The sequence below is a fragment of the Polaribacter sp. genome (genome assembly GCF_039939415.1).
Lineage (GTDB): Bacteria > Bacteroidota > Bacteroidia > Flavobacteriales > Flavobacteriaceae > Polaribacter.
The window spans coordinates 1-43,543 of sequence record NZ_JBDVJE010000089.1; the positions used below are offsets into that span (position 1 = coordinate 1).

46 protein-coding genes are annotated in these 43,543 nt (G+C 28.3%); 29 read left to right on the forward strand and 17 right to left on the reverse strand.

All coding sequences use genetic code 11. The features are described 5' to 3' along the window. Positions 1-133: 133 nt before the first annotated feature. Both ABJG40_RS14030 and ABJG40_RS14035 read right to left on the reverse strand, forming a co-directional pair. Positions 134-643 carry an acyl-CoA thioesterase gene (locus ABJG40_RS14030; RefSeq protein WP_348025218.1) on the reverse strand — a complete coding sequence of 170 codons (510 nt, stop codon included), beginning with the start codon at positions 641-643 and terminating at the stop codon, positions 134-136. A 77-nt stretch (positions 644-720) separates the two neighbouring features. Continuing rightward, a complete protein-coding gene (locus ABJG40_RS14035; protein WP_348025219.1) occupies positions 721-1,632 on the reverse strand; it encodes an SPOR domain-containing protein in 912 nt (303 codons plus the stop codon). Positions 1,633-1,728: 96 nt separating this feature from the next. On the opposite strand from ABJG40_RS14035, the gene dprA reads away from it, so the two are divergent. Continuing rightward, a complete protein-coding gene (dprA, locus tag ABJG40_RS14040; protein ID WP_348025220.1) occupies positions 1,729-2,829 on the forward strand; it encodes a DNA-processing protein DprA in 1,101 nt (366 codons plus the stop codon). A gap of 42 nt (positions 2,830-2,871) precedes the next feature. Next, on the forward strand, positions 2,872-3,930 hold the full coding sequence (locus ABJG40_RS14045) for a hypothetical protein (RefSeq protein ID WP_348025221.1): 1,059 nt from the start codon (positions 2,872-2,874) through the stop codon (positions 3,928-3,930). An 89-nt stretch (positions 3,931-4,019) separates the two neighbouring features. On the opposite strand, the gene ABJG40_RS14050 is transcribed toward ABJG40_RS14045, so the two are convergent. The 6 genes from ABJG40_RS14050 to mutY all read right to left on the reverse strand — a co-directional run bounded on the left by ABJG40_RS14050 (position 4,020) and on the right by mutY (position 10,138). Continuing rightward, the gene (locus ABJG40_RS14050) at positions 4,020-4,886 is read right to left on the reverse strand and encodes a DMT family transporter (RefSeq protein WP_348025222.1); all 867 of its coding nucleotides are present in this window, start codon (positions 4,884-4,886) and stop codon (positions 4,020-4,022) included. Positions 4,887-5,011: 125 nt separating this feature from the next. Beyond that, on the reverse strand, positions 5,012-6,613 hold the full coding sequence (locus ABJG40_RS14055) for a hypothetical protein (RefSeq protein WP_348025223.1): 1,602 nt from the start codon (positions 6,611-6,613) through the stop codon (positions 5,012-5,014). A 116-nt stretch (positions 6,614-6,729) separates the two neighbouring features. After that, positions 6,730-7,281 (reverse strand): gliding motility lipoprotein GldD, encoded by a 552-nt coding sequence (gene gldD, locus ABJG40_RS14060; RefSeq protein WP_348025224.1) that lies wholly within the window; start codon positions 7,279-7,281, stop codon positions 6,730-6,732. Continuing rightward, positions 7,274-8,602 carry a gliding motility-associated protein GldE gene (gene gldE, locus ABJG40_RS14065; protein WP_348025225.1) on the reverse strand — a complete coding sequence of 443 codons (1,329 nt, stop codon included), beginning with the start codon at positions 8,600-8,602 and terminating at the stop codon, positions 7,274-7,276. Before gldE ends, gldD begins: the two co-directional genes overlap by 8 nt. A 19-nt stretch (positions 8,603-8,621) precedes the next feature. Beyond that, a complete protein-coding gene (gene ssb, locus ABJG40_RS14070; RefSeq protein ID WP_348025226.1) occupies positions 8,622-9,056 on the reverse strand; it encodes a single-stranded DNA-binding protein in 435 nt (144 codons plus the stop codon). 38 nt (positions 9,057-9,094) lie between these two features. Continuing rightward, the gene (mutY, locus tag ABJG40_RS14075; RefSeq protein ID WP_348025227.1) at positions 9,095-10,138 is read right to left on the reverse strand and encodes an A/G-specific adenine glycosylase; all 1,044 of its coding nucleotides are present in this window, start codon (positions 10,136-10,138) and stop codon (positions 9,095-9,097) included. A 141-nt stretch (positions 10,139-10,279) separates the two neighbouring features. Between mutY and ABJG40_RS14080 the strand changes: the two genes are divergently transcribed. Together ABJG40_RS14080 and ABJG40_RS14085 are read left to right on the forward strand one after the other, a co-directional pair. Next, positions 10,280-10,570 (forward strand): HU family DNA-binding protein, encoded by a 291-nt coding sequence (locus ABJG40_RS14080; RefSeq protein ID WP_348025228.1) that lies wholly within the window; start codon positions 10,280-10,282, stop codon positions 10,568-10,570. Between the two features lie 291 nt (positions 10,571-10,861). Beyond that, on the forward strand, positions 10,862-12,394 hold the full coding sequence (locus tag ABJG40_RS14085; protein ID WP_348025229.1) for a ribonuclease E/G: 1,533 nt from the start codon (positions 10,862-10,864) through the stop codon (positions 12,392-12,394). Between the two features lie 69 nt (positions 12,395-12,463). Here ABJG40_RS14085 and ABJG40_RS14090 read toward each other — a convergent pair whose 3' ends face one another. Continuing rightward, on the reverse strand, positions 12,464-13,519 hold the full coding sequence (locus ABJG40_RS14090; RefSeq protein WP_348025230.1) for an endonuclease/exonuclease/phosphatase family protein: 1,056 nt from the start codon (positions 13,517-13,519) through the stop codon (positions 12,464-12,466). 144 nt (positions 13,520-13,663) lie between these two features. Here ABJG40_RS14090 and ABJG40_RS14095 point away from each other — a divergent pair, with 144 nt between their 5' ends. The 7 genes from ABJG40_RS14095 to truB all read left to right on the forward strand — a co-directional run bounded on the left by ABJG40_RS14095 (position 13,664) and on the right by truB (position 21,132). Beyond that, positions 13,664-16,471: a carboxypeptidase-like regulatory domain-containing protein gene (locus ABJG40_RS14095; protein WP_348025231.1), complete on the forward strand. Its 2,808-nt coding sequence runs from the start codon at positions 13,664-13,666 to the stop codon at positions 16,469-16,471. Positions 16,472-16,502: 31 nt separating this feature from the next. Next, positions 16,503-17,942 (forward strand): DUF5689 domain-containing protein, encoded by a 1,440-nt coding sequence (locus tag ABJG40_RS14100; RefSeq protein ID WP_348025232.1) that lies wholly within the window; start codon positions 16,503-16,505, stop codon positions 17,940-17,942. Positions 17,943-18,010: 68 nt separating this feature from the next. Then, a complete protein-coding gene (gene mce, locus ABJG40_RS14105; RefSeq protein WP_348025233.1) occupies positions 18,011-18,412 on the forward strand; it encodes a methylmalonyl-CoA epimerase in 402 nt (133 codons plus the stop codon). Between the two features lie 74 nt (positions 18,413-18,486). Beyond that, a complete protein-coding gene (locus tag ABJG40_RS14110; protein WP_348025234.1) occupies positions 18,487-19,365 on the forward strand; it encodes a permease-like cell division protein FtsX in 879 nt (292 codons plus the stop codon). A 4-nt stretch (positions 19,366-19,369) separates the two neighbouring features. Continuing rightward, on the forward strand, positions 19,370-19,612 hold the full coding sequence (locus tag ABJG40_RS14115) for a DUF3098 domain-containing protein (protein ID WP_348025235.1): 243 nt from the start codon (positions 19,370-19,372) through the stop codon (positions 19,610-19,612). Positions 19,613-19,614: 2 nt separating this feature from the next. Then, positions 19,615-20,409, forward strand: a complete 795-nt coding sequence (locus tag ABJG40_RS14120) for an undecaprenyl-diphosphate phosphatase (RefSeq protein ID WP_348025236.1) — start codon at positions 19,615-19,617, stop codon at positions 20,407-20,409. Between the two features lie 24 nt (positions 20,410-20,433). Beyond that, the gene (gene truB, locus ABJG40_RS14125; RefSeq protein ID WP_348025237.1) at positions 20,434-21,132 is read left to right on the forward strand and encodes a tRNA pseudouridine(55) synthase TruB; all 699 of its coding nucleotides are present in this window, start codon (positions 20,434-20,436) and stop codon (positions 21,130-21,132) included. A gap of 75 nt (positions 21,133-21,207) precedes the next feature. Here truB and mscL read toward each other — a convergent pair whose 3' ends face one another. From mscL to ABJG40_RS14140, 3 genes are read right to left on the reverse strand one after another with little or no spacing between them, the layout of a single operon-like run. Then, on the reverse strand, positions 21,208-21,618 hold the full coding sequence (gene mscL, locus ABJG40_RS14130; RefSeq protein ID WP_348025238.1) for a large conductance mechanosensitive channel protein MscL: 411 nt from the start codon (positions 21,616-21,618) through the stop codon (positions 21,208-21,210). A 49-nt stretch (positions 21,619-21,667) separates the two neighbouring features. Further along, positions 21,668-22,768, reverse strand: coding sequence for an alanine racemase (gene alr / locus ABJG40_RS14135; RefSeq protein ID WP_348025239.1), 1,101 nt, complete (start codon positions 22,766-22,768; stop codon positions 21,668-21,670). Continuing rightward, positions 22,769-23,416, reverse strand: coding sequence for a thymidine kinase (locus tag ABJG40_RS14140; RefSeq protein ID WP_348025240.1), 648 nt, complete (start codon positions 23,414-23,416; stop codon positions 22,769-22,771). It abuts the gene before it with no gap. Between the two features lie 100 nt (positions 23,417-23,516). On the opposite strand from ABJG40_RS14140, the gene ABJG40_RS14145 reads away from it, so the two are divergent. From ABJG40_RS14145 to ABJG40_RS14155, 3 genes are all read left to right on the forward strand, one after another. Continuing rightward, entirely contained in the window at positions 23,517-24,278 is a 762-nt protein-coding gene (locus tag ABJG40_RS14145; protein WP_348025241.1) for a hypothetical protein, read from the forward strand. A gap of 14 nt (positions 24,279-24,292) precedes the next feature. After that, positions 24,293-25,036: a glycosyltransferase gene (locus ABJG40_RS14150; protein ID WP_348025242.1), complete on the forward strand. Its 744-nt coding sequence runs from the start codon at positions 24,293-24,295 to the stop codon at positions 25,034-25,036. Between the two features lie 325 nt (positions 25,037-25,361). Further along, entirely contained in the window at positions 25,362-25,838 is a 477-nt protein-coding gene (locus ABJG40_RS14155; RefSeq protein WP_348025243.1) for a DUF4252 domain-containing protein, read from the forward strand. 16 nt (positions 25,839-25,854) lie between these two features. Here ABJG40_RS14155 and ABJG40_RS14160 read toward each other — a convergent pair whose 3' ends face one another. After that, a complete protein-coding gene (locus tag ABJG40_RS14160) occupies positions 25,855-26,202 on the reverse strand; it encodes an ArsC/Spx/MgsR family protein (RefSeq protein WP_348025244.1) in 348 nt (115 codons plus the stop codon). 42 nt (positions 26,203-26,244) lie between these two features. Between ABJG40_RS14160 and ABJG40_RS14165 the strand changes: the two genes are divergently transcribed. Then, entirely contained in the window at positions 26,245-26,700 is a 456-nt protein-coding gene (locus ABJG40_RS14165; RefSeq protein WP_348025245.1) for a DinB family protein, read from the forward strand. Between the two features lie 192 nt (positions 26,701-26,892). Here ABJG40_RS14165 and ABJG40_RS14170 read toward each other — a convergent pair whose 3' ends face one another. Genes ABJG40_RS14170 through ABJG40_RS14180 form a run of 3 tightly spaced genes read right to left on the reverse strand, consistent with a single transcriptional unit; the run spans position 26,893 to position 30,110 of the window. Next, positions 26,893-27,684, reverse strand: coding sequence for a hypothetical protein (locus tag ABJG40_RS14170; protein ID WP_348025246.1), 792 nt, complete (start codon positions 27,682-27,684; stop codon positions 26,893-26,895). Between the two features lie 59 nt (positions 27,685-27,743). Beyond that, a complete protein-coding gene (locus ABJG40_RS14175; RefSeq protein ID WP_348025247.1) occupies positions 27,744-29,366 on the reverse strand; it encodes an Ig-like domain-containing protein in 1,623 nt (540 codons plus the stop codon). A 57-nt stretch (positions 29,367-29,423) separates the two neighbouring features. Next, positions 29,424-30,110, reverse strand: a complete 687-nt coding sequence (locus ABJG40_RS14180; RefSeq protein WP_348025248.1) for a ComF family protein — start codon at positions 30,108-30,110, stop codon at positions 29,424-29,426. A gap of 127 nt (positions 30,111-30,237) precedes the next feature. Here ABJG40_RS14180 and ABJG40_RS14185 point away from each other — a divergent pair, with 127 nt between their 5' ends. Further along, positions 30,238-31,779 (forward strand): glycine--tRNA ligase, encoded by a 1,542-nt coding sequence (locus ABJG40_RS14185; protein ID WP_348025249.1) that lies wholly within the window; start codon positions 30,238-30,240, stop codon positions 31,777-31,779. Between the two features lie 73 nt (positions 31,780-31,852). On the opposite strand, the gene ABJG40_RS14190 is transcribed toward ABJG40_RS14185, so the two are convergent. Further along, positions 31,853-32,368 carry a cation transporter gene (locus ABJG40_RS14190; RefSeq protein ID WP_348025250.1) on the reverse strand — a complete coding sequence of 172 codons (516 nt, stop codon included), beginning with the start codon at positions 32,366-32,368 and terminating at the stop codon, positions 31,853-31,855. Between the two features lie 93 nt (positions 32,369-32,461). On the opposite strand from ABJG40_RS14190, the gene ABJG40_RS14195 reads away from it, so the two are divergent. The 13 genes from ABJG40_RS14195 (at position 32,462) to ABJG40_RS14255 (ending at position 43,394) form a co-directional block, all read left to right on the forward strand. Next, positions 32,462-33,334, forward strand: a complete 873-nt coding sequence (locus ABJG40_RS14195) for a DMT family transporter (RefSeq protein ID WP_348025251.1) — start codon at positions 32,462-32,464, stop codon at positions 33,332-33,334. 147 nt (positions 33,335-33,481) lie between these two features. After that, positions 33,482-34,114: a 50S ribosomal protein L21 gene (rplU, locus tag ABJG40_RS14200; RefSeq protein ID WP_348025252.1), complete on the forward strand. Its 633-nt coding sequence runs from the start codon at positions 33,482-33,484 to the stop codon at positions 34,112-34,114. Between the two features lie 40 nt (positions 34,115-34,154). Beyond that, positions 34,155-34,415 (forward strand): 50S ribosomal protein L27, encoded by a 261-nt coding sequence (gene rpmA / locus ABJG40_RS14205; protein WP_249980973.1) that lies wholly within the window; start codon positions 34,155-34,157, stop codon positions 34,413-34,415. A gap of 92 nt (positions 34,416-34,507) precedes the next feature. Next, the gene (locus ABJG40_RS14210; RefSeq protein ID WP_348025253.1) at positions 34,508-35,740 is read left to right on the forward strand and encodes a glycosyltransferase N-terminal domain-containing protein; all 1,233 of its coding nucleotides are present in this window, start codon (positions 34,508-34,510) and stop codon (positions 35,738-35,740) included. A gap of 2 nt (positions 35,741-35,742) precedes the next feature. Beyond that, positions 35,743-36,300 (forward strand): YeeE/YedE thiosulfate transporter family protein, encoded by a 558-nt coding sequence (locus ABJG40_RS14215; RefSeq protein ID WP_348025254.1) that lies wholly within the window; start codon positions 35,743-35,745, stop codon positions 36,298-36,300. 3 nt (positions 36,301-36,303) lie between these two features. Continuing rightward, the gene (locus tag ABJG40_RS14220; protein ID WP_348025255.1) at positions 36,304-36,717 is read left to right on the forward strand and encodes a DUF6691 family protein; all 414 of its coding nucleotides are present in this window, start codon (positions 36,304-36,306) and stop codon (positions 36,715-36,717) included. Beyond that, positions 36,717-37,133: a hypothetical protein gene (locus tag ABJG40_RS14225; protein ID WP_348025256.1), complete on the forward strand. Its 417-nt coding sequence runs from the start codon at positions 36,717-36,719 to the stop codon at positions 37,131-37,133. Before ABJG40_RS14220 ends, ABJG40_RS14225 begins: the two co-directional genes overlap by 1 nt. After that, positions 37,126-38,118: a GTP 3',8-cyclase MoaA gene (gene moaA / locus ABJG40_RS14230; protein ID WP_348025257.1), complete on the forward strand. Its 993-nt coding sequence runs from the start codon at positions 37,126-37,128 to the stop codon at positions 38,116-38,118. Before ABJG40_RS14225 ends, moaA begins: the two co-directional genes overlap by 8 nt. Positions 38,119-38,205: 87 nt before the next feature. Beyond that, positions 38,206-39,393: a molybdopterin molybdotransferase MoeA gene (locus tag ABJG40_RS14235; protein ID WP_348025258.1), complete on the forward strand. Its 1,188-nt coding sequence runs from the start codon at positions 38,206-38,208 to the stop codon at positions 39,391-39,393. Then, positions 39,393-39,869, forward strand: a complete 477-nt coding sequence (gene moaC / locus ABJG40_RS14240) for a cyclic pyranopterin monophosphate synthase MoaC (RefSeq protein WP_348025259.1) — start codon at positions 39,393-39,395, stop codon at positions 39,867-39,869. The genes ABJG40_RS14235 and moaC overlap by 1 nt, the downstream gene beginning before the upstream one ends. Then, entirely contained in the window at positions 39,862-40,971 is a 1,110-nt protein-coding gene (locus ABJG40_RS14245; RefSeq protein ID WP_348025260.1) for an NTP transferase domain-containing protein, read from the forward strand. The genes moaC and ABJG40_RS14245 overlap by 8 nt, the downstream gene beginning before the upstream one ends. A gap of 227 nt (positions 40,972-41,198) precedes the next feature. Continuing rightward, a complete protein-coding gene (locus ABJG40_RS14250) occupies positions 41,199-42,608 on the forward strand; it encodes an ATP-binding protein (RefSeq protein WP_348025262.1) in 1,410 nt (469 codons plus the stop codon). Between the two features lie 12 nt (positions 42,609-42,620). Beyond that, entirely contained in the window at positions 42,621-43,394 is a 774-nt protein-coding gene (locus ABJG40_RS14255) for an enoyl-CoA hydratase-related protein (protein ID WP_348025261.1), read from the forward strand. Positions 43,395-43,543: the final 149 nt, after the last annotated feature.

The following is a 43,543-nucleotide window of genomic DNA, read 5'->3' on the forward strand; positions in this document are numbered from 1 at the left end:
ACATAGATCTTTTGATAATTTCATAACAAATATGATCTCTGGGCTAATTGCATATTCTTTTTTACCTAAAAAACCTTCTATAAAAATCCCGAAGATGTTACCTAATAATGCTATTGCTTAAGTCGAACTCACGTTAATTAAATATAGCTTTTAAGGCAGTTGCACTGTGAGGGTCTAATTTTCCAGCTAAAACTAAACTTAACTGTTTGCGTCTCAAAGCAGCTTCAAAACGTTCTTTTTCTAAATCCGTTTCAGGAATAATTTGTGGTATTTCAACAGGTTTACCAATTTTATCAACCGCAACAAAAGTATAAATACCTTCATTTACTTTTGTTTTAATACCAGATTTTCGATCTTCTATCCAAACATCAACATAAGTTTCCATAGAAGATTTAAAAGCTCTAGAAACTTTTGCTTCTAAGGTTACAACACTTCCTACAGGAATTGGTTTGCTAAAAGCAACATGATTTACAGATGCAGTAACTACAATTCTTCTAGAGTGTCTTCTCGCAGCAATACTACAAGCTCTGTCCATTCTTGCTAATAATTCACCGCCAAAAAGGTTGTCTAAGTAGTTTGTTTCACCAGGTAATACTAGATCAGTAAGAACAGTTAAAGATTCTTTTGCTGTTTTTGCTTCCATAAAAAAAATATTTTATGCAAATATAGCAATCACTTAAACAAAAGTGATGTTAAAAAAAGAAAGAAAAAAGAGTTAGATTACTTCTCTATTAATAACCAAGCATCTTTAGAAATAGTATCTTGAATTGTATAAAGATTATTAGTAGCTTCAGTTCTATTAGTATAACTATTAAAAGAAACCTGTGTAAGACCCCATTTATTAACGCCAATTATTTTAGCGTTAAAACCTTTAGCTCTTAATTGTTTTACTTTTTTTTCTGCATTTTCTGTATATTGAAAAGCGCCAGCAATAATATGAAAAGGTTTAGAAACTTCTTTTTCTTTAGCAACATTTAAATTGATAGTTGGTAAAGGATTAGAAATAACAAATGTTGCGGATTGTATCTTTTTTTGAATAGCTTTTTCTTGCTTAGCAAGTATTTTTTTCTGTTGATTTTGTTGATAACCATTAACTGCAGAAAAACCTAATGTTAATAAAATTGCTGCTGTTGCAGCGTATTTTATAAAAACAGGAACTTTCTTTTTCTCATCTTTTGCAACAATAGTAACTAAAGGTTTTACCTGTTGTTTGTATCTAGAAATTGCAGCAGATTCTACGGTTGATAAACCAAAAGATTCTGTTAAGTAATTAACTGATGTATTTGGTTCAAAAACAATTTGTTTTTCTTCATTTAAAGATAAAACACCTAGGTTTTCTATTTCTACAGCTTTAGATTGTAATTCATTTTGCCATTTTATAACAGACAAAGAAATAGCTGTAGAAGCTTTCTCAAAAGAAATATTTTCTGAAGAAGCAATATAATTAGCTAATAAACCATCATTATGTTTTAATAAACTATTAAATGTAACCTGTTTTGTAGGTGCAGAAAAAGTATGGGTATATTTATTCACTTTTGCACCAATTCTATTGGTTACAAATCCTCCAAAATCTGGTATAATTACACAATCGTATCTGTATAATAAGTCGTTTATATAAGTAGCTAATGTCATTATAACAAATATATAAATTTTGAGGTTTTGTTAAAGAAAGTTCTCTAATATTTATCAACAAATATTTTATATATTGGTATTCAAATTGTTACTGAATTGAAAGAAGAAAAACTACTTGCGGTCTTAAGATTGCAAAGATGTAAGGCTATTGGCTCTATTTTGGCAAAGAAACTCATTGTAAATGTGGGAAATATAGAACAGGTTTTTAAAGAAAAAGCGGCTGTTTTATCAAAAATTAATGGAATTGGTAAACATGTGTTAAAACATCTTTTTGATACTAAAAACATCGATTTGGCAGAGCAAGAGCTAAAATATATAAAAGATAACAACATAAAGTATTCTTATTTTTTAGATGATCATTATCCAGAAAATTTACAGCACTGTATAGATTCGCCAATTTTATTTTTTAAAGACGGAAATTTAGATTTTTCGAATAAGAAAATTATTTCTATTGTTGGTACAAGAAATATAAGTTCTTATGGTCGCGATTTTTGCAATCAATTTGTAAAGGAAATTGCAGAATACAACCCAATAATTGTAAGTGGTTTTGCATATGGAGTTGATATTTGTGCGCACAAAGCTGCTATTGAAAATAACTTACAAACTATAGCAGTTTTAGCACATGGTTTTGAGCAAATTTATCCAAAAATACATAAAAAATATATCCATCAAGTAAATAAAAATGGAGGGTTTTTAACTGAATTTTGGAGTGAAGAAGCGCCATTAAGAGAAAATTTTTTAAAACGAAACAGAATTGTTGCAGGTATTTCTAAGGCAACTATTATTATAGAATCTGCATCTAAAGGAGGTTCTTTAGTAACTGCAGATATAGCAAATTCTTATGATAGAGATGTTTTTGCAGTTCCTGGAAGAATTACAGATGTTTACAGTAAAGGTTGTAATAATTTAATTAAAAATAATAAAGCCCATTTACTAAATTCTGCATCAGATCTTGTAAAAATGTTAAATTGGGATGTTCAAGAAAAACCAAAATTAATTCAAAAGCAATTGTTTGTAGAGCTCAATGAAAATGAACAGAAAATTTATGATTTATTACATGAAAAAGGGCAACAATTGTTAGATGTTATTTCTTTAGAATGCAATATTCCTGTCTATGAATTATCATCAATTTTATTACAAATGGAATTAAAAGGAGTAACAAAACCTTTGCCTGGAAAGATGTTTGAAATAGCATAGAGTCTAAATTTAATCCGTATTTTTGCTATATATTCTTATAAAATGGCAGAAAAACAAAAACTGATATCTAAAAAAAAACCAACTTTTCCGGTAAGTAAATTATTGGCTGCTTTTTTAAAAAAACACAATAGAAGTACAAAAATTAGTATTCTTTATAATGATTTACTTCGTTTCCAAGGATCTGTAAATGTTTATGATAAAAATGATGAAGATACACTTTGGGTAAGAACTTATTACTCTGAGTGGGATAGAGCAGAAATAGATTTAAGTTTAAAGAAAATATATACTATTTTGCATTCAGATGGTAATGACAATACTATTCCGTATTTAAATATAGATGCCATCGATTTTTGTACGTTTGGTAATTCTAAACCATTTAGAATTAAAGTGCGAAATATTTTAAATGATAATTTTACTTATTTCTATGTAAAACAAGCAGATGCTTCTCGTGTTTACGGTTTGGAGTTAGAACATATTTTGTCTCCATATACAATCAATTATTTAGTATATAAAGATACTTTAATAGAAGAGCATATTTCTGGAATTCCAGGAGATGATTTTATAGAAAATGTATTGCCAACTTGTTCTAAATCAGAACAATCTCAAATAGCAAAAGAGTTTGTAAAATTTAAAGAACGTTGTTTTATCCGACTTTTAGGAGACATGCGTTCTTACAATTATGTTATTACACCAATACACGATTTTGATAAAATTATCTATAAAATTAGAGCCATAGATTTCGATCAACAATCTTTTGAAGGAAACTTAAAAGTATACAATTTACAGTTCTTAAAAGAGAACTTTAAAATGGTGCAAATGGTAGGTAAAAGACTTCAAAACAGTTCTATAGAGCAGTATAAAATAGAAGAACGTTCTTACATTGCTAAAAGAATGATTAGTTCTCCAGATAGAATTCAGCACATTATAAGATGTATGAAACAAGATTCTATTTCTTTTCCTCATCACATAGAACTTTTAAAGAAAGGTTTAATAGATTATGTACACGATGTTGAGTTTAAGAAGTGTAAAAATATGGGAGAAGTTTTAGAAACTATCCTAATTTTTGTAAAACGTAACTATTTAGATATTAGTAGTAAATAGTTTTTTTAGAAGCTATTTCCTGCTTTCACTACTCGCTTTTTTTCATTCTTCAAAAAGAGCTCAAACAAACCGTTCAATCAGGGCTAAACTTATTTGCTAGCTTTTTTACTTCTTACACTTTCAATAATAACAGTTAGCAAAATTAAGCTTCCACCAATATAAGTATTAAAACTTGGTATTTCATTCACAAAAATATAAGCGATAATAATACCAAAAATAGGCTGAATACTACTAATTATACTAGAGGTAGATACAGAAAAATGTTTTAAAGAACTAACAAACATTGTATGTCCAATTGCGGTGGTTAAAAGAGCAATTAATAATAATAAAGGTATTTGACTTTCTAGATTAGAAAAATCACTAATAAATAAAACAGGTATCAGAAAAACAGAAACAATAACCATTTGATACATCATTAGCATACTTCCATTATAATTTTTAACATGTTTCTTTAAGGTTAAATTTCTTAGAGAAAAACAGAGTGCAGAAAAAATTCCGAACAAAATTCCTTTTAATTGGTCGTTTTCTAAAGAAAAATCGGGTACTAAAAGGTAAACACCAAATAACACAAGGAAAGCTAAAAACACATGAATTGAATTTAGCTTTTGTTTAGAAAAGAAAGGTTCTAATAAAGCAGTAATTACAGGAAAAGTGTACATAGAAAGCATACCAATAGCAACATTAGATAATTTTAATGCATAAAAATAAGTTACCCAATGTGCAGCCATAAAAAAACCACTGACTAAAAAAGAAAAACCATCTTTTTTGTAATTTACTTTCAAATTTATCTTCTTTATTTTGCAGTACATAAAGATAAAAACGGCAGCAATACTAGCTCTACAAAAAATAATGGCTTCAGGTGATAAATCTATATATTTACCTAAAACACCAGAGGTACTAATAAAAAGAGTAGCTAAAAGTAGAAAAGAAAGGTGCTTAATGTGCGAATTTTCCATGAATAATTTTTTACTTAGCAAAACTGCAAAAAAATGACGAAAGAAAAAGCTTTTTGTTTATGGAATATGTAAAAAAAAAGTGGTTTAAAAGAATTCTTTTAAACCACTTTTTTTTTGAAGTAACTTTACTCTGTAATTTGTTTAGTTAATGTTACTTTCCAAATTTTGTTAGAAGCTCTAGATTTTCCTATTCCATAAGTACCAGGGTTAGATTGAAATGCTTCAATACCACCAAAAACATAACCAACTTCTATAGAGTTTTTCCCTTCAAAAGATAATTTTAAATCAATAATTTCTTTTGAAAATTCAGAGAAAGTTAAACTTTTGTTTGGGAAAAGTATGGCTTCTGCACCAAAAAATGGAGGATTATTTTCTGTGTTGTTATTAAAAATATTATAATCTAAAACGTTGTGAGTACTTTTTAAAACATCGTCACCTATATTCATTTTTATATGAACTCCTGTATTTGTAAAGCCAGATAAATGACCAACTGATGCTCTTTTTCCATCTCCAATTCCGCCTAATAAAAAAGTATGTAATGTTTCTGATTTAGAATCGAATAAAACAATATTTGGGCAAGAATATACATTGTAATTTTTCTGATTATATGTTCTGTCGTATGTGTATTTTTTAGAATTAACCTCTTTATTTGGATGAACATAAATTGCGTTATTCCAAGCTAAATGATAATTTATAGTGTCTTTGTCTTTAATAACCGTGCTATCTGGTCTAAAAACACCTGTATAGAGTGTTAATCCAGGTTTAATAGTATTTTTAGATTTATATAAGTTAGGAGTAATTGGGCCATCTCTTCTTCTAAAAATTGAGATAGCATCTGTTCCGTTTGCTGTTGGTGATGGAACATCTGAAATAGGAGAATTTACAGTAATGTCTAAAATATTATGATTATTAGAATTGTTCTTTAAAGTAAAAGGGTAAACTGCATCTACATATTTTTGAAAACCAGGTGCATTATTTCCAAAGTTATGGCCGGCAGTTAAATAAAAAATATTATCTAAAATATATAATTCTCCACCAGTACTAATTAGTTTTTCGTTTTTACCAAGACTAATTAAATCTAACCATTCTTCTTTTGTTAAAGTACTTCCTTTAATCAATTTAATAAAATTTGGAACATTTATTTTCGCAATTTGATTATAAGTAATATACCCTTTACTTGGGTCAGTAAAATCTGCAGGCCCGTAACCACCTATTACATATAAATAGTTGCCTTCTTGTTTTACTAAAGCGTTAGAGTTTTTAAATATAGATGTGTTGTTTTTAACTACTTTAAGTAAATTATAATAAGGACATAAAATTCCTGGTGTTTTTTTTGAAAATGATAAACATTTGTCTTCAATTTTTTTTATAAAGTTTTCAATAGACAAACTACCTAATATTAAATCACTTTTTTGATTATATACGATTAGATCATTATTATAAGAAACTTGGGTAAAAGAAGAACCTGAATAGTTTCCATTAAGCCTATGTATACCTCCATTTAAAGAATCTAATGAATTTGTTCTTCCTGCAAATAATAGCCATTCATCATTATTTAATCCATGAGCAAAAGATTGTAATGATGGAGCATTTGTGTTATCAGTTTGAGTAATTGATAAAACGTATTTTGGAGCAATTTGAAGCTTAGAAGCTTCTTTTTTAAGGCAAGATGATAAAGAGAAAATTATTGATAAGAATATCAATATTCTAAAATTATTTGATTTCATAATTTGTAAAATTTTGTTGGGTTAGTTTTCAACAAGAAACAAAAAATAAAAAGGTGATTTTAGGGTTTAATTTTCTGTTTTATAAAATAGGTAATTTTACTTAAAGAAAAAGTGTGTTATTTTTTCCATTCTAAACTTTCTATTAATTGTAATATGTCTTTTTTAACATAATCTACAGCAGGTAAAATAGAGTCGTAGTTTGGTTTTGCATAAAAATATAAAGAACCCTTTATGAAATTTTTTGTACTATCTGTAATATGAAACTGAATTTGAGAAGCTGCATTTCCTGTAATTTCATACATGCTTCCAAAAACTCTTCTTTGTGGATTTATAAAGTCTTTAGGTATAATTTGTTCTGCTTTAACAGTGTGTTTAAAAACTAATTTTTCTGCTTCTGTTAAAAGCTCTTTTAAATTGTTTTTTACAGGTCTGTAAGTAATATCTATAGATGCTTTTAAATTAGGATATTTAATTTTTAACCAATCATTACTTTCATCAATAATAGTGGTGTTTTTTAAAACGTCAAAAGAATAAGGTCTTTCTAAATTTAGATTTATATAAGATTTTTTAGGATAAGTTAAGCCCAAATATGCTTTAGGTTTTGGTAAAACATCATCTTTACAAGATGTAAAAGAGAAGATAAAAATTAATAGAAAAATATTACGCATTTCTTGTTGCTTTAACTTGTTTAATGCGTTTTTTGTCTAACGCCTCAATAGTAAACGTATAATTTTTGAAATTTATTTTCTCACCTTTTTTGGGGAATTTACCAGAGATTTCTAGAATAAAACCTGCTAAAGTTTCACTTTCTCCTTTTTCTTCTTCAAAAATTTCTTCATCTTCGTCATCTAAAACTTTACAAAAATCTTTAATTGATGTTTTTCCTTCAAAAATGTAATTATTTGCATCGATTTTAGAATAAGACAAATCATCATCATCAAACTCATCATTTATATCACCAACAATTTCTTCAATAACGTCTTCTAAAGTAACCAAACCACTTGTTCCTCCATATTCATCTACAACAATTGCTAAGTGGTTTTTCTTTTCTCTAAAATCACCCAACAAATCATCTAATTTTTTGTTTTCTGGTACAAAGAAAGGTTCTCTAAGTAAATTTTGCCATTTAAAAGTAGGTTTATTTAAATGTGCTAATAAATCTTTGGCGTATAAAACACCAATAATATTGTCAATATTTTCTTTATAAATAGGGTTTCTAGAATACCCATTTTTTAAAATCTTAGACAAAACAACATCGTAATTTTCTTGATCAGAAATGGCAAAAATATCGATACGAGGTTTCATAATCTGTACAGTTTCTGTATTACCAAAACTTACAATTCCTTCTAGTATTTTTTGTTCGTCTTTTGTGGTAGCTCCATCAGAAGTTAGCTCTAATGCTTGCGATAAAGTTTCTACAGAAAAGTTGTTATTTTTACTTCCTAATTTTTTTTCAATCCATTTAGTTAGAGTAATTAAGGGTAAGCTAAAAGGAGTTAAAAGTATATTTACAGTATGTATAAATTTAGACATTATAATAGAAAAACGAAGTGCATTTCTAGAAGCGTAAACTTTTGGTAAAACCTCTCCAAATAAGAGTATTAAGAAGGTAACTAAAACTATTTCTATAAAAAAACGAATAGGAACTGTAAAGTAAAATAAGTTTAATTGATAGTTGTAATGACCAAATAAATTTTCTGCTAATGATGCAAAAAGTAATACAATTAAAATATTTATAAAATTATTAGTTATAAGTATTGTGGCTAGTAGTTTTCTAGGTTTTTCTAATAGAGAAACCACAATATTTTCATCTTTTCCGTTATTAGAAAGTTCGTTTAAATCTGTTTGAGATAGTGAGAAAAAAGCAACTTCTGTTCCAGAAACTAATGCAGAACCAATAAGTAATGCAATTAATACAATACCATTAAAAGTGGTTAGTAAATCTATTGAAGCAAAGTGTAAAAACAAAATTTCAGGATCTGGGTCCAAACGCTATATTTTTGGTTAATTAAAATGGTAAATCATCATCTTCTTCTGTTTCTAAAGCTTTTGATGTTGGTGCAGAAGGTTGTTGAGTGGGTTGAGAATTATTGGTGTTTTCTGGGTTTCTTTTGGTAGAAAGCATTGTCATTTCATTTACCAGAATTTCTGTAGAATAACGTTTTACACCATCTTGTTCCCATTGTCTATTTTTTAATCTCCCTTCAATGTAAACTTTATCTCCCTTAGTTAAGTATTTTTCACAAACCTTTGCTAATCCATTTCTAACAACAAGATTATGCCAATCTGTTGTGGTTACTTTTTCTCCAGTTTGTCTATTTGTATAGCTTTCACTAGTTGCAATAGGAAATCTACCAACACAATTTTGATCGTCAAAATAGTGCATTTTAACATCATCACCTAAATTTCCTATTAAAATTACTTTGTTTATTGTACCTGCCATAGCTTTAAATTCTATGTCAAAAGTACTAAAAATATCAATTACTTCTTGTTTAGATAGGCTTCTAAAAAATTTGCAATCAAAATCGGAACAGGATATTTTTCAATTTCAATCCAATTAATGGTTGCTTCTGCTAAGTTTTTATGCTCTATAATCCAGAATTGAGTATATAAATGTTGATGAGATAATTTATGCACAATTTCTTTTTCATTAAAAAGTGTAATAGTAGTTTCTGTCTTAAATAGATTGTTAAAATCTTCTAATGAAATTAATTCTTCCTTATTAATAGTTTTATCAGATTCAATTAATGGAAATTGATACAAACCTTGCCAAATGCCTTTTCCTTTTCTTTCTGATAAAATAGTTTTATTATTATCAGTTTTAATAACTATAAAATTAAAATAACGTTTTCTAATTTTAATTTTCTTCTCTTTTACAGGTAACTCTTTAGTTAATTTTTTTTCTAAAGCAATGCAACTATCAGAAAACGGACAAGTTTCACATAGTGGGTTTTGTGGTTTGCAATGCAATGCACCAAAATCCATAATTGCCTGATTAAAAGTTCCTGGTTGTAATGTGTCAATTAAAGATTGTGCTAGCGTTTTAAACTCTTTAATTCCTTTAGATGAATTAATAGGTGTGTTTATTCCAAAATAACGAGAAAGTACTCTGTAAACGTTTCCATCTACAACAGCTGTAGGTTCATTAAAGCAAATTGAAGCAATTGCAGAAGCTGTATAATCTCCAATTCCTTTTAACTTTATAATGTCTTTATATGTTGATGGAAATTCGCCATTTAATTCGTTTGCAATGAGTTTTGCAGAATAATGAAGATTTCTTGCTCTAGAATAGTAACCTAAACCTTGCCACATTTTTAAAACCGTACTTTCATCTGCTTTTGCGAGATCAAAAACAGTAGGAAAAGTGGTTGTAAATTTTAAATAATAAGACAAACCTTGAGCAACTCTTGTTTGTTGCAACATAATTTCTGATAGCCAAATAAAATATGGGTTTTTGCTTTTGCGCCAAGGCAATTCTCTGTTGTTTTGTAAATACCAGTAAATTAATGTATTAGAAAATTTCATCGATAAAAAATAGTTTTGCAATATTACATTATAAAATTCACATAAATTTAAGTGTTATTGTTTTTGGAATTGATTAATTATCATATATTTGCATCCGCATTTTTGAAATTAAATTAATAAAAAAATAGTAAAAATAGAGACATGACGAAAGCAGATATCGTATCAAAAATTTCAGATAAATCAGGAATCGAAAAGACAGATGTATTAGCAACTGTTGAAGCATTTATGACTGAAGTGAAGGATGCATTAGAAAATGGAGATAACGTTTATTTAAGAGGTTTTGGTAGTTTTATTATCAAAACAAGAGCAGAAAAGACAGGTAGAAATATTTCTAAGAATACTACTATTAAGATTCCTGCACACAATATACCAGCTTTTAAACCAGCAAAAACTTTTACTGAAGGAGTAAAAAGTAAAGTAACAGTTAAGTAATAAAATATTAATCTAAACCTTAATAATAAGGTTTAATAAACAACAGAACATTATGCCAAGTGGTAAAAAAAGAAAGAGAGCTAAGATCTCTACACACAAAAGAAAGAAAAGAGCTAGAGCAAATAGACATAAGAAAAAGTAAGCATTCGCTTACTTTTTCGTTTATTGTTTAGCGTAAAAAACAAAAAGTTCATTGACATAAGAGGTTAAACTAACCTCGTACGGTATTACAAATACCTGACAATATTAATCCATCTACACAATTATGTGTAGTGTTAAAACCATTTCAGTATGAAAACAGAATTAATAATTCGTTCAAATTCATCTGATATTGATTTTGCCTTATTAAGAGATGGAAAACTTATTGAATTAAATAATGAAACTAGTGATAACAAATTCTCTGTTGGCGATATTTTTTTAGCCAAAATAGGAAAAGTTTTAACTGGTTTAAATGCTGCCTTTGTAAATGTAGGTTACCCAAAAGATGGGTTTTTACATTATCATGATTTAGGTGCGCAAGTAAACTCATTAAATGCATTCATTAAGAAAGTAAGCACAGGTAAGTATAAAGAATTCACTTTAAAAAACTTCCGTAAGGAAGAAGACATTAACAAAGACGGTAGTATTAACAATGTACTAAAAACAGGGCAAAACCTATTAGTACAAATAGTAAAAGAACCAATTTCTACAAAAGGACCAAGATTAAGTTCTGAGTTGTCTATAGCAGGTAGGTATTTGGTTTTAGTTCCTTTCTCTAATCGAGTTTCTGTTTCTCAAAAAATAGCAGACCCAAAAGAAAAAGAACGTTTAAAAAGATTAGCAAAAAGCATTAAACCAAAAGGTTTTGGTGTTATTTTAAGAACTGTTGCCGAAGGTAAAAAAGTAGCAGAACTAGACAAAGATTTACAAAATTCGTTAAATCGTTGGAAAACAATGTGTAAAAGTATACCAAATACAAACACACCAGCAAAAATATTGAGCGAATTAAACAGAGCATCTTCTATTTTAAGAGATGTAATGAATGAGTCTTTTACAAGTATTGTAACAAATGATGAGACTTTAAAGGTTGAAATTAAAGAGTATTTACAAGAAATATATCCTGAAAAGGAAAAAATTGTAAAACTTCACAGATCTGAAACTCCTATTTTTGAAAAATATGGAATAGAAAGACAAATTAAAACATCGTTTGGCAAAACAGTTTCTATGAGCAAAGGTGCCTATTTAGTTATAGAACACACAGAAGCTCTACACGTTATTGATGTAAATAGCGGTAACCGTTCTAACAAAGCAGGATCTCAAGAAGATACAGCATTAGAAGTAAATTTAATTTCAGCTACAGAAATAGCACGTCAATTACAATTACGTGATATGGGAGGAATTATAGTTGTAGATTTTATTGATATGCACAAAGCTGAAAATAGAAATAAACTATATCAGCATTTGAAAGAGCAAATGGCTTTAGATAGAACAAAGCATAAAATATTACCTCCAAGTAAATTTGGATTGGTACAAATTACAAGACAAAGGGTAAGACCAGAGTTAAGTATAAAAACTACCGAAGCCAACCCAAATAAAAATGGAGAGGTAGAAGCCCCAATTGTTTTGTTAGACAAAATTGAAGCAGATTTAGAGAAATATATGTCAAACTCTAATACTAAAAAAGTACAATTACATGTACACCCTTTTATTGCTGCTTATCTAACAAAAGGAGTGAATTCTATACGTTTTAAATGGTATTTAAAACACAAAAAGTGGATTACAATTATACCTCGTGACGCTTACACATACTTATATTATAGATTTAAGTCTGTAAAGACTAAATAATATAAAGGCAATAATTTATTATCAAAAAACCCCGCAACTAAAAGTTGCGGGGTTTTGTATTTTAAATAATTATTTCTGTTCTTTAATTAAATACATATATACTGGAAAGTGATCTGAATATCCACCAGTATAACCTCCGTTTGAAAAACTTCTAAAAGGATATCCTTTATATTGTCCTTTTTTACCACTTAAAAAACGTTTGTTAAATATTTTAGCTTGATACATTTTGTAGGTAGAAAAATCTTTTTTTCCTTTATCTAATAATGGAGAAGAAATCAAAATCATATCAAATAAGTTTAAATTATCTCTATATGCTAAAGTGTTAAAACCTCTTCTGTGTAAATCTTCATAAGGATTGTAAATATCTAATTCACCAACATTTTTCTTTTTAGATTTGGTTTTTAGAACCTTTTTAAAGCTAGAGTTTATAGGGTCATCATTAAAATCTCCCATAGTTAAAATTTTAGCATCAGGGTCTTTTTCTCTAATTTGTGCTATGATTTTTGTGTTTTGATAGGCAGCTTTTTCACGTAAAGGTCTACTTTTTGCTTCACCACCACTTCTAGAAGGCCAGTGATTTACAATTAAATGTATTAATTCGTCATCTAAATAACCAGAGACTAAGAGTTGATCTCTTGTGTATACTTTATAACCATCTCTATAGATATTAGGATTAAAAGATTCGTGATGTATCGGTTTAAAATATCTTTTTTGGTATAATAAAGCTACATCAATTCCTCTTTTGTCAGGAGAATCATAATGTATAATGCCATAGTTTTTCTTAATTAAGTGTTTAGATTTTACGAGATCTTCTAATACACTTAAGTTTTCAACTTCAGAAACGCCAATAATTGCAGGACTTGTTTTAGTCTTTTCAGATCCAATTTGAGCTATAGTACTTCCTAATTTGTCAATTTTATCCCAATAAACTTTAGATCGGTTAGATTTTAATTCCATCATCGGACTTGCTTCATCATTCTTAGTAACATCATTAATGGTGTCAAAAAGGTTTTCTACATTATAAAAAGCAATAGTTCTAATATTATATTTTTTACTCTTTTTTTGAGAGAATACTAACATAGAGGTTAGTAAAAAAATAAATACTAAAGTTAATTTTTTTTTCATCTTTTGTGTTTTACAATACAAACATATAAAACAAAAGTTAAGCTAAAAATTATATAATGTTATTTTAACATTTAGATTTGTTAAAAAGCGTTAAATTTGTTGACTATTTAGTAAAAAAAATATTAAAAAATCAAACAAACATTTATGAGAAAAATTGTTGCTTCAGTATTTTTGCTATTATTCTTGGTTACAGGAATACAAGCACAAAATATTGTTAAAGGAGTTGTTTCAGATGGCAATTCCGAAAAAACGCTACCTAATGTTTTGGTGAGCGTAAAAAGCACAAAAATAAATCAAGTCACAGGGCTTGATGGAGTTTTTGTTCTTAAAAATTTATCAAACGGAACTTATATATTAGAGATTAAATTAGAGGGTTATGAAACTCAAAATTTCCCGGTAGAACTTTCTGGTAAAACTATTGATCTAGGGACTATATTGTTATATGAAGATATATCTGAAGATCAAGATATAAGTACTGTAACAATTACAGACGATGAGTTAAATGATGATGCAAGTGCTGCTGATAATATTTCTGGGTTATTACAAGCTTCTAGAGATATCTATTTAAGAACTGCTGCTTATGAATTTAGTTCTTCATTTTTTAGAATTAGAGGTTTAGATTCTGAAAACGGAAAGCTTCTTATTAATGGTTTAGATATGAACAAGCTTTATAGTGGTAGACCACAATGGAGTAATTGGGGAGGTTTAAATGATGTTTTAAGAAATCAAGAATTTAGTACAGGTTTAACTGCTTCTGCATATACTTTTGGCGGTATTTTAGGTTCTACAAATATTAATGTTAGAGCATCAAAACAAAGAGCAGGTACTCGTATTTCTTATGCATCTTCAAACAGAAGTTATGCACATAGAGCTATGGTTACTCATTCTTCTGGTTTGTCAGAAAAAGGTTGGGCATATACAGTTGCGGCAAGTAGAAGAGCAGGTAATGAGGGGTATGTAGATGGTACAATGTATAATGCTAATTCTATGTTTCTTTCTTTAGAAAAGAAATTTAATGATAAGCATAGTTTAAATTTTACTTCTATTACTGCATTTAATAGAAGAGGTAAATCTGCACCACAAACTCAAGAAGTTTTTGATTTAAAAGGAATTAAATATAATTCTTATTGGGGGTACCAAGATGGGAAAATTAGAAACTCTCGAATAAAAGAAGTTTCAGAGCCGATATTAATGTTAAATCATTATTGGGATTTAGATGAAAACACATCTATTAATACAAATGTTTCTTACCAATTTGGTAAAACAGGAAACAGTAGAATTGATAATAACGGAACTAGAGTAGATGGAACTGCAGTAGATGGAAATGGAAATCCTTATATCGTAAATTTAGGAGCTTCAAACCCAGATCCTACATATTATCAAAAATTACCTAGTTATGGTTTAAGACAAGGATATTCTAATATTTATGGTATTCATCAAAACTTTGTAAATGATGGTCAGTTAGATTGGAATAGTTTATATAACGCTAATTTAAATCCATATAATCAAGGTAATTCATCTTATGTATTATATGAAGATAGAAATGATGATACTCAATTTACTGTAAATAGTATTTTAGATAAAGAGATATCAGAAAACATAACTTTAAATGCAAGAGTTCAGTATACAAGATTAAAATCTAGAAATTTTGCTGAGGTTATAGATTTATTAGGAGGAACAGGTTATTTAGATGCAGATTCTTTTGCAGATTCATTTGATGAAAAACAAAATGATTTATTAAACCCTTTGAATGTAGTTGGTGTTGGAGAAAAATTTAAATACAACTTTAATTTATATTCTAATGTTGTAGATGGTTTTGTTCAAAGTCAGTTTAAATATAATAAAGTAGACTTTTTTGTTGCAGCAAGTGTATCAACAACTTCTCACCAAAGAGAAGGATTATTTCAAAACGGAGGTTTTGCTAATAACTCTTTAGGTAAATCAGAAGAATTATCTTTTACAAATTACGGAGCAAAAGCAGGAGCAACTTATAAATTATCTGGTCGTCATTTATTTGATTTTAATGCAGGTTATTTAACAAAAGCTCCTAATTTAAGAAACTCATTTTCTAATTCAAGAGAAAACAATAGTACTGTAGATAATTTAACAAGTGAAAAAGTTTTATCTGCAGATGCAAGCTATATTTTTAGAAGCCCAATAGTACAAGCCAAATTATCTGGTTATTATACAATGGTGCAAGATGCTACAGAAATTTCTTTTTTCTTTGCTGATGGAATTGGAGGAGATAACACAGCATTTGTACAAGAAATTTTATCAGGAATTGATAAAAAACATTTTGGAGCAGAATTTGGTATAGAAGCACAAGTAACACCAACTATTAAATTAAAAGGTGCTGCAAATGTTGGTCAATATACTTATGACAATAATCCAAATTTATACTTAACAACAGAAAACAATACTCGTTCTCAAGACGCAGGTTTTGTTAATGGACGTAAAGATTTTGGAGAAGCAAATCTTAAAAATTACAAATTAGCTGCAGGACCACAAACAGCTTATTCTGTTGGTTTCGAGTATAGAGATCCTGATTATTGGTTTGTTGGTGCAACTGCTAATTTTTTCGATAATGTTTATGTAGACATTGCTCCTCTAACAAGAACTTCTAATTTTGCAGATGATGGTGGAGTTCCATTTAACGATTATGATGTAGATATTGCAAGAGAATTATTACAACAAGAAAAATTTGATAATTATATGGTTGTAAATATGATTGGTGGTAAATCTTGGAAAATTGGAAATCAATATATTAGTGTATTTGCAAGTATTGGAAATCTTTTTAATACCGAATACAAATCTGGTGGATTTGAACAAGGTAGAAATGCAAATTACAGACAGTTAAAAGAAGATAAAGAACTAGATACTCCAGTATTCGGAAACAAATATTGGTTTGGTAGAGGAACAAATTATTTCTTAAATTTAAATTACAGATTCTAAAAAATTGAAAAACTCATTAATAGATCAAATTATGAAAACAAATAAAATTTATGGCTTTTTATCATTTTTAATGATAGCCTTCGCAATAACATCTTGTGTAGATGATGGTAGTTTTACAGTACCTAATGTTACAGTAGAAGAACCTAACATTACACCAAACTCAACAATATTAGCTATTCAAACAGCTTTGCAACAAGAATACAATTCTAATGGAGATGTAGTTTACAGTTTTTATGACAATCCAGATAACCCTACTTATGTAGAAGGTTATGTAGTTTCTACAGATGCTACAGGGAATTTTTATAAAAAAATAATAGTTCAAGATAAAATAGAAAATCCAACTGCTGGTATAGAGGTTGTTTTAAATAAAACATCTTTAGGAGAAACTTATGAAGTTGGTAGAAAAATCTATATTAAATTAGATGGATTATCGGTTTCTTATGATGATGGTGAAAGTGCAAGTTGGATTAATCCTACAAACGGAATTGTTGGTAAATATGTATTAGGTGCTTTAGACGGAGACCAAGTAGATGATATTCCTTCAACTTCTGTTAAAGATCATATTTTTAGGTCTGCAACAGTTGCAGATATAGTGCCAACATCTATTAATTTAGCAGATATTACAGAAGCACATATTAATACATTAATTCAATTACCTTCAGCTCAAATGTTAAAGTCAGATTTAACAAAAACATTTGCAGGTGAAGCTTCTGATGAATATGATGGTTTTAGAACTATTTTTGAATGTGAAACTGAAAAAACAATTCTATTACAAACAAGTACTTTTGCAAGTTTTAAATCTAACCTTGTTCCTCAAGGAAGAGGAACTTTTACAGCAGTTCTTTCTAAAGATTATGCTTCTGAGTTTTTAGTAGCTATCGCAAATACACCTTCAGATTTAGCTTTTACAGATGCTGACAGATGTGACCCTCCAGTATTAGAATGTACAGGGTCAGTAGGAGGAAGTGTTGTTGTTTTAGATGAAGATTTCGAATCTTTAACAACTGCAGCAGCTCTTACAGCTGCTGGGTGGACAAGCGTTAATGCAAATGGAGGTACAACTTTATTTGCTCCTACAAATTTTAGTGGTAATAGTTACGTTCAAGTTTCTGCATACAGAAGTGGAGAATCTCCATTAGAAGCATGGTTAGTTTCTCCAGCAATTAATTTAGATGCTACAACTGGTGAAGAGCTAACATTCGAAACAAACACAGGTTATGATAATGGTAAAGCATTATCTGTATATATATCTTCAGATTTTACAGGAGATGTATCAACTGCAACTTGGTTAAAAGTAGATGCAGCTTTATCAGAAGGACCTTCTTCTGGATATAATTCTTTTTCTAGCTCAGGATCAATAAATATTTCTTGTTTATCTGGTGATGTACATGTTGCTTTTAAATATGATGGAGCAGATGGAGGTGTAACAACTACTTTTCAAGTTGATAACGTAAAAGTTACAGGAAACTAATTAAGTAATAAATTTATATTTTAAGCCAGTAAAGTTAATTCTTTACTGGTTTTTTTTATTTTTACTCTATGGAAAAAATAGAGCATATTGGTATAGCAGTAAAAGATTTAGAAAAATCTAATGAGTTATTTGCTTCATTATTTGGTGAGCCTCATTATAAAATGGAAGAGGTTGTCTCTGAAGGTGTTAAAACTTCTTTTTTTAAAACAGGTCCAAATAAAGTAGAATTGCTAGAAGGCACAACTCCAGAAAGCCCAATAAGTAAATTTATAGAGAAAAGAGGAGAAGGAATTCATCATATCGCATTTGCAGTTTCAGACATAAAATCAGAAGTTATAAGACTTCAAAAAGAGGGATTTAAAGTTTTAAATGAAACACCAAAAAAAGGAGCAGACAATAAATTAGTTGTTTTTTTACATCCAAAATCTACAAATGGAGTTCTTATAGAACTGTGCCAAGAAATAGAATAGTTAAATTACTGCCAACTCTTACTGTCAACTGATTACTAATTATTATCTTGCCAGCTTAAAACTATCTTATAAAAATGTCTGCAAAATTTGATTCTTATCAAAAACGAAGGCTGCAATCTTCTTACTTTTCTGTAGTAATAAGCATTGCTTTAGTGCTTTTTATGGTCGGTATTTTAGGATTAGTTTTATTAAAATCTACTTCAGTTGCAAATCGTGTTAAAGAAAAAGTAGCTATTACATTATTCTTAAAAGATCATGTTTCGACTAAAAATAGAAACGATTTAAAAGCTTCTTTGCAAAAAGAAGAATTCACAAAAAGAATAATTTATACTAGTAAAGAAAAAGCAGCCAAAATTTATAGTAAAGAAATTGGCGAAGATTTTTTAACGTTTTTAGGTAAGAATCCATTAAAAAATGCAATAGATGTTTATTTAAAAGCAGATTTTGTTACTCCAGAAAAAATGCAGCAATTAGAAGAACATTTTTTAAAAAATGCTTTTATAACTGATGTTTCTTATGATAAACCTCTAATAAATTTATTAACTAAAAATATTAAAAGAATCAGTTTTTGGTTGTTAGTAATTAGTGGTTTTTTTGGTTTAGTTGCAATGATTTTAATTAATAGCTCAATACGATTATCTATTTATTCTAAACGTTTTAATATTAAAACCATGCAAATGGTTGGAGCAACAAAGGGTTTTATTAGAAAACCATTTATTTGGCAAAGTATAAAATTAGGAACTCTTGGAGCATTAATAGCTATCATTGGCTTAGGTATTATCATTTTTTATATTGATAAATATGCACCAAGTTTAGGTTTGCTAAAAGATTATGTAACTATGGGGTATTTAGTAGGTGGGGTTTTAGTTTCTGCTTTTTTAATTACTTTAATAAGTACATTTTTTGCAACACAACGTTTCTTAAATCTACAAACAGACGAACTTTATTATTAAAAATATGGAAAACGAAAATATACAAAAGCCAGCCTTTTTATTTGGGAAAAGAAATTACATCATTATGGTAATTGGAATCATTTTTATATCTCTTGGCTTTATTTTTATGGCAGGAGGTGGAAGTGATAACCCAGAAGTTTTTAATGAAGAAATATATAATTGGCAACGAATTCGTTTAGCTCCAACTTTAGTAATTATTGGTTTAGGAGTAGAAATTTACGCTATTTTAGCAAACCCTAAAAAATAATAATGGACGTTTTAGAAGCAATAGTATTAGGAATTGTGCAAGGTTTAACAGAGTTTTTACCTGTTTCTTCAAGTGGACATTTAGAATTAGTAAAAGCAATTTTAGGAGATACTTCTGTGCCAGAAGAAAGCTTAACTTTTACGGTAGTTTTACATTTTGCAACTGCATTAAGTACTTTAGTGATTTTTAGAAAAGAAGTAGCCGAAATTTTTAAAGGTTTATTTCAGTTTAAATGGAATGATGAATTTAAGTTTTCATTAAAAATAATTATTTCTATGTTACCAGCAGTTGTTGTTGGTTTGCTTTTTGAAGAGCAATTAGAATCTTTTTTTGGAGGAAAAATATTATTAGTAGGTGTTATGTTATTAGTAACTGCGGTGCTTTTATTACTAGCAGATAAAGCAAAAAATACCAATAAAGAAGTTTCTTTCTCAAATTCAGTTATTATCGGAATTTCTCAAGCAATTGCAATGTTGCCAGGTATTTCTAGGTCTGGAGCAACAATTTCTACGTCAGTTTTATTAGGAATAGATAGAACAAGAGCTGCAAAGTTTTCTTTTTTAATGGTAGTTCCTTTAATTTTTGGAAAAATTGGAAAAGATTTATTAGGAGGTGATATTAGTTTTCATTCATCAGAAATTATACCTATTTCTGCAGGTTTTATAGCTGCATTTGTAGCTGGTTTATTAGCTTGTAAATGGATGATTGCTTTAGTTAAAAAAAGTAAATTGTCTTACTTCTCTTTATATTGTGCCATTGTTGGTTTTGTTGCAATTGGTTATGTCGTTTTTAATTAATACTGAATAGATTCAGCGAAAATAATGACAGAAGAAGATTTTAAAAACGGTCAGGTTTTATTGATAGATAAACCACTAAATTGGACTTCTTTTCAGGTGGTTAACAAACTTAGATGGGAAATTAGACAACGTTTTAATATTAAGAAAATTAAAGTGGGTCATGCTGGTACTTTAGATCCTTTAGCCACAGGTTTGTTAATTATTTGTACTGGCAAACAAACTAAAGAGATAAATGTATACCAAGGGCAAGTAAAAGAGTATACAGGCACTTTTACAATTGGAGCAACAACACCTAGCTACGATTTAGAAACAGAGGTAGATAAAACATACCCTACAGATCATATAACAGAAAATTTGCTATATGAAACTACAAAACAGTTTTTAGAAGAAATACAGCAAAAACCACCTATTTTTTCAGCAATCAAAAAAGATGGTAAACGTTTATATGAGTTAGCCAGAAAAGGAGAAACTACTGAAATAAAAGAAAGAAATGTAACTATTTCAGAATTTGAAATTACTAAAATTAATTTACCAGAAGTAGCATTTAGAGTTGTATGTAGTAAAGGAACTTACATACGTTCTTTAGCTTACGATTTTGGTTTAGCACTTAATTCTGGTGCTCATTTATCAGCTTTAAGAAGAACTAAAATTGGAGATTTTTCTGTTGAAAATGCAGTTTCTGTAGAAGAATTTATTCAAAAATTAAAATCAACAGAATCTTAAAATTTAACTTCATTTTTAAATAAAAAAACCCAAGCAATTTGCTTGGGTTTATACTTTATAAAGAAAAGTAGATAATTATTTCTTAGCTAATAAATCTCTAATTTCTCCTAATAAATCTTCTTGACTAGGTCCTTTTGGAGCTTCTGGTTTAGGTTCTTCTTTCTTTTTAGTTTTGTTGTATGCTTTTACAATCATAAACATTACAAAACCAACAATAATTAAGTTGATAATCGTATCAATCCAAGCACCATATGTAATTGCATTTTCTGGTGTAGTTACTTTACCTGCTGCGTCTAAAATAGCTTCAGATAAAACATATTTTTGATCAGCTAAACTTACACCTCCTGTAAATAAACCTACAACTGGCATAACAATATTACTTACAAAACCTTTTACAACTGCACCAATTGCACCAGCCATAATTACAGCAACTGCAAATTCAATTACATTACCACCTGTAATAAATTCTTTAAATTCTTTTAACATTTTATTTGATTTTTAATTAATTATTAGAATGCTAAAGTACTAAAAAAAACTATACTTTTAACACTTTCTTAACACGATGAGAAATAGCGGTAAGTATTTCATATGGAATTGTTTCTGAAACATCTGCAATGTTTTGTATCATTTCGTGACTATTAAATACAACTACTTCATCTCCTTCTTTGCAATTAATCTTAGAAACATTTACCATAATCATATCCATACAAACATTACCAACAATTGGTGCTTTTTGATTATTTATAATTACAAAACCTTTTTTATTTCCTAATTTTCTTGAAATACCATCTGCATGCCCTACAGGTATTGTAGCTGTTTTTGTTTGTCTTTTAGCTACAAAAGCTCTATTATAACCAACTGTTTCTCCTGGTTCTACGATATGAATTTGAGAAATAATAGATTTTAAATTATGCGTATTTTTAAGTTGAATTGTTTCTTTTTCATCATTCCCAAAACCATAGAGACCAATTCCAATTCTTACCATATCAAACTGTGCTTTTGGAAAATTAACAACACCAGAAGTGTTTAAAATATGTAACATAGGTTCATAACCTAAATGTTTGTAAAATTGTTGCGCAATATATGCGAAATTGTTAATTTGATTAATAGTAAAATCTTGTTCTTCTAAATCTTCACTTGCAGCTAAATGAGAAAAAATAGAAGCTGCTTTTACATGTGTAGTTTCTTTTAAGCTGGTAATTATTTTAGGAATATCTGTATGCCAAAAACCAAGTCTATTTAATCCTGTATTAAATTTTATATGAATAGGGTAATTCATTAACGGTACTTCATCTGCCAATTTTAAAAAAGCATTAAAAATTTTAAAATTGTATAAATTAGGTTCTAGTCTATAATCAATAATAGCTTGTAAATTTTGTATTTGAGGGTGTAAAACTAAAATAGGTGTTTTTATATTTGCCGCTCTTAAGGCAATTCCTTCGTTAGTATAAGCTACAGCAAAATAATCTACTTTTTCTTCTAGAAATCTAGCAATTTGTTCAGCATCACTTCCATATCCAAAAGCTTTAACAACAGCTAAAATTTTTGTTTTTGGTTGTAGTTTTTGTTTAAAATAATTAAGATTATGCAATAATGCATTGCTATCTATTTCTAAAACCGTTACATGATTATTCATTTATGAAGAACTTGTTTCAGAATCATTTAAATTAGATTCTATATTTTTTGTTGAAGTAATTTCTTCTTGCTGATTTCTTAATGCTTTGTAATATGCAGCTCTACTTAAAGGTTCATATTCTTGTGTTTCACCAAGCATAACTAAATCATCATTTTGTGCTTTTCTAAAGCTATAATGAGCCAAATTACCTGTATGTGTACAAACAGCATGTACTTTAGTTACATATTCTGCAGTTGCCATTAAAGCAGGCATAGGCCCAAAAGGATTTCCTTTAAAATCCATATCTAAACCAGCAACAACTACTCTAATACCTCTATTTGCTAAATCGTTACAAACTGCAACAATTTCATCATCAAAAAACTGAGCTTCATCAATACCAACAACATCTACATCAGTAGCCAACAAACGAATATTTGAAGCCACAGGTACAGGTGTTGATCGAATTCTATTGTCATTATGAGAAACAACTTCTTCTTCGTCATAACGTACATCTACAGCAGGTTTAAAAATTTCTACACGCTGTTTTGCAAATTGTGCACGTTTTAATCTTCTAATTAATTCTTCTGTCTTACCAGAAAACATAGAGCCACAAATAACTTCTATCCAACCAAATTGTTCTGTATGATTTACTGTATTTTCGAGAAACATTTTGTAATTTTAGGCATTAAAATATTAGTTTTGATGTTACTTTGACTTTCAACAAATTTAATAATTTTTACGAGTAAAAAATAAATTCAACTTACAACTTATGCACAAAAGATTAGAAACAGATTTAATGAGTTTGGCACACAGCATTTTAAAAATGAAGAATAAAGCTGATGTATTTGCTTTAAAAGAAAAATCGCAAGAAATTTATGAAAAGTTATCATTGTTGGCATTTATTGAAGAATATGTAAATACAACACCTAATGAAAAAATAACAAAAGAAGAATTTATTTCTAAAATTGAAGGCGCTCTTGAAAAACGAGATTCTAATGAAAAAAATGAGGTAGAAAAAGTAATACATCAATTAGAAGAAGTAACTGATATTTTACAAGTTGAGCAAAAAGAAGAAATTAAGATTGAAACCGAAATAGAAGAAATTTTAGAACAACCATTTGAAGAGTTAGAAGAAATTATGTTTTCTAAACCTAAAATAGAACCAGAAATAATAAATGAAGTTGTAAAAGTAGAAGAGCATAAAACAATGTCTTTAGAAGAAGAGTTAAAAGATACTATTTCTGTGGATGAAATTGCAACCTTATTTGATATTCCTGCTCCAAAATCTTTAAATGATAAGTTAAATACAAACATTCAAATTGGTTTAAATGATAGAATTACTTTTGTAAAAAACTTGTTCGAAGGAAGTCAAGAAGATTTTAATAGAGTTATTTCTCAAGTAAATACATATGCAACTGAAAAAGAAGCAAAAAAATTTATAAATAAAATGGTAAAACCAGATTACGATTGGTCTCAACAAGAAGAGTTAGAATCTCGTTTATTAGAGATTATAGAACGTAAATTTGCATAATTAAAAAAGTAAAAATGGAAGAAGTAAAAAATCATACAAAATATATATTTTGTATGAAATGGGGAACACTTTATGGAGCAGAATATGTAAATAGGTTATTTTCTATGGTTCAGAAAAATTTAACTTATGATTTTAAAATGGTTTGTTTTACAGATAATTCAAAAGGCATTATTAACGATGTTGATTGTTATGATATTCCTGAAATGGAAATAAGAACAGACATTCCTGAAAGAATGTGGAAAAAACTTACAACATTAAAAAAAGATTTATATAGACTACAAGGAACTGCTCTTTTTTTAGATTTAGATATAGTTATTGTAGATAATATAGATTGTTTTTTTGAAGTTGATGGTTCTTTTAGAATTATTAAAGACCATAGTTGGAGAAGTTGGAGAATTACAGGAAATTCATCAGTTTATAGATTTGAAATAGGAAAGCACGGTTATGTTTTTGATGATTTTTTAAAGAATTTTGATGAAATAAGAAACCTACATAGAAATGAGCAAGAATACCTTACACATGCCATTAATGATAAAGATAAACTTCAATATTGGGATAAAGAATGGTGCCCTAGTTTTAAATATGATTGTGTTTCAAGGTTTCCACTAGCATTTTGGAAAAAACCAACAATACCAAAAGGATCTAAAATAATTATTTTTCACGGAGAAATAAATCCTCATAAAGCCATAGAAGGAGGGAGAGGAAAATGGTATAGATATGTAAGAGCTGCTCCTTGGGTTGCAGATTATTGGAAATAAATTAGAAACAATAATAGCCTTGATTAAAATTAAGGCTATTATTTATTATTAATAATTTGTTTCTTCAATGTAAGTTGAATTGCTTCAAAAACAATAAAAATCAGACTTACCTTTATCATCTACATAAGCAATTTTATTAGGTTGTTTGTCTTTTTCTTAACCATTATTATAAAAATAATAGGTATTCTCAGAAGTTTTTTGATTTGAAAATTCAAATTAATCTCACCTTTATTAAGTAAGTTAATTTTTAATATAAAAAAATTTAGAAAACTACAAATTGTAACAAACCTAATTGTTAGTCGTCTTCATTTTAAAACCAATTATTATGACACGATTAGCAACAATTCTATTTGCATTTTTTATTACAACAGTAGCTGCTCAAGAAGCTCAATTCGAAAAATTTTATAAAATAAATAAAGAAAAATCTACCTTCTCAATTAATTTATCAGCTTCATTAGCAGGTTCATTTTTAGATGATGAAAATGATGGTGATTTAATGAATATCATTAAAAAATCGAGTGATTTTAAATTGATGATTTTTGATAATCAAGACAATAATATATCTAATGATTTTAAAAAATTTAGAAGAAAAAATAAATTAAAAACATTGGCAAGAGTAAAAGACAATGGAAGTAAAGCAGAATTATTTATTCTTGAAAAAAATAATTATATAAGAGAAATCGTTATTAGAACAAATAGTAATAATGATAAATTGGTGCTGTTTGGCTTAAAAACAAAAATTACTCATGATGAGTTAGCTGCAATGATTTCTTCTTCGGATATTAATGTATCTTTAGATTAAACCCAAAAGAGAAGATTTAACCAATCTTCTCTTTTAGTTTTTCTATTATTTTTTTGCTATTACCAATAAAAATTTCATCATCCAAAATAAAAACAGGTCGTTTTAAAAACGTATACTCATCTAAAAGAAACTGTCTATAATCAGCTTCAGATAAATCCTGGTTTTTTAAATCCATAGCCTTATACAATTTAGCACGTTTATTAAAAAGAGCTTCATAACTGCCAGATAATTTATGCATTTCTTCTAATTGCGCAACAGTAATGTTGTTTGCTTTTATTTCCTGACGTTCAAAACCATCAGTATTAACTTCCTTTAAAATTCTACGGCAAGTATCACAAGTTTGTAAAAAATAGACTTTCTTCATTTTTATGGATTATATTTACGCATCCAAAATTATAGATAAAAAATGAATATACAATTTGATGTTTTAAGAAAATCTAGAGAACTTGTTTTAAAAGAGTTAGAGGGCTTAACACTAGAACAAATTCATACAATTCCTGCAGGATTTAAAAATAACATTGCTTGGAATGTGGCACATTTAGTAGTTACACAGCAGCTTTTACATTACAAATTATCGGGTTTAAACTGTTTGTGTCCAGACGATTTAATAGAGGCTCATAAAAAAGGAACTGCACCAACTAAAACTTTTACAGAAGAAGAGTTTGAAGAAGTAAAAGAACTTTTAATTGGTTTGCCAGACACCTTACAAGAAGATTTTGAAGCTGGTATTTTTCATTCATATACAGAATATCCAACAAGCACAGGTTTTGTGTTAACTTCTTTAAAAACAGCAATTACATTTAATAATTTTCATGAAGGAATTCATTATGGAATTATAAGATCTATTAAGAAGTTTTTATAGCTTTATTAGAAGCTATTTCCAGCTTTCACTACTCGCTTTTTTTCGTAAACTCAAAAAGAGCTCAAACAAACCGTTCAATCTGGGCTAAACTAGTCTGCCAACTTTTAGAATAATCATAAAAAAAAAGAGAGTACCAATTGGCATTCTCTTTTTTTTTTTTGAATTAAAATAATTTAGGGGATTTTTAATATTTTAATAGAATAATGGAGAACTAAAGTTTAAGTGGTAAACAATACCAAACTGAATATTTAACAACCATTCATTATTTTTATTCTCAATAACAGGAGCTTGTAAACCATCTATAGCATCAGAAAAGAAATATTGATACGTAAATTGGGTTACTAAATCTATTTTAGGAGCCACTTTAAATCTAGTTCCTAATCCTACAGCTAAAGAAATAGCTTCTCCAGAACCAACATTTAAAGAGTTTTGTAGAGTATATTTTTCTGGTAATACAGAAATATCTTCTTGCCAATCACCAATTTCAGAACTTAAACCATTAGTGTAAGAAGAATATTTAAATCCAAATGTAAAAAAAGGATTAATTCTAATGTTACTATAAGGAAATACAAATTCTTCTAAAGGACGTAAAAAGTACTCTAAATTTATTCCAATTTCAAGCATTCTTAGAGAACCTTTCATAGATTTTAATTGGTTACCAGCTTCAGATTTTTTTTGAGCCCATTCACCATGATGTTCTAAGGTAGAATTATCAAGATATTGTATTTCTGTTTTTACCAATAAATGGTTGTGAAGCACGTTGTTGGGGTCCCAACGTAAAGTTCTATTATAAAAACTAAGATAGTGTGCAACAGAAAACGTCTTTCCATTGTTATTCCATTCGCTGGCAAAATTGCCTCTTTGGCCGTAATCTGATTGCAGACTAGAAGAACCAACAAATGTACCAATGTCATGGGTGTAATGTTGAGCCTTAAATTCTAGAATAGCAACAATTACAAAAATAATTGTTATAGGGGTTTTCAAGATTTAGGGGTCTTAAAGTAAAAATCAAATATAGATTAAATAATTTTTAATTACAAAGCTTAATCTATATTTTTAATGGTAAAAATATTTTTATCTAAATAATAGTTAGCTCTTAACTCTAGTTCTTCACTAAAATAAATAATTTTTTCTGGTTGTTTTTTTAAGAGATAATTTCCAGTATCCCACTTATTATTTTTATTAGAATCTATAATGGCTCTAAAGAAATATGTTTTTGGTTCTAAGAGATCAAACCTAATTTGTTTAGAGTCTGTAATAAATCTTCTTTCTACTATTTTGTTTTTTTCTTTACCTTCTAAAAGTTCTATAATTAAATTTTCTGAAGTTTGGTTTACAATATCAATGGTAATGCGTCCGTAATCTTCTATTTCTTTTGTGCTAAAATTGTAATTTAAAGTGTCATTTTTTTGTTCAAATATGTCAAAAATAGCAGAGGGTAAAATGTTTAGTTTATATTTTTGCTGCGGTTTTTTATTAAAAACAAATCCAATTTTATTTTCTTTTTTAGAAATAAAACTAGAAAAAGGTAACTTTATAGAGTCTTTGTGTATAAAAACTATTTTACTAGTGTCAATTTTTACAAGTGGGTTGTTCGCTTTAATAAAAAAAGTATCTCTTAAATGTAGTGTTGCATTTGTTGAGGGGTTTAATAATAAAGAATCAATTTTTTTCTTACGAAGCCTAACAGTTACTGTGTCTACAAATTTATCGTTAGTAACAATAAAGTTTAAAGAATCTGTTTCTATAGGAGTATACCAATAATTAAGAGTGTCTTTGTCTATTTCGAATTTTGAAATACTTTTAAAATTTTTAGGAGTTTCAGAAATAATTTTAATTTTTAAATCTTTTACTTCCCCTTCATAACCAAATATTATTTTTCCTTTAGTTATTTCTTTTCCTCTTCTAAATTTATAAGGTTGAGTTTCTTTAAATAATATAATAGGTTTTTCTATAATACTATCTCTAGGTAAAGTAATAGTATCGTTGTAAAAACCTATTTTATCTTCTTTAGGGCTAAAAAGATAATCACTAATAGATTCTTTTAATGCAATCATTAAATAGTTTCCTTTTTTTAAGTTAGAAAGGTTAAAATGAGCAGTATCTAAAGTGTTAGTAACGTAATTGGGTTTTTGTTTAAAAACAATAGAATCTGTAAAAGAACTGTCTATTTTATATAATAATACATTTGTGTTTTTAGGTTTTGTATCTAAATAAGCATCTTTAATATTTCCAGAGGTAGTTAAAGAGTCTATATAATTACCTGTAGAAAATACATATTTAAAACTTTCTAATTTATTTCCTTCATTATTGTCTTCAATGGCGTTACCAAAGTTAATAATGTAAGTAGAGTTTTCTTGTAATGTATCTAAAATAGATAAATCTAAAAATTTACTTGCGGTACCTTGAGGGGTTACAAATAGAGGTGTTTTTAAGGGAGGTGAAACAATAAGTTGCTTGTTTAAATCTTTAAGTTTTATAAATTCGTTAAAGTTTAATCGTATTTCTTTTTTGTTAAAATTTACGATTTCATAAGGAGGATTTGCAGTTACAAACAAAGGTGCATCTTCATCTTTTGGACCACCTTCTGGTCTTCCTGTTCTTGCACAGTTAGCTAAAATAAGTATAGAAATACTAAAAAAAATAAAATTTAAAAACGGTTTCACAAAAAGTAAATTTTTATACAAATTAACAATATATTTTTCATTTAAAAATCATAAATTTTACTCAGTGTAGGCCATTGTTAAAATACTGACTTTAACATTTTCAGATTTTTGCAATTCTTTTGCGCAAGCTTCTAAGGTTGCACCCGTTGTAATTACATCATCAATAAGTAAAATATGTTTGTTTTTTACGGTAGATATATCTTTTAATTGAAATTTTGTATCAATATTATTAAAACGTTCAAAACGGGCTTTGAAAGTTTGAGTTTTAGAAGTAAAGTTTCTTTCTAAAACATCTTCTACAAATGGTTTTTTTAAATAAAAACTTAATCTTTCACCAAATTTAGAAACCTGATTATAACCTCTTTGTTTTAGTTTTTTATGGTGTAATGGCACAGGAATAATAAAATCGATTGTTGATAATTCTTTATTTTCTTTTAAAATTTCTCCTAACCAATTGCCAAAAAAAGAGCCTATTTCTTCATTTCCTTTATATTTAAGTTTATGAATTAATTTTTTTGTGATGCCTTCTTTTCTGTAGAAAAGAAGAGAATTTGCTTTTTCAACATTAATTCTGCCGTAAAAAGATTTCGATATTTTGTTTTCAGAATAATCTTTAAAATTAGTTAATGGCAAGTCGTGTCTGCAAAAAGTACAGATAACGTTTTCATTTTTAGTTAACTGATTTTCGCAATTAGCACATAATTCAGGATAAAATAACCTAAATAAATCTTTTAAAACTTTCATATCTTTCTTAGCAATTCCTTTTAAAGATAAGTAAAAAATTCAATATTAATAAGTTGTTTTTCTTTACTAAAAACTTGAAAAGTTTTTTCTTGAAAAATTTCTGTAAACGTGTATCTTTGCGCTCATTATGGCAAAACAAGAAGATCAATTTAAAAAAGTTTTATCGCACGCTAAAGAATATGGTTATGTTTTTCAGTCTTCTGAAATTTATGACGGTTTAAGTGCGGTTTACGATTACGCTCAAAATGGAGTTGAGTTAAAGAAAAATATTAGAGATTACTGGTGGAAAGCAATGGTGCAAATGCACGAAAACATTGTAGGAATAGACGCAGCAATATTAATGCATCCAACAACATGGAAAGCTTCTGGTCATGTAGATGCTTTTAATGACCCTTTAATTGACAATAAAGATTCTAAAAAACGTTACAGAGCAGATGTTTTAATTGAAGATTATTGTGCCAAAATTGAAGGTAAAATAAACAAGGAAGTTGCCAAAGCAGCAAAACGTTTTGGAGATGCTTTTAATAAAGAAGAATTTCTTGCAACTAATGGAAGAGTTGTTGGTTATCAAGAAAAAATAAACACAATTTTAGCAAGAATGGGTAAGTCTTTAGAAAATGAAGATTTAGCCGATGTTAAATTGTTAATAGAAGAATTACAAATTGCAGATCCTTTAACGGGTTCTAAAAACTGGACAGACGTTAAGCAATTTAACTTAATGTTTGGAACAAAATTAGGAGCTTCTGCAGAAACTGCAATGGATTTATATTTACGTCCAGAAACTGCTCAAGGTATTTTTGTAAACTTCTTAAATGTGCAAAAAACGGGTAGAATGAAAATTCCTTTCGGAATTGCACAAACTGGTAAAGCTTTTAGAAATGAGATTGTAGCAAGACAATTTATTTTTAGAATGCGTGAGTTTGAACAAATGGAAATGCAATTTTTTGTAAAACCAGGAACTCAAAAAGAGTGGTATGAGGCTTGGAAAGAAACGCGTTTAAAATGGCATTTATCTTTAGGTATGGGAGCAGAGAACTACCGTTTTCATGACCATGATAAATTAGCTCATTATGCAGATGCAGCTGCAGATATTGAATTTAATTTTCCTTTTGGTTTTAAAGAGTTAGAAGGAATTCACTCAAGAACAGACTTCGATTTAAAAGCGCATGAAGAATTTTCTGGTAAGAAATTACAGTATTTCGATCATGAAGAAAATAAAAGCTATGTGCCTTATGTTGTAGAAACTTCTATTGGTTTAGATAGAATGTTTTTAGCTGTTTTTTCTAACTCTTTAAAAGAAGAGGTTTTAGAAAATGGAACAACAAGAACGGTTTTAAAATTACCAGCAGTTTTAGCTCCTTTTAAAGCAGCAGTTTTACCATTAGTTAAAAAAGATGGTTTACCAGAAGTTGCGCGTAAAATTATGGATGATTTAAAATGGGATTTTAACGTGTTTTACGATGAAAAAGATGCAGTTGGTAAGCGTTATAGAAGACAAGATGCAGCAGGAACTCCATTTTGTATTACTGTAGATCACGACACTTTAGAAGATAATTGTGTTACCATTAGGCATAGAGATACAATGGAACAGAAAAGAGTTGCTATTGCAGATTTAAAAGAAATTATAAAAGCAGAAGTAGCTATTAAAACTTGGTTACAGAAAATGTAATTGATAATTATTTGCATAAAAAAAAGGAGCATCAAATATTTGATGCTCCTTTTTTTATAATATAAATTTAATGTTATGCTTTTTTATCTGCACAACATGCCATTTTACAATCTTCTTTACAAAACATTTTACCGTCTTTGTCTTTAGTGCAACAAGCTTTTTCTTTAGATTTTGTTTCACATTTCTCTTTACATTCTTTCTTAGCGCCATCTTTAGTTTTGCATTTTTCTTTACAAGTTTCAGAACATTTAGCTCCTTCTTTTTTAGAAGTAATAGAAGCTTTATATAATTCTCCTCCTGCAATTCCGTCGACAAAAGCAACTAAGTCTTTCTTAGATGTTTTATTTGCATCAAATTCTATATTAGCAATACTGTCTGTAAAAACAACTTTAGCATCTAAAACACCTTCTTTTTTAGATAATTTAGATTGAATTGTTTTAGCACAACCAATTTCGCAAGTCATACCAGAAATAGCTAAAGAAACATTTTCTTTTTTAACAGGTAGTACTTCTTTCTTTGTTTCTGTTTTACACCCTGTTAAAACAAATAATGATATTGCTACAGAAAATAATAATTTTTTAATTTTCATCAGATTAAGTTATTAAATAATTGTACAAATTTATTAATAAAAGAGTTGACTTTTAAACTTTTATCGGATTTTTGTTCAAAATTTTCATTAAAAATGGATAATCAACAAAAAAAGTGGTTTTACCTTATTGTACTTTCATTAGTTTGGGGGAGTTCTTTTATATTAATGAAGAAAGCTTTGTTGGGTGTTACTCCTATTCAATTAGGCGCTTTAAGAATGATTTTTACAGCCTTATTTTTATTGTTAATAGGTTTTAATAGTATTAAAAAGATACAAAAGAAGCATTGGCTATATATTATTTATACTGCTCTTTTGGGGACTTTTATTCCAGTTTTTCTGTTTTCATATGCTGTTTTAGGAATTGATAGTGCTATTGTTTCAATTTTAAATTCATTTACACCTTTTAATACTTTTATTTTTGGAGCTATTGTTTTTGGTTTTTCGTTTAAGAAAAAACAGTTTATCGGTATTATAGTTGGTTTGATAGGGACAATTATTCTGATCTTAAAAGGAGCAGATTTAAATCCGAATCAAAATTATTGGTATGCTATTTTAGTCTTAATAGCTTCTGTTGGTTATGCTTTTAATGTAAATATTGTAAAAAAGTATTTATCAGATTTAGATGCCTTAGCAATTACAGCAGGAAACTTTTTGTTGTTAATTTTACCAGCAACAATAGTTTTAGCTTTTACAGGTTTTTTTACTTCTTTTGAAGCTAATGAAACAGGTTTAGAATCTTTAGGATATATTGCTACTCTTTCTGTTGTAGGAACAGGAATTGCTAAAACAATGTTTAATAAACTGGTGCATATTTCGAATCCAATCTTCTCATCATCTGTAACTTATTTAATTCCTATTGTAGCTGTTTTTTGGGGAGTTATTGATGGAGAAAAACTAAGTGTAATTCAGCTTTTTGCAGGGATAATAATATTATTTGGTGTCTATTTGGTAAATAAAGCAAAATAAATTTAGTATAAAGATTGGTATTTCCTTGATTTTGATTGAATTATTTACAATAAAATATGGTTAAATTGTAAAAAAGATGTATATTTGCACCCGCATTTTCGTTTGGAGGATGTAAAATAATAAGTATTAATACGCAAAACAGATAGTATGTACGCAATCGTAGAGATAGCAGGGCAGCAGTTTAAAGTAGCAAAAGACCAAAAAGTATACGTTCATCGTTTACAAGGGGAAGAAGGATCAAAAGTAACTTTTGATAACGTTCTTTTACTTGATGAAAAAGGGAATGTAACTATTGGCGCCCCAGCTATAGAAGGAGCTTCAGTAACAGCTCAAATTTTAAGTCACTTAAAAGGTGATAAAGTAATCGTCTTCAAAAAGAAAAGAAGAAAAGGTTATCAAAAGAAAAACGGACATAGACAGTATTTAAGTGAGATTCAAATTGAATCTATTTCTACTACTGGTGCTAAGAAAGCTGCAAAAAAAGCTGCTCCTAAAGCAAAAGCTACTCCTAAAAAAGCTGCAAAAGCAGATGACTTAAAGAAAATTGAAGGTGCAGGTCCTAAAGCTGCAGAAGCTCTAGTAAATGCAGGTTTAGATACTTTTGCAAAAGTAGCAAAAGCAGATCCAGCTAAATTGAGTGAAATCTTAACAGAAGCAAGTTCTAGATTATCTCATTTAGTTACAACTACTTGGCCAAAACAAGCAGGTTTAGCTGCTGAAGGTAAGTGGGATGAATTAAAAGAATTACAAGATAGATTAGACGGAGGAATTGAAAAATAATTCCTAATAATTTAACTTTAACCTATAAAAACTCAATAACATGGCACATAAAAAAGGTGTAGGTAGTTCGAAGAATGGTAGAGAATCAGAATCGAAACGACTAGGAGTAAAAATATTTGGAGGACAAGCTGCAATTGCAGGTAACATCTTAGTTCGTCAAAGAGGAACAACTCATAATCCAGGAGAAAACGTTTACATGGGTAAAGATCATACTTTACATGCAAAAGTTGATGGAATAGTAGAATTCCGTAAGAAAAAAGATAATAGATCTTATGTATCTATTACTCCATTTGAAGCTTAATAATTTAAGTTTTATTTAATACAAAAAAGCCTAAACATTTATTGTTTAGGCTTTTTTGTATTTAAAAGATTGCATTTTGTACTTTTGCAGTTATGAAATTTTTATACGACCAATTGGTCTTTATTACATCTTTATTTTTACCAATAATAGGATTGTTTAATGCGAAAATTAAACTTTTTGTAAGTGGAAGAAAAGAATCTTTTTCTAAAATTTCTGAATTAAAAAATAAGAAAACTATTTGGTTTCATACAGCTTCTTTAGGTGAGTTTGAACAAGCAAGACCAATAATAGAAGAATTAAAAAAACAACACCTTAATTATAAAGTCTTAGTTACTTTTTTTTCTCCTTCTGGTTATGAGATTAGAAAAAACTATAGTTTAGCAGATGTTGTTTGTTATTTACCTCTAGATTCTAAATCTAATGTAAGAAAATTTATAAAAGAAGTAAATCCTATATTAGCAATTTTTGTAAAATATGAATTTTGGCCCAATTTTTTAAATGAATTAAAAAGTAAAGAAATTCCTACAATTTTAGTTTCAGGAATTTTAAGAGATAAACAGCTGTTTTTTAAAAGTTACGGAGGTTTTATGAGAGATTCATTAAAAGCATTTCATCATTTCTTTGTTCAGGATGAAAACTCTAAAAATTTATTGAACTCTATTGATCTTGATAATGTAACTGTATCTGGAGACACACGTTTTGATAGAGTTTCTAAGATTTTAGAACAAGACAATACTTTAGATTTTATCAATCAATTTAAAGATAATAAATACACAATTGTTGCAGGTAGTACTTGGAGTGAAGGTGAAGAAATGTTAGTTAATTACATAAATAATAATACTTCAAAAGATGAAAAATTTATCATTGCACCTCATAATATTAAAAGTGATGCAATTTTAGAATTACAGAAATCAATCCATAAAAAAACAGTTTTGTTTTCTGATAAAAAGGATAAAAATTTAGCAGAATATCAAGTTTTTATTATTGATACTATTGGAATTTTAACCAAAATTTATGCAGCAGCAGATATTGCTTATGTTGGTGGAGGTTTAAAAACAGGTTTGCACAATATTTTAGAACCTGCAACTTTTGGAATTCCTGTAGTGATTGGAAATAAATACGACAAATTTAAAGAAGCTGTAGATTTGGTTAAAATTGGTGGATGTATTTCTATCAAAAATCAAGAAGAATTTACACAGAATTTCATCACATTAAAAGAAGATGAAAATTTTAGAAACCTAACAGGAGTCATCAATAAAAAATACATTCAAGACAATCTTGGAGCAACCAAAATAATTATGAACTACTTAAAAACGAAACTATAAAAATGGAATTTATAACACAACCCTGGCCCTGGTATGTTGGTGGTCCTTTAATTGCATTGGTGCTATTTTTAACTTTTTATTTTGGAAAAGTATTTGGTGTTTCTAGAAGTTTAGAAACCTTTTGTACCATTAGTGGAGCTGGTAAATTAACTGATTATTTTAAAGTTGATTTAAAAGAAAGCAAATGGAGTTTGTTTTTTATAACAGGAATTGTAATTGGTGGTTTCATTTCATCAGAATTTTTAATGTCATCTCAAGCAATAGATTTAAATCCAACTACGGTTAAAGAATTGGCAGATTTAGGTTTTGCAAATGCAGGAGATTCCTATTTACCTGAAGAAATATTTAGTTTAGAAAACTTACTATCTGTAAAAGGATTTTTAATTTTAATAGGTGCAGGAATCTTAATAGGTTTTGGAACACGTTATGCAGGTGGTTGTACCTCTGGTCATGCAATAACGGGTTTAAGTAATTTACAACTACCATCTTTAGTGGCAACAATAGGTTTTTTTATTGGTGGTTTAATAATGACTTGGTTTATAATCCCTTTAATTTTTTAGACAATGAAAAATATCAAATTTTTAATTATCGGAGTTTTATTCGGAATTATTTTAAGCAAAACAGAAGTAGTTTCTTGGTACAGAATTTACGAAATGTTTAAGTTTCAATCTTTTCATATGTATGGAGTAATTGGTAGCGCAGTTGTAATTGGAATTGTAATTATGCAACTTTTTAAAAAGGAAGTAATTAAAGATTATTTAGGTAATAAAGTTGTTGTAAAAGATAAAGAAAAAGGTTTTGTAAAAACTTTAGTTGGAGGAACCATTTTTGGTTTAGGTTGGGCATTGTCTGGTGCTTGTCCAGGACCAATGTACGTATTAGCAGGTCATGGAGCAATTGCAATTTTAGTAGTGCTGTTTGGTGCAGTAATTGGTGCTTTTTTTTATGGATTGTTAAGTAAGAAATTACCAAATTAATGGAACGTCATTGGAAAATATCTGATGAAGAATTTGAAGAACAATTTACTTCAAATAAATTTCGTCCTTTGTGGTTTACTCATGAAGCACATTTACGTTTAGCGTGGATCTATGTTACCAAATATGGTAAACAAATTGCTTTTGAAAAGTACAGTAAACAATTACAAGATTTTGCAAACAAATACAATGTAGATGGTAAATACAATACAACTGTAACTTTTGCTTCCATTCAAATTATGAATGCTTATATTCAAAAATCTGATGCCTACGATTTTCAAGATTTTATCAATGAATTCTCAGAATTAAAAACTAATTTTAAAGAAATTATATCAAATTATTATTCTACGGATGTTTTTACGTCAATAGAAGCCAAACAAAACATTTTACAACCAGATTTAAAATCGTTTCATGAGTAAACTAGTAGACAATTTTGGACGACAAATGGAATATGTGCGATTAGCAGTTACAGATCGCTGTAATTTACGTTGCCAATATTGTATGCCTGCTCACGGAATTGATATTGTTCCAAGACAAGAGTTGCTTACTTTTAAAGAAATGTATCGTTTAATTCGTGTGTTAACAGAATTGGGCGTAAATAAAGTGCGTTTAACAGGTGGCGAACCTTTTGTACGTAAAGATTTTGTTAGTTTTTTAGAAATGTTATCTTATAACGATTTGTTAGATGCTATTAATATCACAACAAATGGCGCTTTAATTTCTCATCATATTGATAAAATTGAGAAACTAGAAAAAGTAAAAAATATTAATTTGAGTATTGATAGTTTGCAAAGAGAAAAGTTTGCAAAAATTACGAGAAGAGATGTTTTTCCTGAAGTGTATAATACCTTTAAGTTATTAGAAAAAAGCAACTTAAATTTAAAATTGAATGTAGTTGTGCAATCGGGTTTTAATACAGATGAAATTACAGATTTTGTTAGATTAACTAAAGATAAAAATGTTGCTGTTCGTTTTATTGAAGAAATGCCTTTTAATGGAAAAGGGCAAAGAGATATGAGTGAAAACTGGACATTCAATAAAATATTAAACGAAGTAAAAACTGAGTTTTCTGTAGATGAAATGCAGTCTGAAAAATCATCTACTTCAAGAAATTATAAAGTAGAAAATCATTTAGGAACTTTCGGAATTATACCTGCATTTACAAGAACCATTTGTAATAATTGTAATAGAATTAGAATTACAAGTACAGGAACTTTTAAAAATTGCTTGTTTGATGATGGCGTTTTTAATTTAAGAGATTTCATAAGAAAAGGAGCATCTAATAACGATTTAAAAGAACTCTTTTTATCTTTAGTAAAAGAAAAGCCAGAAAACGGTTTTATAGCAGAAGCAAATCGTAAAAAAGGAAATGTTTCTGAAAGTATGAGTACTATTGGAGGGTAAAAAAAGTGTAACTGTGGAATTGTTTAACTGTTTATATAAAATGTTTTCAATTACACAATTCAACAAATAAACAATTACACAATCAAAATGATTTCAGTAAAGGAAGCAAAAAACATCATATTAAATTCAACCCAAGATTTTGGAGTTGAAGAAATTCCGTTTATAAAATCTGTAGGTAGAATTTTAAAAGAAGATATTCTTGCAGATAGAGATTTTCCACCGTTTAATAGAGTTTCTATGGATGGGATTTGTATTGATTTCATTGCATTTAAAAACGGACAAAGAGATTTTAAAGTAGAAGGAATTCAAGCTGCAGGAAGTGAGCAAATCACACTTCAAAATAAAGAAAATTGTATTGAGGTTATGACAGGTGCAGTTTTACCAAACAATGCAAATACTGTCATTCGTTATGAAGATGTCACTTTAAAAAACGGAATTGCAACCATCAATATAGAAAGTGTTGAAGAAGCTAAAAACGTTCATGATAAAGGTAAAGATGGTAAAGTTGGCGATTTATTAATCAAACAAAACACCAAAATATCTGCAGCAGAAATTGGCGTTTTGGCAACTGTAGGTAAATCAGTTGTAAAAGTTGCAAAACAACCAAAAATAATGATTGTTTCTACAGGTGATGAATTGGTTGGTGTAAATGAAATTCCGTTAGAGCATCAAATTAGAAGAAGCAATGTGTTTACCTTGGTTTCATTGTTAGAAAGGTTACATATTTTATCAGAAACTGCACATATTACTGATGACAAACCAGTTTTAAAACAAAAAATTGAAACCTATTTACAAGAATATGATGTATTGCTTTTTAGTGGAGCAGTCAGCAAAGGAAAATTCGATTTTTTACCAGAAGTTTTTGATGAATTAGGTGTTGAAAAACTGTTTCATAAAGTTGCACAAAGACCAGGAAAACCTTTTTTCTATGGACAAACTGATAATTGTAATGTCTTTGGTTTTCCAGGAAATCCAATTTCGACATTTGTAAATTGTTTAGCGTATTTTTATCCTTGGTATTACAAATCAGTAGGATTAGAAGTTGAAAATGAAACTGCAATTTTATCAGCAGATGTTACTTTTAAACCGAGTTTAACTTACTTTTTACAAGTGAAATTAAATTCTAGATTTGGACATTTAATTGCAACTCCAATAAAAGGAAATGGTTCTGGAGATTTAGCAAGTTTGGTAAATACAGATGCTTTTATTCAATTACCAAATGATATAACCACGTTTAAAAAAGGAGAAGTTTTTCCAATAATTAGATATAGATAATGAGTGAATTCAGTCATTTAAACAAAAAAGGAAATCCTAAAATGGTAAATGTTTCTGATAAGAAAATTACCAAAAGAACAGCCATTGCAAAAGCAACCATGTTTTTAGGAAAGGAAGTAATTGCTCATTTTACAAATGATGAGTTATTTACTAAAAAAGGACCTGTTTTTCAAACAGCAATTATTGCAGGAATTCAAGGTGTAAAAAAAACATCAGAATTAATACCTATGTGCCACCCTTTATTAATAAACGGAGTAGATGTGGATATTAATATAATTGATATTGAAAATATAGAAGTGTTTTGTAAAGTTACTATTACAGGCAAAACAGGTGTAGAAATGGAAGCATTAACTGGTGCAAATATTGCGTGTTTAACTATTTACGATATGTGTAAAAGCATCAGTCAAAAAATGGTAATTAAAGAAGTGAAATTGTTAGAAAAAACAGGAGGTAAATCCGATATTAAAAATGGCTAAAAAACACAGTAAACATACAAATTTAGAAAGAATAAATAACGATAATTTTGCACCAAATGAAATTGCAATTTTGGGTACAAATTGTGGTGTAATTTCAGATTTAGTTCACAAGGTTTCTGAAAAATTATCAACTTATAATTTAGCTTATTTTGATGCTTCGCATGCAAAAGAAGTTACTAAAAATAAAATATCAGAATATACTTTTCATCATCAAGGAAACTTACAGATAACTACTTCTGGCAACGTAAATAAATTTGCACAACGTTTGCAATTTGCACAACACGATTATGTTTTTATCAACGGAAATCATTACCAAGGAGCAAAACAAATTTTAATTTTAGATGAAGCTAAAGAAGCATCAGTTTTAAAAAGATTAGAACAGTTAGATAGTATTCAATTTGTTGTAAAATTAAAATCAGAAACTGAGTATTTTGACTTTTTAGAAGAGAAATATCCGCAGATAAAAAACATCACTTGTTATACTATTAATGAGATTGATGCAATATCAAAACACATTGATAACTTAATTAAAGAAAAAATTGCTCCTGTTAAAGGTTTGGTTCTTATTGGTGGAAAAAGTACACGAATGGGGAGAGACAAATCGCAAATTGATTATCATGGAAAACCTCAAAAAGAGTTTGTAAAAGAACTGTTGGAAAATAGCAATTTAGAGACTTTTTATTCTGTTCAAGAAGGTGGTAATGAAAATGAAATATCAGATAAATTCAGTAACCTTGGTCCTTTTGGAGGAATTTGTTCTGCTTTTCAAAAAGACCCAAATGCTGCTTGGTTTGTATTGGCAACAGATGTTCCTTTTGTAAATGATAAAATAATTGAATTATTATTAAAACACAGAAATCCAAGTAAAACAGCTACAGCAATAAAAGGAAAAGGAAAAGATTTTCCAGAACCTTTAATTACAATTTACGAACCAAAAGCGTACCCTATTTTATTGCAATATTTGGCTCAAGGTTATTCTTGTCCACGTAAAATGTTAATCAATTCTGATGTAGAAATTGTAGAAATTGATGATGCATATATTAGAAACGTAAATACACCAGAAGAATATACTGAAGCAAATAAGGAGATAAATAATTTGTAAATTTAGAATCTTATAAAAATAGTATCATCAAAATAAAAACTTTATTTTTTATAGCGCTTTTTGGAATGCTTTTTGCAAGTTGTGAACCAGAGATTCAATAAAAAATTTTATGATAGATAGTTAGCAAACTACGTACCTGAAAATAGAAATGAAAACAAAGAGAATAAAAACAGAATAATTTGTCTAGTATAAAAAAAATATCTTTAAGAATACGTATTTTTTTATCTATGATTTTATTGGTCTTATTAGCATCAATATTAATTTTAGTAGTAACTATTTATCAATATGATGAACAGACAAAAGATTATAATATTCAACGTTTTGAACGTAAAGAAGCTACAACAAAACAAACGATAGAGTTAGAGCTAAAGAATAAGACTACATACCCTGTTAATACAGAAAATTTATCAAAAATATTTCAAGAACGTATTTATGAAATTTCATCAATCAATAAATTAAATATTTCAATTTACGATTTACAAGGTAATCTTCTAAAATCATCTATTGCAGCTGCCTTTGAGAAAATAGATACGCAACCATTGTCAGAAGAAATTTTGCAAGAATTATCACAAAACTCTAATCATAAAATACTAAAAACCAGTGAGAAAAAAGGGGTTGGTTATCAATCTTCATTTTCTTTTATTAATGACCCTAAGTTTAAAAGAATTGGAATCTTAGAATTACAATTTACTCAAGACAACTCAGAAATAGAAAAAGAATTAAGAGAGTTTATGCTAAGGTTAGGTTTGGTGTATATTCTTATGTTTTTAATAGCAATTTCTCTAGCTTATTTTTTATCAAGTTATATAACAAGATCTATTAAAAATATTTCTGATAAAATGGAGCAAACCCGTTTAAACAAACGAAATGAAAAGATTATTTTAAATAAAGCTAGTTCAGAAATAGAAATTTTGGTAGAGGCATATAATAATATGATTGATGAACTGGGAGAAAGTGCAGCAAAATTAGCTAGAAGCGAACGAGAACAAGCTTGGAGAGAAATGGCAAAACAAGTTGCTCATGAAATTAAAAACCCGTTAACTCCTATGAGATTAACTGTGCAAAGTTTTGAACGTAGATTTAATCCATTAGATGACAAAGCAAAAGAAAAATTAACAGAATTTAGCCAGACATTAATTCAGCAAATAGACGTAATGAGTTCTATAGCGTCTGCATTTTCAGATTTTGCAAAAATGCCAACTCAAAAGAAAGAACAAATTGAAATTATTAGTGTAGTTAAGTTTGCATTAGATATTTTTAATGAAAGATATATAAAATATTATCCTCAAGAAAAAGAATTACATGCTTATTTAGATAAAACACAATTAATTAGAGTTGTAACTAATTTAGTAAAAAATGCAATTCAGGCTACAGATAAAGAAGAGAACCCTCTTATAGAAATAAAAGTTTTTAATGAAGGAGATAATATAAAAATTTCTGTTTCTGATAATGGAAAAGGAATTGCAAATGATGTAAAAGATTTAATTTTTGAACCGAAATTTACCACAAAAACTAGTGGAATGGGCTTAGGTTTAGCTATGATTAAAAACATAATTGAAGCTTATGAAGGTGCTATTTCTTTTACTTCTACAGAAGGAGTTGGAACCGTTTTTACGGTTGTTTTACCAAAAAAATAAAATTTATTTAAAATGAATTTCGAAAATATATTAGTAAAAAAGAATGATAGTTTAGCTCAGATAACTATTAACAGACCCAAAAAGTTAAATGCCTTAAATAAGGCAACAATTAATGAGTTAAATATTGCTTTTAAATCTTTAGAAGATGATAATGATGTTAGAGTTATTATTTTAACTGGTAGTGAAAAAAAAGCCTTTGTTGCGGGTGCAGATATCTCTGAATTTGCTAATTTTTCTGTAGAACAAGGAATAGAATTGTCTAGATTAGGACATGAAATATTATTTGATTATGTAGAAAATTTATCTACTCCTGTAATTGCGGCTGTTAATGGATTTGCATTAGGAGGTGGTTTAGAATTAGCAATGTCTTGTCATTTTAGAATTGCTTCAGACAATGCAAAAATGGGGTTGCCAGAAGTTTCTTTAGGAGTTATTCCTGGTTATGGAGGTACACAACGTTTACCACAATTAGTTGGTAAAGGTAAAGCTATGGAAATGATTATGACTGCTGGTATGATTTCTGCAGAAGAAGCAAAAGAATTAGGTTTGGTAAATTATGTAACTACTCAAGAAGAATTATTGCCTTTGGCAGAAAAAATTGCCAATAAAATTATGAGAAATTCTTCTGTTGCAATATCTGCAGCAATTAGAGCTATTAATGCTAGTTTTGAAGATGGTACTAATGGTTTTGATATTGAAATTGATGAGTTTGGAGAATGTTTTGGTACAGAAGATTTTAAAGAAGGCACAACAGCGTTTTTAAACAAAAGAAAACCTAAATTTTAATAAAATATAAAAAGCGAGTCTAAATTTAGACTCGCTTTTACCATCTAAAATAGCAGTAGTTTAGACGAATTGTTTGAATTAATATTTTATAGAGTAATTTCTTTTGAATAAGATCTATTATTAGAATTTACAACAATTTTATAATCTCC

Coding starts and splice junctions, on each gene's coding strand:
- ABJG40_RS14030 (WP_348025218.1), bottom strand. CDS start 643: ATGGAAGCAAAAACAGCAAAAGAATCTTTAACTGTTCTTACTGATCTA.
- ABJG40_RS14035 (WP_348025219.1), bottom strand. CDS start 1,632: ATGACATTAGCTACTTATATAAACGACTTATTATACAGATACGATTGT.
- ABJG40_RS14045 (WP_348025221.1), top strand. CDS start 2,872: ATGGCAGAAAAACAAAAACTGATATCTAAAAAAAAACCAACTTTTCCG.
- ABJG40_RS14050 (WP_348025222.1), bottom strand. CDS start 4,886: ATGGAAAATTCGCACATTAAGCACCTTTCTTTTCTACTTTTAGCTACT.
- ABJG40_RS14055 (WP_348025223.1), bottom strand. CDS start 6,613: ATGAAATCAAATAATTTTAGAATATTGATATTCTTATCAATAATTTTC.
- gldD (WP_348025224.1), bottom strand. CDS start 7,281: ATGCGTAATATTTTTCTATTAATTTTTATCTTCTCTTTTACATCTTGT.
- ssb (WP_348025226.1), bottom strand. CDS start 9,056: ATGGCAGGTACAATAAACAAAGTAATTTTAATAGGAAATTTAGGTGAT.
- mutY (WP_348025227.1), bottom strand. CDS start 10,138: ATGAAATTTTCTAATACATTAATTTACTGGTATTTACAAAACAACAGA.
- ABJG40_RS14080 (WP_348025228.1), top strand. CDS start 10,280: ATGACGAAAGCAGATATCGTATCAAAAATTTCAGATAAATCAGGAATC.
- ABJG40_RS14085 (WP_348025229.1), top strand. CDS start 10,862: ATGAAAACAGAATTAATAATTCGTTCAAATTCATCTGATATTGATTTT.
- ABJG40_RS14090 (WP_348025230.1), bottom strand. CDS start 13,519: ATGAAAAAAAAATTAACTTTAGTATTTATTTTTTTACTAACCTCTATG.
- ABJG40_RS14095 (WP_348025231.1), top strand. CDS start 13,664: ATGAGAAAAATTGTTGCTTCAGTATTTTTGCTATTATTCTTGGTTACA.
- ABJG40_RS14100 (WP_348025232.1), top strand. CDS start 16,503: ATGAAAACAAATAAAATTTATGGCTTTTTATCATTTTTAATGATAGCC.
- mce (WP_348025233.1), top strand. CDS start 18,011: ATGGAAAAAATAGAGCATATTGGTATAGCAGTAAAAGATTTAGAAAAA.
- ABJG40_RS14110 (WP_348025234.1), top strand. CDS start 18,487: ATGTCTGCAAAATTTGATTCTTATCAAAAACGAAGGCTGCAATCTTCT.
- ABJG40_RS14115 (WP_348025235.1), top strand. CDS start 19,370: ATGGAAAACGAAAATATACAAAAGCCAGCCTTTTTATTTGGGAAAAGA.
- ABJG40_RS14120 (WP_348025236.1), top strand. CDS start 19,615: ATGGACGTTTTAGAAGCAATAGTATTAGGAATTGTGCAAGGTTTAACA.
- truB (WP_348025237.1), top strand. CDS start 20,434: ATGACAGAAGAAGATTTTAAAAACGGTCAGGTTTTATTGATAGATAAA.
- mscL (WP_348025238.1), bottom strand. CDS start 21,618: ATGTTAAAAGAATTTAAAGAATTTATTACAGGTGGTAATGTAATTGAA.
- alr (WP_348025239.1), bottom strand. CDS start 22,768: ATGAATAATCATGTAACGGTTTTAGAAATAGATAGCAATGCATTATTG.
- ABJG40_RS14140 (WP_348025240.1), bottom strand. CDS start 23,416: ATGTTTCTCGAAAATACAGTAAATCATACAGAACAATTTGGTTGGATA.
- ABJG40_RS14145 (WP_348025241.1), top strand. CDS start 23,517: ATGCACAAAAGATTAGAAACAGATTTAATGAGTTTGGCACACAGCATT.
- ABJG40_RS14150 (WP_348025242.1), top strand. CDS start 24,293: ATGGAAGAAGTAAAAAATCATACAAAATATATATTTTGTATGAAATGG.
- ABJG40_RS14155 (WP_348025243.1), top strand. CDS start 25,362: ATGACACGATTAGCAACAATTCTATTTGCATTTTTTATTACAACAGTA.
- ABJG40_RS14160 (WP_348025244.1), bottom strand. CDS start 26,202: ATGAAGAAAGTCTATTTTTTACAAACTTGTGATACTTGCCGTAGAATT.
- ABJG40_RS14165 (WP_348025245.1), top strand. CDS start 26,245: ATGAATATACAATTTGATGTTTTAAGAAAATCTAGAGAACTTGTTTTA.
- ABJG40_RS14180 (WP_348025248.1), bottom strand. CDS start 30,110: ATGAAAGTTTTAAAAGATTTATTTAGGTTATTTTATCCTGAATTATGT.
- ABJG40_RS14185 (WP_348025249.1), top strand. CDS start 30,238: ATGGCAAAACAAGAAGATCAATTTAAAAAAGTTTTATCGCACGCTAAA.
- ABJG40_RS14190 (WP_348025250.1), bottom strand. CDS start 32,368: ATGAAAATTAAAAAATTATTATTTTCTGTAGCAATATCATTATTTGTT.
- ABJG40_RS14195 (WP_348025251.1), top strand. CDS start 32,462: ATGGATAATCAACAAAAAAAGTGGTTTTACCTTATTGTACTTTCATTA.
- rplU (WP_348025252.1), top strand. CDS start 33,482: ATGTACGCAATCGTAGAGATAGCAGGGCAGCAGTTTAAAGTAGCAAAA.
- rpmA (WP_249980973.1), top strand. CDS start 34,155: ATGGCACATAAAAAAGGTGTAGGTAGTTCGAAGAATGGTAGAGAATCA.
- ABJG40_RS14210 (WP_348025253.1), top strand. CDS start 34,508: ATGAAATTTTTATACGACCAATTGGTCTTTATTACATCTTTATTTTTA.
- ABJG40_RS14215 (WP_348025254.1), top strand. CDS start 35,743: ATGGAATTTATAACACAACCCTGGCCCTGGTATGTTGGTGGTCCTTTA.
- ABJG40_RS14220 (WP_348025255.1), top strand. CDS start 36,304: ATGAAAAATATCAAATTTTTAATTATCGGAGTTTTATTCGGAATTATT.
- ABJG40_RS14225 (WP_348025256.1), top strand. CDS start 36,717: ATGGAACGTCATTGGAAAATATCTGATGAAGAATTTGAAGAACAATTT.
- moaA (WP_348025257.1), top strand. CDS start 37,126: ATGAGTAAACTAGTAGACAATTTTGGACGACAAATGGAATATGTGCGA.
- ABJG40_RS14235 (WP_348025258.1), top strand. CDS start 38,206: ATGATTTCAGTAAAGGAAGCAAAAAACATCATATTAAATTCAACCCAA.
- moaC (WP_348025259.1), top strand. CDS start 39,393: ATGAGTGAATTCAGTCATTTAAACAAAAAAGGAAATCCTAAAATGGTA.
- ABJG40_RS14245 (WP_348025260.1), top strand. CDS start 39,862: ATGGCTAAAAAACACAGTAAACATACAAATTTAGAAAGAATAAATAAC.
- ABJG40_RS14250 (WP_348025262.1), top strand. CDS start 41,199: ATGATTTTATTGGTCTTATTAGCATCAATATTAATTTTAGTAGTAACT.
- ABJG40_RS14255 (WP_348025261.1), top strand. CDS start 42,621: ATGAATTTCGAAAATATATTAGTAAAAAAGAATGATAGTTTAGCTCAG.